The sequence below is a fragment of the Wolbachia endosymbiont (group A) of Brachyopa scutellaris genome (assembly GCF_964026995.1).
Classification (GTDB): domain Bacteria; phylum Pseudomonadota; class Alphaproteobacteria; order Rickettsiales; family Anaplasmataceae; genus Wolbachia; species Wolbachia pipientis.
In genome coordinates, this window is sequence record NZ_OZ034720.1 from 1,382,148 (window position 1) to 1,439,818 (window position 57,671).

The 57,671-nt window shown below is 35.2% G+C and carries 57 protein-coding genes, 6 tRNA genes, 1 other RNA gene and 2 pseudogenes (2 of these 66 cut by a window edge); 33 read left to right on the forward strand and 33 right to left on the reverse strand.

Annotation, left to right across the window (positions count from 1 at the left end):
• Both AAGD93_RS07170 and ssrS read right to left on the reverse strand, forming a co-directional pair.
• Positions 1-189 carry the start of a type II toxin-antitoxin system RatA family toxin gene (locus AAGD93_RS07170; protein ID WP_341819427.1) on the reverse strand. It extends 273 nt beyond the left edge of the window, so 189 of the gene's 462 nt are visible here — the first part of the coding sequence; the start codon lies at positions 187-189; its stop codon lies beyond the left edge, outside the window.
• 19 nt (positions 190-208) lie between these two features.
• Positions 209-370, reverse strand: a non-coding RNA gene (gene ssrS, locus AAGD93_RS07175) — 6S RNA.
• 109 nt (positions 371-479) lie between these two features.
• On the opposite strand from ssrS, the gene AAGD93_RS07180 reads away from it, so the two are divergent.
• Together AAGD93_RS07180 and AAGD93_RS07185 are read left to right on the forward strand one after the other, a co-directional pair.
• A complete protein-coding gene (locus tag AAGD93_RS07180) occupies positions 480-1,070 on the forward strand; it encodes a phospholipid-binding protein MlaC (RefSeq protein WP_182367199.1) in 591 nt (196 codons plus the stop codon).
• On the forward strand, positions 1,067-2,356 hold the full coding sequence (locus AAGD93_RS07185; protein ID WP_341819428.1) for a folylpolyglutamate synthase/dihydrofolate synthase family protein: 1,290 nt from the start codon (positions 1,067-1,069) through the stop codon (positions 2,354-2,356). The genes AAGD93_RS07180 and AAGD93_RS07185 overlap by 4 nt, the downstream gene beginning before the upstream one ends.
• On the opposite strand, the gene AAGD93_RS07190 is transcribed toward AAGD93_RS07185, so the two are convergent.
• Entirely contained in the window at positions 2,324-3,286 is a 963-nt protein-coding gene (locus AAGD93_RS07190) for a J domain-containing protein (protein WP_410529900.1), read from the reverse strand. The genes AAGD93_RS07185 and AAGD93_RS07190 overlap by 33 nt on opposite strands.
• A gap of 624 nt (positions 3,287-3,910) precedes the next feature.
• Between AAGD93_RS07190 and recA the strand changes: the two genes are divergently transcribed.
• The 7 genes from recA (at position 3,911) to plsY (ending at position 10,349) form a co-directional block, all read left to right on the forward strand.
• Complete coding sequence (recA, locus tag AAGD93_RS07195; RefSeq protein ID WP_012673345.1) at positions 3,911-4,978, forward strand: recombinase RecA; 1,068 nt, start codon at positions 3,911-3,913, stop codon at positions 4,976-4,978.
• 171 nt (positions 4,979-5,149) lie between these two features.
• The gene (locus AAGD93_RS07200; protein WP_341819430.1) at positions 5,150-5,842 is read left to right on the forward strand and encodes a phosphatidylserine decarboxylase; all 693 of its coding nucleotides are present in this window, start codon (positions 5,150-5,152) and stop codon (positions 5,840-5,842) included.
• Positions 5,839-6,609, forward strand: a complete 771-nt coding sequence (locus AAGD93_RS07205) for a CDP-alcohol phosphatidyltransferase family protein (protein ID WP_341819431.1) — start codon at positions 5,839-5,841, stop codon at positions 6,607-6,609. Before AAGD93_RS07200 ends, AAGD93_RS07205 begins: the two co-directional genes overlap by 4 nt.
• A 22-nt stretch (positions 6,610-6,631) precedes the next feature.
• The gene (locus AAGD93_RS07210) at positions 6,632-7,975 is read left to right on the forward strand and encodes an amino acid carrier protein (protein WP_341819432.1); all 1,344 of its coding nucleotides are present in this window, start codon (positions 6,632-6,634) and stop codon (positions 7,973-7,975) included.
• A gap of 1 nt (position 7,976) precedes the next feature.
• The gene (locus tag AAGD93_RS07215; RefSeq protein ID WP_338406416.1) at positions 7,977-9,443 is read left to right on the forward strand and encodes an amino acid carrier protein; all 1,467 of its coding nucleotides are present in this window, start codon (positions 7,977-7,979) and stop codon (positions 9,441-9,443) included.
• Between the two features lie 10 nt (positions 9,444-9,453).
• On the forward strand, positions 9,454-9,771 hold the full coding sequence (locus AAGD93_RS07220; RefSeq protein WP_341819433.1) for a hypothetical protein: 318 nt from the start codon (positions 9,454-9,456) through the stop codon (positions 9,769-9,771).
• A complete protein-coding gene (gene plsY, locus AAGD93_RS07225; RefSeq protein ID WP_341819927.1) occupies positions 9,771-10,349 on the forward strand; it encodes a glycerol-3-phosphate 1-O-acyltransferase PlsY in 579 nt (192 codons plus the stop codon). The genes AAGD93_RS07220 and plsY overlap by 1 nt, the downstream gene beginning before the upstream one ends.
• Here plsY and AAGD93_RS07230 read toward each other — a convergent pair.
• The 4 genes from AAGD93_RS07230 to AAGD93_RS07245 all read right to left on the reverse strand — a co-directional run bounded on the left by AAGD93_RS07230 (position 10,340) and on the right by AAGD93_RS07245 (position 13,242).
• A complete protein-coding gene (locus AAGD93_RS07230; protein ID WP_341819434.1) occupies positions 10,340-10,645 on the reverse strand; it encodes a hypothetical protein in 306 nt (101 codons plus the stop codon). The genes plsY and AAGD93_RS07230 overlap by 10 nt on opposite strands.
• Entirely contained in the window at positions 10,605-12,194 is a 1,590-nt protein-coding gene (locus AAGD93_RS07235) for a hypothetical protein (RefSeq protein WP_341819435.1), read from the reverse strand. Before AAGD93_RS07235 ends, AAGD93_RS07230 begins: the two co-directional genes overlap by 41 nt.
• Before the next feature lie 52 nt (positions 12,195-12,246).
• Entirely contained in the window at positions 12,247-13,143 is an 897-nt protein-coding gene (locus AAGD93_RS07240) for a cation diffusion facilitator family transporter (RefSeq protein WP_006280506.1), read from the reverse strand.
• Between the two features lie 26 nt (positions 13,144-13,169).
• A tRNA-Val gene (locus AAGD93_RS07245) sits at positions 13,170-13,242 on the reverse strand.
• Positions 13,243-13,492: 250 nt separating this feature from the next.
• On the opposite strand from AAGD93_RS07245, the gene AAGD93_RS07250 reads away from it, so the two are divergent.
• Positions 13,493-13,936, forward strand: a complete 444-nt coding sequence (locus tag AAGD93_RS07250; RefSeq protein WP_341819436.1) for a hypothetical protein — start codon at positions 13,493-13,495, stop codon at positions 13,934-13,936.
• Here AAGD93_RS07250 and AAGD93_RS07255 read toward each other — a convergent pair.
• The 4 genes from AAGD93_RS07255 to AAGD93_RS07270 form a co-directional block, all read right to left on the reverse strand.
• A protein-coding gene (locus tag AAGD93_RS07255) for an IS630 family transposase (RefSeq protein ID WP_341819229.1) occupies positions 13,849-14,708 on the reverse strand; the annotation gives its coding sequence in 2 pieces (ribosomal slippage) (positions 13,849-14,384 and positions 14,384-14,708; 861 coding nt in all). The genes AAGD93_RS07250 and AAGD93_RS07255 overlap by 88 nt on opposite strands.
• A gap of 152 nt (positions 14,709-14,860) precedes the next feature.
• Positions 14,861-15,175: a hypothetical protein gene (locus AAGD93_RS07260; protein WP_065094379.1), complete on the reverse strand. Its 315-nt coding sequence runs from the start codon at positions 15,173-15,175 to the stop codon at positions 14,861-14,863.
• Positions 15,176-15,237: 62 nt separating this feature from the next.
• Positions 15,238-16,848, reverse strand: a complete 1,611-nt coding sequence (locus tag AAGD93_RS07265) for a magnesium transporter MgtE N-terminal domain-containing protein (RefSeq protein ID WP_341819437.1) — start codon at positions 16,846-16,848, stop codon at positions 15,238-15,240.
• A gap of 214 nt (positions 16,849-17,062) precedes the next feature.
• Positions 17,063-17,138, reverse strand: a tRNA-Ala gene (locus AAGD93_RS07270).
• 319 nt (positions 17,139-17,457) lie between these two features.
• On the opposite strand from AAGD93_RS07270, the gene AAGD93_RS07275 reads away from it, so the two are divergent.
• Together AAGD93_RS07275 and nuoF are read left to right on the forward strand one after the other, a co-directional pair.
• A tRNA-Lys gene (locus AAGD93_RS07275) sits at positions 17,458-17,530 on the forward strand.
• Between the two features lie 19 nt (positions 17,531-17,549).
• A complete protein-coding gene (nuoF, locus tag AAGD93_RS07280; RefSeq protein ID WP_341819438.1) occupies positions 17,550-18,812 on the forward strand; it encodes an NADH-quinone oxidoreductase subunit NuoF in 1,263 nt (420 codons plus the stop codon).
• A gap of 28 nt (positions 18,813-18,840) precedes the next feature.
• Here the strand turns inward: nuoF and infC are convergent, their stop codons facing one another.
• The 5 genes from infC to nuoI are packed head-to-tail and all read right to left on the reverse strand — an operon-like array spanning position 18,841 to position 22,157.
• Positions 18,841-19,359: a translation initiation factor IF-3 gene (infC, locus tag AAGD93_RS07285; RefSeq protein WP_341819439.1), complete on the reverse strand. Its 519-nt coding sequence runs from the start codon at positions 19,357-19,359 to the stop codon at positions 18,841-18,843.
• Between the two features lie 12 nt (positions 19,360-19,371).
• Positions 19,372-21,279, reverse strand: coding sequence for a threonine--tRNA ligase (gene thrS, locus AAGD93_RS07290; RefSeq protein ID WP_341819440.1), 1,908 nt, complete (start codon positions 21,277-21,279; stop codon positions 19,372-19,374).
• A complete protein-coding gene (locus AAGD93_RS07295; RefSeq protein WP_341819441.1) occupies positions 21,272-21,559 on the reverse strand; it encodes a hypothetical protein in 288 nt (95 codons plus the stop codon). The genes thrS and AAGD93_RS07295 overlap by 8 nt, the downstream gene beginning before the upstream one ends.
• Positions 21,553-21,675, reverse strand: coding sequence for a hypothetical protein (locus AAGD93_RS07300; RefSeq protein ID WP_255322257.1), 123 nt, complete (start codon positions 21,673-21,675; stop codon positions 21,553-21,555). Before AAGD93_RS07300 ends, AAGD93_RS07295 begins: the two co-directional genes overlap by 7 nt.
• A complete protein-coding gene (nuoI, locus tag AAGD93_RS07305) occupies positions 21,675-22,157 on the reverse strand; it encodes an NADH-quinone oxidoreductase subunit NuoI (protein ID WP_038199316.1) in 483 nt (160 codons plus the stop codon). The genes AAGD93_RS07300 and nuoI overlap by 1 nt, the downstream gene beginning before the upstream one ends.
• A 131-nt stretch (positions 22,158-22,288) precedes the next feature.
• Between nuoI and mnmE the strand changes: the two genes are divergently transcribed.
• From mnmE to AAGD93_RS07325, 4 genes are all read left to right on the forward strand, one after another.
• Positions 22,289-23,833 (forward strand): tRNA uridine-5-carboxymethylaminomethyl(34) synthesis GTPase MnmE, encoded by a 1,545-nt coding sequence (gene mnmE, locus AAGD93_RS07310; protein WP_341819442.1) that lies wholly within the window; start codon positions 22,289-22,291, stop codon positions 23,831-23,833.
• Positions 23,834-23,880: 47 nt separating this feature from the next.
• Positions 23,881-23,968: transfer RNA gene (locus AAGD93_RS07315), tRNA-Ser, on the forward strand.
• Between the two features lie 168 nt (positions 23,969-24,136).
• A complete protein-coding gene (locus tag AAGD93_RS07320; protein ID WP_264704044.1) occupies positions 24,137-25,153 on the forward strand; it encodes an NAD(P)/FAD-dependent oxidoreductase in 1,017 nt (338 codons plus the stop codon).
• 597 nt (positions 25,154-25,750) lie between these two features.
• Positions 25,751-25,936, forward strand: a complete 186-nt coding sequence (locus AAGD93_RS07325) for a hypothetical protein (protein WP_341819443.1) — start codon at positions 25,751-25,753, stop codon at positions 25,934-25,936.
• 37 nt (positions 25,937-25,973) lie between these two features.
• On the opposite strand, the gene AAGD93_RS07330 is transcribed toward AAGD93_RS07325, so the two are convergent.
• The 4 genes from AAGD93_RS07330 to AAGD93_RS07345 all read right to left on the reverse strand — a co-directional run bounded on the left by AAGD93_RS07330 (position 25,974) and on the right by AAGD93_RS07345 (position 28,610).
• Complete coding sequence (locus tag AAGD93_RS07330) at positions 25,974-26,984, reverse strand: beta-ketoacyl-ACP synthase III (RefSeq protein WP_341819444.1); 1,011 nt, start codon at positions 26,982-26,984, stop codon at positions 25,974-25,976.
• Positions 26,977-28,014, reverse strand: a complete 1,038-nt coding sequence (gene plsX / locus AAGD93_RS07335; RefSeq protein WP_341819928.1) for a phosphate acyltransferase PlsX — start codon at positions 28,012-28,014, stop codon at positions 26,977-26,979. Before plsX ends, AAGD93_RS07330 begins: the two co-directional genes overlap by 8 nt.
• Before the next feature lie 10 nt (positions 28,015-28,024).
• Positions 28,025-28,207 carry a 50S ribosomal protein L32 gene (gene rpmF / locus AAGD93_RS07340; RefSeq protein WP_010962967.1) on the reverse strand — a complete coding sequence of 61 codons (183 nt, stop codon included), beginning with the start codon at positions 28,205-28,207 and terminating at the stop codon, positions 28,025-28,027.
• A gap of 148 nt (positions 28,208-28,355) precedes the next feature.
• Positions 28,356-28,610, reverse strand: a complete 255-nt coding sequence (locus AAGD93_RS07345) for a hypothetical protein (RefSeq protein ID WP_082941438.1) — start codon at positions 28,608-28,610, stop codon at positions 28,356-28,358.
• Between the two features lie 196 nt (positions 28,611-28,806).
• Here AAGD93_RS07345 and AAGD93_RS07350 point away from each other — a divergent pair, with 196 nt between their 5' ends.
• From AAGD93_RS07350 to AAGD93_RS07380, 7 genes and pseudogenes are all read left to right on the forward strand, one after another.
• Positions 28,807-29,589 (forward strand): ABC transporter permease, encoded by a 783-nt coding sequence (locus AAGD93_RS07350; RefSeq protein ID WP_341819445.1) that lies wholly within the window; start codon positions 28,807-28,809, stop codon positions 29,587-29,589.
• Positions 29,582-30,283 carry an ABC transporter ATP-binding protein gene (locus AAGD93_RS07355; RefSeq protein WP_341819446.1) on the forward strand — a complete coding sequence of 234 codons (702 nt, stop codon included), beginning with the start codon at positions 29,582-29,584 and terminating at the stop codon, positions 30,281-30,283. Before AAGD93_RS07350 ends, AAGD93_RS07355 begins: the two co-directional genes overlap by 8 nt.
• A gap of 329 nt (positions 30,284-30,612) precedes the next feature.
• The gene (locus AAGD93_RS07360; protein ID WP_264339621.1) at positions 30,613-31,110 is read left to right on the forward strand and encodes a hypothetical protein; all 498 of its coding nucleotides are present in this window, start codon (positions 30,613-30,615) and stop codon (positions 31,108-31,110) included.
• Positions 31,111-31,175: 65 nt separating this feature from the next.
• Positions 31,176-32,339, forward strand: a complete 1,164-nt coding sequence (gene dxr, locus AAGD93_RS07365; RefSeq protein ID WP_341819447.1) for a 1-deoxy-D-xylulose-5-phosphate reductoisomerase — start codon at positions 31,176-31,178, stop codon at positions 32,337-32,339.
• A 156-nt stretch (positions 32,340-32,495) separates the two neighbouring features.
• A pseudogene (locus AAGD93_RS07370) lies at positions 32,496-32,669 on the forward strand (PD-(D/E)XK nuclease family transposase); the annotation flags it as partial.
• 42 nt (positions 32,670-32,711) lie between these two features.
• Positions 32,712-33,571 (forward strand): IS630 family transposase gene (locus tag AAGD93_RS07375; RefSeq protein ID WP_341819229.1). Its coding sequence is split into 2 segments (ribosomal slippage): positions 32,712-33,036 and positions 33,036-33,571, totalling 861 coding nucleotides; the frame shifts between segments, so codons are not numbered across the junction.
• Positions 33,568-34,359, forward strand: coding sequence for an Rpn family recombination-promoting nuclease/putative transposase (locus tag AAGD93_RS07380; RefSeq protein WP_341819448.1), 792 nt, complete (start codon positions 33,568-33,570; stop codon positions 34,357-34,359). The genes AAGD93_RS07375 and AAGD93_RS07380 overlap by 4 nt, the downstream gene beginning before the upstream one ends.
• Positions 34,360-34,414: 55 nt before the next feature.
• On the opposite strand, the gene AAGD93_RS07385 is transcribed toward AAGD93_RS07380, so the two are convergent.
• The 3 genes from AAGD93_RS07385 to tldD all read right to left on the reverse strand — a co-directional run bounded on the left by AAGD93_RS07385 (position 34,415) and on the right by tldD (position 37,367).
• Positions 34,415-35,662 carry an IscS subfamily cysteine desulfurase gene (locus tag AAGD93_RS07385; RefSeq protein WP_341819449.1) on the reverse strand — a complete coding sequence of 416 codons (1,248 nt, stop codon included), beginning with the start codon at positions 35,660-35,662 and terminating at the stop codon, positions 34,415-34,417.
• Positions 35,663-35,752: 90 nt separating this feature from the next.
• On the reverse strand, positions 35,753-35,893 hold the full coding sequence (locus tag AAGD93_RS07390) for a hypothetical protein (protein ID WP_153296798.1): 141 nt from the start codon (positions 35,891-35,893) through the stop codon (positions 35,753-35,755).
• A 55-nt stretch (positions 35,894-35,948) separates the two neighbouring features.
• A complete protein-coding gene (gene tldD, locus AAGD93_RS07395) occupies positions 35,949-37,367 on the reverse strand; it encodes a metalloprotease TldD (protein WP_010962974.1) in 1,419 nt (472 codons plus the stop codon).
• 62 nt (positions 37,368-37,429) lie between these two features.
• Here tldD and AAGD93_RS07400 point away from each other — a divergent pair.
• The 4 genes from AAGD93_RS07400 to AAGD93_RS07415 all read left to right on the forward strand — a co-directional run bounded on the left by AAGD93_RS07400 (position 37,430) and on the right by AAGD93_RS07415 (position 39,822).
• Positions 37,430-37,514, forward strand: a tRNA-Leu gene (locus AAGD93_RS07400).
• A 70-nt stretch (positions 37,515-37,584) separates the two neighbouring features.
• Positions 37,585-38,082 (forward strand): hypothetical protein, encoded by a 498-nt coding sequence (locus AAGD93_RS07405; RefSeq protein WP_341819450.1) that lies wholly within the window; start codon positions 37,585-37,587, stop codon positions 38,080-38,082.
• 253 nt (positions 38,083-38,335) lie between these two features.
• Positions 38,336-39,043: a uroporphyrinogen-III synthase gene (locus AAGD93_RS07410; protein WP_182321018.1), complete on the forward strand. Its 708-nt coding sequence runs from the start codon at positions 38,336-38,338 to the stop codon at positions 39,041-39,043.
• Positions 39,043-39,822 (forward strand): exodeoxyribonuclease III, encoded by a 780-nt coding sequence (locus AAGD93_RS07415; RefSeq protein ID WP_006279450.1) that lies wholly within the window; start codon positions 39,043-39,045, stop codon positions 39,820-39,822. The genes AAGD93_RS07410 and AAGD93_RS07415 overlap by 1 nt, the downstream gene beginning before the upstream one ends.
• Positions 39,823-39,848: 26 nt before the next feature.
• Here AAGD93_RS07415 and AAGD93_RS07420 read toward each other — a convergent pair whose 3' ends face one another.
• Both AAGD93_RS07420 and polA read right to left on the reverse strand, forming a co-directional pair.
• A complete protein-coding gene (locus AAGD93_RS07420) occupies positions 39,849-40,988 on the reverse strand; it encodes a hypothetical protein (protein WP_341819451.1) in 1,140 nt (379 codons plus the stop codon).
• 49 nt (positions 40,989-41,037) lie between these two features.
• On the reverse strand, positions 41,038-43,614 hold the full coding sequence (gene polA, locus AAGD93_RS07425) for a DNA polymerase I (protein WP_341819929.1): 2,577 nt from the start codon (positions 43,612-43,614) through the stop codon (positions 41,038-41,040).
• 537 nt (positions 43,615-44,151) lie between these two features.
• Here polA and AAGD93_RS07430 point away from each other — a divergent pair.
• From AAGD93_RS07430 to AAGD93_RS07440, 4 genes and pseudogenes are all read left to right on the forward strand, one after another.
• Complete coding sequence (locus AAGD93_RS07430) at positions 44,152-44,445, forward strand: transposase (RefSeq protein WP_341819452.1); 294 nt, start codon at positions 44,152-44,154, stop codon at positions 44,443-44,445.
• A gap of 96 nt (positions 44,446-44,541) precedes the next feature.
• Positions 44,542-45,081, forward strand: coding sequence for an IS3 family transposase (locus tag AAGD93_RS07435; RefSeq protein ID WP_341819893.1), 540 nt, complete (start codon positions 44,542-44,544; stop codon positions 45,079-45,081).
• On the forward strand, positions 45,071-45,286 hold the full coding sequence (locus tag AAGD93_RS07710; protein ID WP_353277370.1) for an IS3 family transposase: 216 nt from the start codon (positions 45,071-45,073) through the stop codon (positions 45,284-45,286). The genes AAGD93_RS07435 and AAGD93_RS07710 overlap by 11 nt, the downstream gene beginning before the upstream one ends.
• A gap of 131 nt (positions 45,287-45,417) precedes the next feature.
• Positions 45,418-46,673, forward strand: a pseudogene (locus AAGD93_RS07440) (IS4 family transposase).
• 238 nt (positions 46,674-46,911) lie between these two features.
• Here the strand turns inward: AAGD93_RS07440 and AAGD93_RS07445 are convergent.
• From AAGD93_RS07445 to AAGD93_RS07480, 8 genes are all read right to left on the reverse strand, one after another.
• Entirely contained in the window at positions 46,912-47,727 is an 816-nt protein-coding gene (locus AAGD93_RS07445) for an SDR family oxidoreductase (protein WP_341819453.1), read from the reverse strand.
• Positions 47,728-47,732: 5 nt separating this feature from the next.
• On the reverse strand, positions 47,733-48,377 hold the full coding sequence (locus AAGD93_RS07450) for an alpha/beta hydrolase (protein ID WP_341819454.1): 645 nt from the start codon (positions 48,375-48,377) through the stop codon (positions 47,733-47,735).
• A 77-nt stretch (positions 48,378-48,454) separates the two neighbouring features.
• Positions 48,455-48,604, reverse strand: coding sequence for a hypothetical protein (locus AAGD93_RS07455; RefSeq protein ID WP_341819455.1), 150 nt, complete (start codon positions 48,602-48,604; stop codon positions 48,455-48,457).
• A 120-nt stretch (positions 48,605-48,724) separates the two neighbouring features.
• The gene (locus AAGD93_RS07460; protein WP_341819456.1) at positions 48,725-49,090 is read right to left on the reverse strand and encodes a hypothetical protein; all 366 of its coding nucleotides are present in this window, start codon (positions 49,088-49,090) and stop codon (positions 48,725-48,727) included.
• 121 nt (positions 49,091-49,211) lie between these two features.
• Positions 49,212-50,879 carry an aminopeptidase P family protein gene (locus AAGD93_RS07465; RefSeq protein ID WP_341819457.1) on the reverse strand — a complete coding sequence of 556 codons (1,668 nt, stop codon included), beginning with the start codon at positions 50,877-50,879 and terminating at the stop codon, positions 49,212-49,214.
• A gap of 8 nt (positions 50,880-50,887) precedes the next feature.
• Complete coding sequence (gene mnmG, locus AAGD93_RS07470; RefSeq protein WP_341819458.1) at positions 50,888-52,822, reverse strand: tRNA uridine-5-carboxymethylaminomethyl(34) synthesis enzyme MnmG; 1,935 nt, start codon at positions 52,820-52,822, stop codon at positions 50,888-50,890.
• 514 nt (positions 52,823-53,336) lie between these two features.
• A complete protein-coding gene (locus AAGD93_RS07475) occupies positions 53,337-53,768 on the reverse strand; it encodes a hypothetical protein (RefSeq protein ID WP_341819459.1) in 432 nt (143 codons plus the stop codon).
• Positions 53,769-53,859: 91 nt separating this feature from the next.
• A tRNA-His gene (locus AAGD93_RS07480) sits at positions 53,860-53,935 on the reverse strand.
• 150 nt (positions 53,936-54,085) lie between these two features.
• Here AAGD93_RS07480 and murJ point away from each other — a divergent pair.
• Positions 54,086-55,582, forward strand: coding sequence for a murein biosynthesis integral membrane protein MurJ (gene murJ / locus AAGD93_RS07485; RefSeq protein WP_341819460.1), 1,497 nt, complete (start codon positions 54,086-54,088; stop codon positions 55,580-55,582).
• A 3-nt stretch (positions 55,583-55,585) separates the two neighbouring features.
• Positions 55,586-57,671, forward strand: the 5' portion of a protein-coding gene (locus AAGD93_RS07490; protein WP_341819461.1) for an AsmA-like C-terminal region-containing protein. Its footprint extends 458 nt past the window's final position; 2,086 of the gene's 2,544 nt are visible here — the first part of the coding sequence; its start codon is at positions 55,586-55,588; its stop codon lies beyond the right edge, outside the window.

Sequence of the window (57,671 nt, forward strand, 5' to 3'; positions counted from 1 at the left end):
GTACCTTCCTTTAATTCCATGAAAAGCTGCGAGGAGATCCACAACCATTTGGTTGTTAATTTTTTCTTTTATATAAACGGCTTTGCACCAAGGAACAAAATCAGGATACCTTTCAACATCAATTACAATTTTGAATACTTCATTAGGCGAACATAGGAAGGTACCTTGTTCTCTGTATTGATGAAGCATAAATTTAGTACCAATCAAAAAAGGATCCGTATCTACCGTCAGCCTTAGTAGATTCCTGAGACCTGAAGTTAAGGTGGGCATCGCATATTAGTTTCCACGAAACCAGCAGAGGCAATTCCCTTCTCTAGAAATTATCGCTCGGGAAATTTAACTTAACTCATAACGTATAGCACAGACCCCTACTTGAATTATAGATGATTTACACAGGGCATGTCTATAGGTATATTAAAGTCAGCGATTATTATTTAATCTTTATTAAATTTTGCATTTTAAGTATTATAGTTTATCTTATGAACATTACTAAAGTTTTAATCATTATTGTTTTTATTGTAATTTCTTCAAGTGCTTATACTAATTGTACAGATCACAAAATTTTTGTGCATACTATGAAGCAACAAGTGGATGGTATATCTACAAAAGGAAATAGAAAAAACCTAGAGCATGTACACGAAAAGCTTCAGGAGGTCATTCAGAATAATGTTAACCTCAAAGGAATATCGCAATTCGTTATAGGGAAACATTGGGCTTTAGTTAAACAAAAAGAAAAAGAAGATTTTTTAAGAGAGTATGAAGTGTATCTTACGCGTTTGTGCGTTAAAATTTTATATAAATACATGCATGATAGTGAAATGATCATAATGAGTACAAAAGCAGTTGACGATGAAACTTGCTTAATTGGTACAAGATTTTCTTACGGTGATGAAGAATTTACAAATATTGATTTCAAAGTTACTAAAAATAACAGTTCTTTCTTGATAAGTGATGTTGTAATGAGTGGAATAAGTATTGCTATTAATCAACGTTCTCAATTTAGTGAAAAAATCGACACACATGGCATAGCAAGTGTGATAGATGAATTAAAATGTAACAACAATCTATGATATATATGCCTCATTGGCCTAAGCCACTTGGTAGCAGGCCGAATGATTTTTCTCTTGATCGCATAAAAGGCTTTCTTAGCAAACTAGATAACCCCGAGAAAAAAATGCCTCCCGCAATTCATATAGCTGGAACTAATGGGAAAGGCTCAACACTAGCATTTATAAGATATATAATGCAAGCAGCAGGGTATAAGGTCCACGCATACACTTCTCCACATTTAGTGAGTTTTAATGAGAGGATAGTGATAGCCGGCAGCTATATCGACGATAATGAATTATATAGCTTGTTAGAAGAATGCCGTGCCGTAATTGCAGAACAACCTATCACTCTGTTTGAAGCTGCAACTATTGCAGCTTTTTTAGCTTTTTCTCGTCATAAAGCCGATATAACTTTAGTTGAAGTGGGTATGGGTGGAAGGCTTGATGCAACAAATGTTATAGATAGTCCGATTTTAACAATCATTACTTCCATTGCCCTTGATCATACAGAATATCTTGGCCCTACTGTAGAAACCATAGCAGGTGAAAAGGCTGGAATAATGAAACCTAATATTCCTTGTGTAATAGCACCACAAAAAAAGTCTATAATGAATACACTAGAATTCCATGCAATAAATAAGAAATCTCCTCTGTATAGAGGAGGCCTTGAATGGAATTGCAAAAAAAAGAACAACAAAATGGTTTTTCAATCAGCTATTCAATCAATAGAATTTCCTTTGCCATCTTTAAAGGGTGATCATCAGGTGATTAATGCAGGCAATGCTATTGCAGCATGTAGTATTTTAAGTGGAAAGTATGAATTTGATATTGGAGAAGAGGATATCACTTCAGGTTTACAGTGCACTTATTGGCCTGGACGGCTAGAGTCTATAAAAGAAGGTAATTTAATTTTCCTACTACCGAAAGATTGGCAATTATTTTTAGATGGTGCACACAATAATGATGGTGCTAGAGTACTATCTCAGTGGGTAAAAGATAATTTTGCTGAAGGTATTTATATGGTTTTTGGTGTTACTAGTAACAGAAATGTGGAAGAGTTCTTAGAGCACTTAAAGCCATATATCAAGCTACTATGTGCGGTTTGTGTTAAGTCTGAACCTAAAGCAACAAATACAAATTTGATTAGGGAAAAAGCCAATAACATAGGAATAAAAGCAGTTGAATGTGAATCAATTGGCGATGCAATATCAAATCACATATTAAAAGCCTCTACCCAAAACGTCAAAACCATACTAATCTGTGGCTCATTGTTCCTAGCTAGAGACTTCGCTATGGAGAATAGCTAACTTTGATGATATTAACTGACCGATGGGGAAATAACTTTGATTGCTCATAGTACTGCTTGGCTTTTCGTTATCGACTTCTATAAACTGATCATCACCTTTAAATTGCTCCTCAATTGAATTTATAGCTGTCTTTTTGAGAATATAATTACTTGCAGCATTTAAAATAGGTGAAGTAACAATTAAAAGCGTGAATGGTAATGAAAGTAATAAGCCGGATAACATCATAGAGTTAGTTATACCAAAGCCGTTGGCAACTAAATCTAATCCCACACCGAAAAACATTAAAGATGTACAGATTGTGTTGCTCAAAATAACTGAATTTTTTAGCCACTTTAATTTAGTCCTATCACTCTTTGAAAAATTTTCGCATTCTTGGTCAAAGTTAAACAATAATAAAATATTAGTCTGATGATTAAACTCTTTCCCATTTCTAGTATAAATGCTCTTAACAGCTAGATTTAAAATAGATCCTGCTAACAAGGGAGCAAGAAAACCTACTGCTATTGGTACATTAGAAGAAATACCATTAATTATTAAAAATGCAATTGATGTGAAGGATACTAAAAGAACTCCTAAGAGATTTGAATAAGAAGAATATTTTACATAAGCAGTTACATTATTGTTAATTGACTGCTGCTTATTATAGAGTTTATTTCTGCACTTATCATCTAAGTATTTTTGCAATTCTTCATAACTGCGACTCCACAACTTACCGCGTAATTCTTTTATTAAATTATTTCTTTTATTGAGACCTTTCTCCAATGGCTCTATTATAAATTCTTCAAAAAATGGCTTATTTAATGCAATAACCTTAAATTTCTCCTCCGCTTCTTTATTGTTTGGGTTTTTATCTGAGTGATATTTTAACGATAATTTACGGTATTGTTGACTAAGCTTTTTCTTAATATTCTTAATGTCAGAATTTACCACATCCTCCTTTTGAATATTAAATGTTAAAAACAACTGCTTTAAAGCGTGGTACTCATTTTCATTCAAAACATTTCTAGCCACATTACACCTACAAATTAACTAACTATCAATGTTCTATAATATACATATTTCCAAACTATGTCAATTATTTTATAAATATCTCTGGTAAAAATTATTTCTGTTATGACTAGCATGATAAGTGTATGAAGCGACTAAAATTGTCATTACAGCGCTTAGTGTACGACAGTGCTCCAACATTTAGGGTTGCAGTTTTCATGGCAGATCTGAGTAGCTGACCCATCTAAGAGGTGTCATTCAAGTAGCTGACACTGGAATGGCTTTGTTGCATCGCACCTTATACGGTAGTAATTTACAATAAATTCATGTAGCCATTTCGAATTTAGTCATTTCAGTGTTGGCTACTTGGATGACACCACCTGCTATGCTGCAAATTGCAACGTTCGTACACTAAAGTATAGTGTGTTACTAACGAAGGCAAACAAATATCTGCTTTATGAAAACGTTAATATTTTTCATTGAAATAATACATAAATACTAGAAAAACCTTGGCAGGTTATTCGCGTTTGATTATCATAGAGAATTATATAAATTAATAAATGATCTATGGCAAGTAACCCAGAAGAAAGAAATAGTGATAAACAAAAAGCGCTAGATAACGCAATAAGCCAGATTGAAAAAGCATTCGGTAAAGGTGCAATAATGAAGTTGAAGCAAAACCCTGTAGAAAAAATAGACACAATATCCACAGGATCAATTGCGCTTGATTCGGCTCTAGGTGTTGGAGGTCTGCCAAAAGGGCGTATAATTGAAATATTTGGTCCCGAGAGTTCTGGTAAAACCACTCTTGCCTTGCACGTGATTGCTGAAGCACAAAAAAAAGGAGGATCATGCGCATTTATCGATGCAGAACATGCATTGGATGTCTTATATGCTCGCAAACTTGGGGTGAGCACTGATGATTTAGTAATTTCGCAACCAGACACTGGAGAGCAGGCGTTGCATATTGTTGAGTATTTAGTGTGTTCTGGCGCGGTTGACGTGATAGTTATTGACTCTGTTGCAGCGTTAACTCCAAGAGCTGAAATTGAGGGTGATATGGGTGATCAGCACATGGGGCTGCAAGCAAGGCTTTTAAGTCATGGGCTACGGAAACTAACCTCTGCCGTTTCAAAAGCGAACTGTATATTGATATTTATTAATCAAATTCGTATGAAAATAGGAGTAGTGTATGGAAATCCTGAAACTACCACGGGTGGAAATGCATTAAAATTCTATACTTCTGTAAGGCTTGATATAAGAAAAATTGGTGTAATAAAAGACAAAGAAAATATTACAGGCAATGAAACAAGAGTTAAAGTTGTAAAAAATAAAGTTGCTCCTCCATTTAGAGAAGCGAAATTTGATATAATGTACAATGAAGGTATATCAAAACTCGGAGAAATAATAGATATGGGAGCAAAGCTTGGTGTGCTTGAAAAAGCAGGCGCTTACTATTCATATAACAACACACGTCTTGGGCAAGGAAGAGAGAATGTAAAAACTTACCTAAAAACAAACAAAGAAGTCGCAAATGAAATAGAAACGAAAATCAGAGATTTACTCAGAAATCATGATAATTCTATCATAATAGACGAGGATAGTGAGCAACTTTTAGAAGAATCAGTTTTCTGATCTAAACTTAGGCATTAGATTTTGTGTTGGACGGGTTGTTACAGTATGATGGTGTGCTAATATAACAATCTGTCTTGTATCAAAAAGACTTTGCTGAAGCAGTTAAAAAAAGCTTTTCATGAGAAATTATAAATGATAAATTGTTAACAATAGGTTATTGTGAATAAGATTATGTGTTTTAGTTTACCTAATATAAACAGGGAAGGTTATTCATTTATAGTAGTTTCCTTTATAGTAACGTGTATAGCATTCTCTATATCTTGGGGGTTTGGTGTTACGTGCTTGTTCCCGACATTATTGTGTACTTATTTCTTTCGTGATCCAGCAAGAGCTGTGCCAAACAATAAGGATCTTATATTAAGTCCTGCTGATGGTGTGGTTTCAAAAATTGAGGAAGTTAGTTATCCTTTATCGGCAGAAAATGGAGAAGAGAAGAAATTCACGCTTGTTAGCATATTTTTAAGTGTTTTGAACGTCCATGTGAACCGTATACCAATATCTGGTATGATAAAAGAAATGAGTTATAAAAAAGGCAAGTTTGTATCCGCAATGAGCAATAGGTCTAGTAATGAAAATGAAAAGCAGGTTATTATAATTGAATACGAAAAGGGAAAAGAAATTATTGTGGAGCAAATAGCTGGATTAATTGCACGTCGTATCGTTTGTAATTTAGGAGTATCCCAGAACGTAAAAGCAGGTGAAAGGTTTGGAATTATAAGATTTGGCAGTAGAGTGAATATTTATGTTCCTGCTGATATAGAAGTAAGAGTTTCAGAAGGGCAAACTGTTATTGGTGGTGAAACAATTATAGCAAACTTAAATAAGGAAAACGTTCAAGAGAAGCTTACTTTTGATGTTATATGAATAACGATGAAAGTAACAGTAGATTCTTACCTATTACTAAATTATTCCCAAACTTTATAACTTTATTGGGTTTATGTTCTGGTCTCACTTCACTTAAATTTACATTTAATGAACAATGGGAATTCTCAGTAATTTTTATCATCATTGCAGCAATAATAGATGGAATGGATGGCAGAATAGCTAGAATTCTAAAATCAACTAGCGATTTTGGATCCCAGCTTGATTCTTTTGCAGATTTTCTAAATTTTGGTGCAGCGCCTGCATTTCTTTTGTATTTCTGTAAGCTAAACGAAATTAAAGTCATAGGTTGGATTTTAGTAATGATATACGTAATCTGCATATCAATAAGACTTGCAAGATTTAATGTTTCGCTACACTCAGAAAAACCATACTGGGAAAAATTTTTCTTTTCTGGTGTTCCAGCTCCAGTGTGTGCTTTACTTTCTTTGTTGCCAATAATTATTACCTTTCAATCTCATGAGAGTGAATACTTACTTCTCATAGAGCGATTTTTTAACACAAGAAACGTAGCTTGTTACTTTCTGGCCATTTCATTTTTTTCGATAAGTCACATTCCAACTTTCTCCGCAAAATATATTTATATTCCCAAAAGCCTATCCTATATATTTGTGTCATTTTTTGGAGTACTTATTGTATTTTTCATCAGTAAGCCCTGGATGACTCTACCAATTTTAGGTATAGTGTATACACTTACTATTCCAATAAGCATCGGGTTTTACATATATTTTACATATAAAACTCGTTAGCTAACAAAAAATAGAAAACTGCATGATTTTGAAGATAAGTGGACTATTAAATTCATTTCTGTACATAAAGATATTCAACATTCCATTTATAATTATTTGGGTAATTGCAACTGGAATCTTTTGTACTGCCCAGTTCAAATTCATTAACTTTAGGTTACTTAAATATGGAATACAGACACTATTCAATCTAAAGTGTAATGGTAATAACAATGGTATCATCACTCATATTCAAGCATTTGCAACAGTAATCTCAGGAACAGTTGGCCTTGGAACAATATCAGGAGTTGCAATAGCTATCACAATAGGGGACCCAAGTGCAGTCTTTTGGATGGTAATTACTGGAATACTTGGTATGTCGATAAAGTTTGCCGAGGTGGTGCTTGCATTCATTTATCGCTCTGAAAATACAACTGGCGGGGCTTTTTATTACATGAAGTACGGGCTTGCAAAAATTGGATTTGCAAAAACTGGTAGATTTCTTGCCTTCACTTATGCGATTATGCTACTTATTGCAATGATTTTGGGCGGTATACCATTTCAAGCAAATCAAATAGCAGCACTATCAAATAACCTCCTAGAATACAACGCATCCATTATTATATCCCTGCTTGTCTTTATTGTAATATTGGGAGGAATAAAGCGCATTGCTTTCGTTTCAACGAGCTTAGCACCAATTATGATAGTGCTATATGTGGGTATGTGTATATATTTAATTTATGTAAACGGAAGTAATTTGCTGAATGCTCTATCCATAATATTCCAAGATATCTTCAATAAATCAGCTATAGGAAGCGGAGTATTGAGCGGATTAATAGCCGGAGTGAGAAGATCAGTGTTTGCTAACGAAGCAGGTACCGGAACAGCAGCTATAGCACATTCAGCTGTAAAAGAAGAAGATCCAATTAAAGTTGGGTGCGTTGCAATGATTGCACCACTTATAGACACAATATTAATCTCATTTTTGACTGGTATTGTGATAATTATCACTGGTATGCATAGCACTGATAACGTGGGTGATATTACACTAATTAGTTCGATATTTTCAACAGCTTTGCCCTTGTTCAGCAAGTTAGTTTTTCCGCTAATGATGTTTTCCTTTGCATTTTCCACAATAATAGCTTATTGTTACTACTGTGAAGTTGCTTTGCTGTATTTATTTGGTAGTAAAAAAATACTGATACCGTTCCAAATTCTTATAGTGGTTTCAGTGTATATCAGCTGTATGTCAAAGAATATAGAATTTATATCTTATCTAGGTGACAGTTTGTTTATGTGCCTTATGATTCCAAATGCTGTTGCAATATATCTACTAAGAAGGGAAGTTTTGAATACAATAGATTCTTATTACAATTCTAAAGGGTATTAACATGATTTATAGATTGCTTTGTATGGTGTTATTTTGCCTATTGTTTAATGATGTGTACGCTGCTTCAGGTTTTTACGAAAGTTATGACGCTGTGTTGAATGGAATAAATAACTTCATGAATGAAGTACTGTTTTTCAAGATCCTTTACGTGCCATTTATAATCCTTCTACTAGTTTTTGGTTATGTGTTTCTAACATTACGTTTTGGATTTCTCAACATAAGAATGTTTAAGCATGCGTTTGCTATTTTATGTGGAAAATATGACACGAATCACCATGATGGTCATATTACGCATTTTCAGGCATTTATGACTGCACTTTCAAGCACAGTAGGCCTTGGAACTGTTGCTGGAGTCGCAATTGCAGTTTCAATGGGTGGACCAGGAGCGGTGCCTTGGATGATGATTACAGGTTTTTTTGGTATGTCAGCAAAATTTGCTGAGGTAACGTTGGCGTTTAGACATAGAACAGAAGATCAGGACCAATTGTTTAGTGGTCCCTTTCAGTATATAAGGAATGGTCTGGAGGAATTTGGATTTAAAAAACTTGGTATTGTGCTGGCTGCCATGTATGCAGTATTCTTTGTATTATCAGGTCTTGGTGGAAGTGTAGCGTTTCAAACCAACCAAATGGTTTCAATATTATCTGGCTATTCAAGTTGGGTAGATGGTCACTCTTGGTTTCTTTCTTCCATAATTTCTGCGCTGCTTGCTCTAGTGATTATTGGCGGAATTAAAAGGATAGCTAGAGTATCTTCTGCACTAGTGCCTATTATGTCACTTATATATATCTTTAGTTGTATTATTATTATTGCATTTAATATTCATAACCTTGGTTATACGTTGAAAATATTATTTTCCACTATGATAGATTTCAATGCTGTTGGCGGAGGGATGGTAGGAGCATTTGTTGCTGGAATTCAAAGGGCAATCTTTGCCAGCGAAGCGGGTGTTGGTTCTGCTTCAATTACTCATGCAACAACTAAAGATGAAGAACCAGTAAGAACTGGACTAGTCGCTATGATAGAACCATGCTTTGACACAATGTTAATTTGCTGTTTAACAGGAATAACAATAGTAATAACAGGTGCATACCAGACTAGTGTTGGTGAAGGGATATTAATTACTCAAAAGGCATTTGAGACAGTTTCTCCATGGTTTCCTATACTTTTAACCATAGCTGCACCTCTGTTTGCATTTTCTTCGGTAATTTCATTTGTATATTGTTGTGAAATGGGGTGGCTATATTTATTCGGTGCAAAAAGTATAGTGATATATCGCATAGCGGTAATAATTGTGGCGTTTTTCTCTGGCCTTTCTAAAGACATAATGGCTATTGCCAATATCGGTGGAACTTTGTTCTCTTGTTTAGCTCTCATCAATATGACAGCGCTTATACTGTTTAGTAATCAGATTAACGATGAAGTTCAATGCTACCTAAAAAGGCTGAGGAATAATAAAATTAATTAAATTTTGGCATATGAAGGTACAACAACAGGTGTCATTTCAGTACCATCTTCTTGTCATTCCAGTAGCTGACACACAATTGTACGAACTTTATATTTTAAAGCAACATGTACAACTAATGGTGTCCTTCCAGTGCCATCTTCTTGTCATCCCAAAACTCTTTCTTGTCATCCCAGTGCGTGACACTGGGATCTATTTTGCATATAGTTCCACCATAGTGTTATGTTTTAATGTAAAATTTTATATTTATCTACTAGGTTCGTTTGCGAACAAAGTTCGCTGGATCCCAGTGTCACGCACTGGGATGACAAGAGAGAGGATGCTAGAATGATGGAGAGGTACGTAATCCTTACACTATCCTACATATTAGGTTCAATACCGTTTAGCTTAATCATTACAAGAATAAAAGGGATAAACTTAAGAGAAGTAGGTTCAGGAAACATTGGTGCTACAAACGTTGCAAGGACGGGAAATAAATCTCTTGCTGCTTTGGCATTATTTCTGGACTCCTTTAAGGGATTTATTGCCGTTTATATAGCACAACAATTTTGTGATAATAACGATTTTTATATATATGTATCTGCAATTTTAGCAGTTTTAGGACACATGTTTCCTATTTGGCTAAAATTCAGTGGAGGAAAGGGCGTTGCAACCACTCTAGGGATACTGATAGCATTTAACATCGATATTACTTTAGTATTCGTAATAATTTGGATAATAGTCTTTCTTGCCTTTAGATACTCTTCCCTTGCTTCACTCAGTGCTACTTCAACGGCTGTAGCATGGTCCTTTTTTTTTCAGAGGAATTTGTTCTTAACATTACTAATTATAGGAGCACTGGTCTTCCTAAAACACCACAGAAATATTGTGAATCTTCTGCAAGGTAAAGAGTATAAATTTTATAGATAATGTACTGCCAAATTATTGACACTTAAACTACGAGACAAATTGCTTGACGGTATGATTTTGTCCTCTTTGTTTAAGTCTATGATTTTTGCTTTTGTTATATTCTCTACTTCTTGAGGTGTTAAAAGACCATCTTCAATGAATTCCTTTTTTGTTTTTCTTATTTTTTCATAAAGTTGAGTAACGTGATCTTTATTTCCTTCATATACACTTTCAATTTCTAACTCTAGCTTATGTGAAGCTCCTTTTTTTAACATTTCATCCATTGCTGCTTTTGTTACTTTTAACCTTTCTTGCAAAATTTTCGTTATTTTTACTGAGTTCTACATATACCCTATAACATCTTTTTTCTCTTGGGAGCATTCTTAACCCATCTAACATGCTAATTATCTGACCTTCAATAGTCTTCTCAGCCTTTAATTTAAATTCTGCTACTTCTTCTTCTATTATCTTATTAGCTATTCTCTTAGCTCCATCCAAAGATGAATCCTTGAGAGAAAAATCTGTCTCGAGTAGATCTCGATTTAATAGCTCTAAGAATACTTTTTTTCCGATGTTTTCGAGTAAACTTTCTTGGTCATCTAAATCATGCTCCTGCAGTTTATTTCTCATGTGCTGAACCAGCTCACAACATTGTAATTTATTTAACTTTATAGAGCTAATATTTTTCATTAACGTCAGCACAATTTGTTCACTATATTGAGAAGTAATACTCAATAATTTTCTCATTAAAGGAATACTTACTTCTGAAATAAAATCATCAACTATTTTTTGACTTTCATCGTCTTCATAACCATTTTGAACGTCATACCAAGCCTTAAGAATTTCTTTATTGTTTTTCTTGTTTTTTAACCTGTCTAACATAAACTCACGTGCTTTATTTTGTGCTTCTGAGAGCAACATTTCCCTTGGGGGAGTAAATCTAATTTCTGGATCAGGATGAATACCCTCTAGCGTGCTTAACATTCTATAGATAATACCGGTGAAGCAAGTGTTAGGAATTCGCTCTTTTCTAGAGAAAGTTTGGCTATCAATTAAATTAGAAATCAATGCATCCTTTTTACTCTTAACGGCTTCTCCGTCTCCATCATTGCAAGCCCTTAAAACTAAAAGCAGAACCTGCCCACCTGTAAAGCCGGAGCTATGCTTTTGATCATCTTTGCAAAAGTCATCTAAAAATGCAATTACTCTTCCTTTATCCTCATCACTAAACTCATATGAATTGTTTATATATCCAATGAATTGAATATATTCATCATTTTTGATTACGTCTTCAGGTACTTGTTCACTATACTTACCTTTTAATTTATCAATATTTTTAATGATATCATCATTTAATTGATGGGGCAGTAAATGTTCAAGCTTAACATCAAAACTATTAACCATACCACGTAAATTCTCTTTTATACCTTCCAAAAAGAAATTTATAGAAGCTTTAAGCAGCGTAAATGGGTTAAAATCTTTTGGCCTTAGTTCACTCTGCAATAAAATTAATAGCATTGTAAGTGGTATAGTTCCCAGTAACGAAATTAGTAAGAAAGTGGAGGTGAAAGTCAGATATGTTATGAAAGCAGAAAACAAGAGGAAGGCTACTACCTTGATTGTATTGTTCTTAAAAAATATTTCCCAATATTCCCTTTTGCTCATCTTTTGCTGTTTTGCCGTTTTTATTTCTTTGTAGATATAAAGAGTTTTAATTTCAGACCTGAAGAATATAGTACCAAGAGAAAAAAGAACATTAACGGGATTAGTGATAATGCTTAAAGAAACAAAAGTTGCAAAATAACTAATAAACTTTAACCTGCTAGATTCCTTTGAAGGAAATTGTATTTGAGAAATACCTATCATAGCTTACCTTCAACATCATTACACTCTAGTAATAGCATAATAATTTAAAACGTCAATGTTTAAGTATCTTATTATCCGCACACTCATCGTATTCGATCTCGACTGTAGAGTGTGCTATCTCGAACTTATCTAGCAATATTTTTTTTATTTCATATAAAACATTGGTGTGCTGCACATTTTGCTTTATTTTAGCATGCATGGTAATTATAAAATAATTATCAGACAGCGACCATGTATGTATGTGGTGCACATCTATCACTTCAGGTAATTCTGATGTGATCTTACTTTTTATCTCTTCAGCAGATATACCCTCAGGCGTACCTTCAAGGAGTATATGGCAAGAATTTTTGAGAATTTTATAGCCGCTATTTAGAATTATCACACTAACAAATACTGATAAGATTGGATCTACTATTTGCCATCCAGTAAGCATGATAATTATAGATGCAAGTATAGCAGCTACAGAACCTAAAATATCTCCTATAACGTGTAGTACAGCACTTTTTATGTTTATATTGCTCTCGCATTTACTATGTAATATAAAAAAGACTATTATGTTAGAGACAAGACCGAGTGTAGCAATTATTAACATTACTTTCCACTCAACATTGACTGGAAAAATAAACCTCTTTATTGACTCAATTATAATGATTACTGCAATGAGGAATAGAGTTAAACCATTAACAAATGCTGCAATTATCTGCAACCGATGATATCCGTATGATCTCTGCAAATCGGATTTCTTAGCTGAAAACCTATGTGCTAACCAGCTTAAAACCAAGGCAAAAAGGTCAGTGAGCATATGCCCTGCATCTGATAATAGAGCAAGCGAATGTGAAATTATTCCACCTACTATTTCCATAAACATTGTTATCGCAACTATTATTATGGAATAGATTAAGCGCTTGGACTGCGCTGCTGAGTGTTTACCGTTATGCACTGCTGTCATATAAAATCTTTTCATAAACAAAAACGTGGGTAACACTGGGTTCGAACCAGCGACCGCTTGCACGTCAAGCAAGTGCTCTACCAACTGAGCTAATTACCCATCGTGGTTTTAGTATAGTGCTTTGGTGGAATGAAAGTCAATAAACCACTTTGCTTTTGTCCTTGTCCGATGTGATTCCGGAATATAGCTGTATAGAATTTCAGCCATATTCTAAATTTTACATATTAAGTTAACTATCTATACTTTATTTATTAAGATATAAATTATATTAATACAGGGATTTACGTTTTTTTTAGGGAAATTACTTTATGCTTGATATTGAAAGATCAGCAAATTAGAGGTTAAAATTATGACAATTAGTCAACAAGTAAATAAAAATATAACTAAAGCAGAATATTTCAACAATAACGGCAAAGGGTTTAATTCGCCACATGTTATAGAAGTTGAAGATTTAAATATTAAAGTAGAGGTTTATTCTCACAATTTAAGAGCAAGTAAAGTTGCTAACATTGAAAGTGAGATAAGAGAAACAGCTACTAATTTTAAAAACGCATTCGAGTTAGAACGCGGCAGTTCAGAACAAACATTTAAAATTTACATGTTTGATGACAAGGATGATTACACTCACCTTGGCGGAAGCGAGCGTTTCGGTTCTTACCTTGGAGACGAAGGTGGTATAGCATTTCTCATAATAGTCCGAACAGGTCATAGGAAGGCAGAATCAACAGCACGACGAAAGGATTCGAATAGAGGAATGTTTTTCCTGGCTCTTTTTTTTATAGCAAACCAATGATGCTCAATTTTGTTGAAATCTGGAGAATAAGGCGGCAGATACAAAATTTCTGCACCAACCCCTTTAGCAAGCTCGATAATCTTATCAGACTTATGAAAAGTAGCATTGTCAAGAATGACAGTCTGTCCAGGTTCCAAGATCGGTGTCAAAAATTGCTCAAACCATCCATTAAAAACATCCATATTACAGTGGCCTTCAAAGGTTAACGGAACAACTATCTTTCTTCCACTTAAGGCTGCAACCATACTGATTCGTTGAGTTTTCTTTCCAGATTTTAAGGCATAAAACCGCTGTCCTTTCTGGCAATATCCGTAGGGGTAGTCTTCGGTGTTATCAATGCCAGACTCATCTATATACACTAAGTTTTTAGGTTCTTTTGTCGCTATAATTTTCAAAAATTCAGCACGTTTTTCTTCGTTTCTTTCCTTGTATCCATATGTCTTTTTTTGCGCGTAAATCCAATTTTTTTAAGGGCTCGATAGATCGTTTGGATACTAACGTTGTTCCAAAGTTTAGCCATTTCCGATAGAGTCTTTCCTCCGTGTTCTCTGGCAAATTTGGCAAAGGTATCCCAGTCGGTAATTTTGTGATTGTAACCCCCATTTCCAAGTTTTTTTGATTGAAAGTCTCCTGTTTCTTTTCTTCTTTGCTGCCACTCCCATAAAGTAGTTCGTCCAATCTTAAATCTTGCTGCCACTGTTTCTCTGCTTTCTCCTTCGTCTAGCGCTTCCATTCCTTTTTTTCTTAAATCATAACTATATGCTGCTGGCATTCAACCTCCTTATCATCATCTATCCTTATCCTATCACATCCGGACTTTTATGGAAAGAGCTATAATTCAGCTACATTGAAATGGTATGTGAAAAAAGTAATAGCCCACTGGGCTATTACTTTTTCTTATTTTTGCTAATTATTAGCTATTTTCTATCCTAGTGGATTTAACTCTGGAGAAAAAAAGGTGTTGGGATTTGTTATGTCAGAATCCGTGAATGAATCTACTTCATCTCTCAATTTATCGATTTTCTCAATTAAACCTGAATCTTTATCACCAATTTCCTTCTTTATTGTAGATAAGTGCTGTGTGGTTTGGCTTACTACATTATTGATATGTTTTATTATGGAATTGACTGATCCTACAAATGTCGAAGTTTGTACCATCCCTTTAGTTCCTGATATCTCTTTTAATGGTGTCTCAATTAACTCCACATTAAATTTTTTATCTTCTGTTAAATTACTCATATCTATTAACTCCTTAAATGATAATATTAAAAATAATGTTATTCATTATCTTCTGTAATCTGCTAAACAGATATGGAGTAATCCTGAACAGTATAAGCATCATTACTGTTAAGGTAATACTCTTCATTTACTACAGAAGAATGTTGATAGCTAAATTGATTGGGGTTAACTATATCATCACCTTCCAGCAATTCCTTAAGTTCTTCAAGTTTTTCTTTCATTTCCTCTTGTTTCTTGTTTTGTTCATCAAACTTCTCTTTTAATGCATCAATAATAGCTTTAGACTGATCTTGATTGCTGAGATCACCAATCACAGCTGTTACTTTCTCATAAGGCAGCTTGTGAATAATATCTTTAAGCTCTTCTGCGCCTACGTTATCCAAAAGTTCTTTAAACTGCTCATTAGACATATTGCGAGCAAAAGCTTGAAGTTTGTCTGGGTTATCAACTAAAGACTTGATGATAATCTGAATCCTATTAGAATCAGTTAAATCCTGAGCAATTGCTTCGAGTTTCTCATGATCAAGCTTATTAACTAAGTCTTTCAGTTGTTCTTCTTGCAGACTATTTACTAAAGCTTTCAACTGATCACCTTCTAATTCTTTGGAGAGTATCGTCAAGTGGTGCTCAGCCAAGTCTTTTGCAAGCACTGTAAATTGCTCGTCATTTAAAGTTTTAATAAGTGCTTTGAACTGATCCACTTTTAAGTGAGGTAAAATTTCTTTTACTTGCTCTGGATTTAAGTCTCTAACTAGAGCTTCAAGCTGAGCATCATTTAAAATAGGAACAATTATTTGTAACTTTTCTGGATTTAGTTCCTGAGCGAGAGTTTGTAATTGGTGGTTGGTTAGATGATCCACTAAAGCTTGGAGTTGTTCATCTGTTAAGTTCTCTGCTAAGGCCTGCAACTGGTTTGAACTCAGTTCAGGAATTATTTTTTGCAGTTGGTTATTTGTTAAATTCTGTGCAAGAACCTGCAGTTGATTTGAATTCAGTTCAGGAATTATTTTTTGCAGTTGCTCGTTACTAAGAGTATTGGCAAGGGTCGTTAACTGGTTTTCTGTTAGGTTCTCAGCAAAAATTTTGGCAAATGCGTTTGATAATAGTATACTCTCTGGTATATTGGGTAGTACTATATCTCTTATCATCTGTCTCTCACCGCAGTATAACATAATGTCTTGTAATGCCTCATTGTCAGGTGAGTCAATTATATTTCCTTCCCTGTCTGAAAAATAATATTTATTGTTACCATTATCTGACTCTTCCCATGTTACATATTGGTATTTCAGTCGTTCCGACCCAACAGTACTCCTACAACCACTAATAACCATACCCTTCACAAAATTTGTTGCAATTGATAACTTAACTAATGTATTACTGTAATATACAAGTGCATGCTTATTGTTTACATAATCTGAGTTAGAATCATATTTTACCTTGCTTGCAAGACCTTCTTCATTTTCCTCTATGCATATGAAACGGTCTTTGCAAAGATCGCCACAGAATTTTGCAGGTAAGTTTAGTACTACATCATTTTTATCATCCAGTGGTACAAGCTCAACTTTTTTAACAGGTGTACGATGCGTTCTAGACCAATCTATGTTATGTCTAACTTGGTCTTTAAGCACCTCTTTTCCAGCCACCATCTTAAAAACATGTTTTTTTCCACTCATGAGTATTACCTAATAAATTTAATTATAGCTATTCTAACATTTATTGATTAATTTATTGTTAAGTTGATATATATCAGAATTATAATAACAAACATTACTTGCATAGAGAAAAGTTATGAAAAGAAATAGGGATTTTCAGGGAAGTAGTATAAAATCCTCATAGATTAAAATAAGCTGCTTTGACAGGTTTTGTGGCGGCTAGAGCTGTATAGACTGGTGGAGGCAAGCGGGATCGAACCGCTGACCTTCTGCGTGCAAAACAGATGCTCTACCAGCTGAGCTATACCCCCAGGTAATTCTTGCTTAAAGCATAAATCACTCAGGCTGAAATGCAAGAAATATTTATCTATTAGGCTATTGCTAAATAGTGTACAAATTCTGCAGGGTGTACACACTTCTCTATTTTTTTGTCTCCTTAGCGTTATACGTCACACCATCCAAATAAATCTGTGAACTGAAAATTAACAAGAAGTTTTCCTTTAAAATTTTTTAACTAAATTATCACTAACGCAGTATATTATATAATTTATTTAACCACACATGAAAATTTTAGTTTGATTAAAACGGATAAAAACTGTATTGATGTTTAGTATAGCTGAAAAATGAAATGATCCCGTAGCTCAGCCGGTAGAGCAACTGACTTTTAATCAGTGGGTCACGCGTTCGAATCGCGTCGGGATCACTCACAAATTTTGAAAAACATGCTAAAAGAACAAGACAAAATATTCACCAACCTAAATGGTAAAGAAACTCCACTACTTGAGGGTGCAAAAAAACGTGGTGGTTGGCAAAAAACAAAGGAATTACTGGATTTAGGATCAGAAAAAATCATTGATGAAGTAAAGAAATCTGGCTTGAGAGGTCGAGGGGGTGCAGGATTTTCTACCGGCCTTAAGTGGAGCTTTATGCCCAAAAATCTTCCAAAAAAACAACCAACATATTTAGTAGTCAATGCAGATGAGTCAGAACCTGGTACATGTAAAGATAGAGATATATTACGATATGAGCCACATAAGTTACTTGAGGGAATTCTCCTGGCCGGCAGAGCGATCAGCGCATCAGTTGCGTATATTTATATCAGGGGTGAATTTTATAATGAATATTTAGTTCTGAAAAAAGCACTTGAGGAAGCCTATAAAGAAAACTTAATTGGAAAAAATGCCTGCAAATCAGGTTATGATCTTGATGTGTTTATCCATAGGGGTGCAGGAGCTTACATATGTGGGGAAGAAACAGCTCAACTTGAATCAATTGAAGGAAAAAAGGGCTTTCCTCGCATGAAACCTCCATTTCCTGCAGGTGTTGGACTTTTTGGCTGCCCAACCACAATAAACAACGTTGAAACTATAGCCATGGTTCCAGATATTCTGAATCGCGGAGGAGAATGGTTTGCATCTCTTGGTAAACCAAATAATACTGGTACCAAGGTCTTTTGTATTTCAGGGCAGGTAAACAACCCGTGTAATGTTGAAGAAGAGCTCGGAATTCCATTACGTGAATTGATTGAAAAATACGCAGGTGGAGTGCGAGGGGGTTGGGATAATTTACTTGCTGTAATACCTGGTGGGTCTTCAGTGCCATTAATTCCAAAATCTATATGCGATACTATTGAAATGGATTTTGATTCATTAAGAACTGCACAATCAGGGCTTGGTACTGCTGCTGTAATAGTGATGAATAAATCAACTGATATAATAGCTGCAATAGAGAGGTTATCACACTTTTACATGCATGAGTCCTGTGGACAATGCACACCATGCCGTGAAGGTACTGGATGGATGTGGAGGATTATGAGGAGGATGGTGGCAGGAGATATTAAGCCTGATGAAATAGATAAGCTGCTTGACCTTACAACTCAAATAGAAGGACATACAATTTGCGCACTTGGCGATGCTGCAGCTTGGCCGATTCAAGGATTAATAAGACATTTTTGCCATGTTATCAAAGAGAGAGCGATAATTTAACTTTACTTATACTTCTTAAGCCGTTTTGCTACTTAGCAACCAGAGCTAAAAAATATTGATTCCCTTCTCTTTTAGGTGCCAATTCTACCTTTGCGATATCTTCAGTGTCTCGAATTAGCCGTTCTAATTTTTCCAGTCCAACATCAGTATTTATAAGCTCTCTCCCTCTAAATCTCATTGTGACTTTAATTTTATGTCCGTGGGCAAGTAAGTCTCTTGCTTGACGCAATTTTGTTCCGTAATCGTGATCACCAATATTGGGACCCAGTTTAATTTCTTTTATAGTTAATGTTTTTTGTTTCTTTTTTGCTTCACTTGCTTTCTTTTTTATATCATACTTTTGTTTGCTATAATCCAGTATTTTACATACTGGAGGGGTTGAATCAGGTGCAATTTCTACCAAGTCTAAACCAACACCCTGTGCAAGCTCCAAAGCTCGTTCTATTAGCACGATTCCGATCATTTCACCACTGTGATCAACTAAGCGTACCTCCTTAGCTGTGATGAATCCATTAATTCTGTTTTTATTGTTCTTTTTAACTTGCAAACTTTAACTCCCTTAATTCAAATTAATACTTTTTAACAACAATTCAATAGCCTTCTCCAAAGAAAAAGACTCCTGTCTTTCCGATCCTAAATTTCTCACTGACACAGTTTTACTGGTAACTTCATTTTTGCCTACAATCCACAATATAGGAACCTTGTTTAGACTATGCAAACGTATCTTATAACTAATTTTTTCATTGGTCAAATCAGTCTTGACTCTCACACCTTGTTCTTTTAAGACATTGCTGATTTCTGTGGCGTAACCGTCAGCCTCATTTGTAATGGTTAGAATAGCAAGTTGCGTTGGAGCAAGCCAAACTGGAAATTTTCCTGCGTAATTTTCTATCAAAATTCCAATAAAACGCTCAAAAGTCCCAAGAATTGCCCTATGTAACATGACAGGGTGATGCTTGAGTCCATCTGCCCCTATATAAAAAGCTCCCAGACGTTCTGGTAAAATGAAATCAACTTGTAATGTTCCACATTGCCAGCTTCTGCCTATTGCATCTTTTAAAACAAACTCTAGCTTTGGACCATAAAATGCACCTTCACCAGGATTAAGTTTATAACTCAAGCCCGCTTCTTTAACGGCTTCAAGCAGCGCTTTTTCAGCTCTATCCCATACTTCATCATTACCTGCTCTAATATCTGGACGGTCTGAAAATTTCACAGAAATTTCATTAAATCCAAGCTCTGAATATACTTCTTTTAAAAGGTCACAAAACTTTATAGTTTCAGAATTCACTTGTTCTTCCATACAAAAAATGTGTGCATCGTCTTGCGTAAAACCACGCACTCGCATCAGTCCGTGCAATGAGCCTGAGCTTTCATTTCTATGGCATGTGCCAAACTCTGCCATACGTATTGGTAAATCACGGTAGCTCCTGGTGTGAGAATTAAAAATCTGCACATGACAAGGACAATTCATGGGTTTTATTGCTAACTTTTTATTCTCAGATTCGTCAACAATAAACATATTTTCACGAAACTTATCCCAATGTCCAGATCTTTCCCACAGCTCTTTACTTACTAAAATAGGAGTTTTTACCTCAAAATAGCCATTATTTATTAGCTTCTTTCTGATGTAAGACTCAAGAACATTATATAGAATATATCCTTGTTCATGCCAAAAAACCTGCCCAACAGCTTCCTCTTGAATGTGAAATAAATCCATATCCTTAGCAATTTTGCGGTGATCACGTTTTTCTGCTTCTTTGAGGCACTCAAGGTAAGCGTTTAATTCATCCTTATTTCTCCATGCTGTACCATATATTCGCTGCAACATTGGGCCCTTTGCATCACCTCGCCAGTATGCACCCGCTACTTTCATAAGTTTAAACGCTTTAACTCTGCCGGTTGATGGTGAGTGCGGACCACGACATAGGTCAATAAAATCACCTTGCCTATAAACAGTTAGGTTTTCACCCTCTGGTATGGATGAGATAATATCAACCTTATATTTTTCGCCTATACCACTAAAGAAATCAACTGCCTGCTTGCGAGTCCAAACTTCTCGAACAAATCTGTGATTACTTTTTACAATCTCTTTCATTTTCTTTTCTATTGCGGTAAGATCGTCCGTAGTGAAGGTACGACCTGTAGCAAAATCATAGTAAAAACCGTCCTGAATTGTTGGGCCGATAGTAATCTGAGTATTAGGAAATAGCTCTTTCACTGCCTGTGCCATTATGTGAGCAGCATCATGCCTTATTATATCCAAACCCGCTTCGTCACTAAGTTTTATCACTTTTATCTCTGCATCAGCTTCAATTTCAATTTCACGTGAGAGGTCATATAGCTCACCATTTACTTTCAATGCAACTACTTCTTTCAAAGCATCCGGTTGTAATATATCAAAGCCAGTGACTTTACCACTGTATTCTTTTACTTTTTGTTCGGTTGAAAAAGTAACCCTAACCATAAATAAACCTATACGGACATGTAGCTTGAAGGCGGTTTGCTTTTTCCAACGGTGTCATCCCAGTGTCACGCACATAGCCATACAAACATTCATTTTCGAAGGTAAATTGCACAGCAAATGGTGTCATTCCAGTGCTTGACACTGGAATCCAGCTTTTTTGTAATTTCATTGAAAATGTTGTATAGTGTGCTTGTTCACAATCAATTTTACTGGATCCCAGTGTCAAGCACTGGGATGACACCTTTGTGTTTGAGGCAAAACAGGCTATAACATTTAACATACTGCCCTCGCAAACAAATGTTCGTACAGTTGTGTATCAGCTACTGGGATGACACCACCCCTAGTGGGCACTGCCCCTAAATCATAATGGATAACAGGGTTATAAGCTCTGAACATTAATAATAAGGCCTATTCTTTTTTAACCTGAGTGCAATTGCGTCTTCCCAAACTTCACCATTACGCAATAACTTTTCTTTATTGTACATTAGCTCCTCTCTTGTTTCAGTAGCAAATTCAAAGTTAGGACCTTCAACAATTGCATCAACTGGACATGCCTCTTGGCAAAGTCCGCAGTATATGCATTTTGTCATATCAATATCATAGCGCGTGGTGCGGCGACTACCGTCTTCTCTTTCCTCTGCTTCAATAACTATTGCTTGAGCAGGGCAGATAACTTCACATAATTTACAAGCTATGCATCGTTCTTCACCGTTTGGATACCTACGCAACGCATGCTCACCACGAAACCTTGGACTTAAAGGGCCCTTCTCCATAGGATACCTCAAAGTAACCTTTGGCTTAAACATATATTTTAATGTAATAACAAACCCTTTAATTAACTCTACAAAAGACCAGTACCAAGCTAATTTCTTGAGCATAAAATATTTAAAACTTGTGTCAGTCATTATAAATCATATTATCAGTTTTCAAAATAAATATTTTCACCTGGGTGACTTTTTAGGTATTTTGGTTTCTTAAGTGTAATATTGCTAAGTAGTTTATATAAATAATGACAAACACAAATGAAACTATTTTCGCTTTATCGACCGTATTTGGTAAGTCAGGAGTTGCAGTAATCAGAATTTCAGGCAACTACGCGCTTAAAGCTTTAAATCATTTTCATATTAAGAAAGAAATTAAACCAAGATTTGCTACTTTAGTTGATCTATATGATGATTCCAGTCAATTGATAGATAATGGAATAATCATCTATTTCCCTGCTCCAAACAGTTTCACTGGCGAGGATGTTATAGAGTTACAAGTGCATGGAAGTAAGGCCGTCATAAAAATCATCTTGGAGGAATTATCAAAAATTTTCGTTATGGCCAGGCCTGGAGAATTCTCACTTAGGGCTTTTCTAAATGGTAAATTTGACTTAACGCAAATAGAAGGGATTGCAGACTTAATTGATGCTGAAACGAAAATGCAAGCTAAACAAGCGATTAAGCAGATATCAGGAGAATTGGAGAGACTATACAGCAATTGGAGGCAAAGATTAATAACGATACAATCCAAAATCGAAGCATATATAGACTTTCCAGAGGACATTTGGGCAGAAAAAAGTGAATTGGAAAAAATTAATAATGAAGTGCAATCTCTCGTGCAGTTGATACAAGAGCATTTAAATGATAATAGACGGGGCGAAAGGTTGCGTGAGGGTTTACATATTGTAATAACTGGTGAACCAAATGTCGGTAAATCAACTCTGTTTAATTTCTTAGCCAAGCGTGATATTGCTATTGTTTCTGAATATGCAGGCACAACAAGAGATATACTTGAAGCTCATATTGACATTGGCGGATACCCAATCATTCTCTCTGATACTGCTGGAATTCGTGAAAGTTCAGATCCAATAGAATCAGAAGGTATAAGTCGAGCGAAAAAGAGGTCTTTTGAAGCTGATTTAAGAATAGAACTGTTTCCTTTTGAACAACGACACGATGTCAATTATCAAGCCACAGGCAATATACCATCTGTAGTACCAGTGCTTGACACACAACTATGCAAATATTGTAATCAACAAACGGTGTCATCCCAGTGCTTGACACTGGGATCCAGATATAAAAATACTTGCAAATTATGCAATAGACAATGGATTCTAGAAACATGTGCTGAAAACAATGTTCATGATGAGATAAGCTGGATTCCAGTGTCACGCACTGGAATGACATCAGACCAAAATGACACCATTTATGTTCTGAGCAAAGCTGACGATGCAATTAATGACAGAAATATACTGATTGGTGGTGTAGATTTTCTACCTATTTCTATTTTAAAGGGAATAGGTACAAACAAGTTGATCTCTCTCATAAAAAAGAAGGCAGAGGAAAAATTTGGGCATGATAGAGACACTCCTGTGATTACTCGGCAAAGACATAGGAATCACATGAAGAAAGCACTGGAACATTTACAACGTTTTAATATCGATAATCCAATTGAGTTGATATCTGAAGATTTGAGGCTTGCTGCATTTGAACTTGGTGCGGTGATTGGAATTATTGATGTTGAGGAAATATTGAGTAGTGTGTTTAGCAACTTTTGCGTGGGCAAGTAAAGCTTTTATAGATTGCTTAAAATCAAATGTTGTGATAGAAAAGAAATGGACGGATGGCCGAGCGGTTTAAGGCACCAGTCTTGAAAACTGACGTACGTGATGAGCGTACCATGGGTTCGAATCCCATTCCGTCCGCACAGCATCTCGCTATGCTAGCTGATTTTTAGAGCTTATTTGGACTATGTGGTTCATAACGCTGGAAATCTTGTCTAATCTAGCCACATCTTTTAAAAATACATCCCTTTGTAAATTGACCTTGTTAGCAAAGAAAGCTAATATCTATAAATAGATCACCATCTGAATATGGAAACCGATATCGTAATAATAGGTGCAGGGCCTGTTGGAATATTCACTGCTTTTCAAGCGGGAATGCTTGATATGAGATGTCATATAATAGATGTTTTGGATCAAGCAGGAGGACAATGCACAGCTCTTTACCCAGAAAAGCCAATATATGATATACCTGGTTATCCTGTAATTACTGCCCAAAAATTAATTGAGCGACTAATGGAGCAAGCTTCACCATTTGAGCCTGTTTACCATTTAAGTCAAAAAGTGGAAAAGATTTCAAATAACGAAGGTGAAAACTTTACTATCATAACGAACATAGGTACAGAGGTAAAATGCAAAGCCGTTATCATTGCTGCAGGTAACGGAATGTTTGAACCTAACCGTCCACCCTTAAGTGGTATATTAGAATATGAAAATAAATCTGTATTTTATAGTGTAAATAAAATTTCTGATTTTCAGGACAAAACTATAGTCATTGCAGGGGGGGGTGATTCTGCGGCTGATTGGACTGTAGAACTTTCTAAAGTTGCAAAGAAAATTTATGTGATACATAGGAGAAAGGAATTTCGCTGCACTCCTGAAACTAGAAATAAATTAGAATCACTTGAAAATGATGGAAAGATAGAACTGGTAGTGCCATATCAATTACACGAACTAGCAGGAAGTAATGGGCAGTTGAGCGCAGTGATAGTAAAAAACATTGCCTCTAAGGAAGAAAAAGAAATATCCGCTGATTTTTTGCTGCCATTTTTTGGACTGTCAATGAATCTTGGTCCAATAAACAATTGGGGTATACAGTTAGAACATGGCCGCATAGTTGTTGATCCGACTACCTTAAAAACCAGTAGAGATAGAATATATGCAATCGGAGATATAGCTATTTATTCAGGCAAAATAAAGTTAATATTAAGTGGTTTTGCCGAGAGTGCCATGGCTTGTTATGACATATACAAAGTAATCCACAACTCTCCAGTCAATTTTCAATATTCAACTTCAAAGGGAATCCATGGAAAAGAAAAACTTGCTTGACACCCTTCGCCGGCCCCCTTATCATGAAACTGAAGGTATTCAGTTATCTTCATCTGTGCAGATTAAACAGCAAGAAAACAACGTAGTTGGCGTCTTATTTTTAATTTTTTGCACTATGTGCACCTCATGTCTTTATAAAACTTTAGGTTTCTACCTATACAAGCCGAAACGCGCTTATAAAGCGTTTAAGACAGTAAAAGACGTCAAATAGACAAGGGAGAATTTGAATACTAGCTACCCTAGGGTTTCTTTGCCTTTTTTTCCACTTAGTAAATTTCTTAACGTTTATAATTTAGATTAGTTGCGGCTTAAAAGCAGCTGAATCGTGGTTATTAAGCGTTTAGAATAAAAAAACGCCATACTTGAAAGTATAATGTAAGTAATTAGCCAACCACGGGGCTTCTTTTGCCTTTTTTTTGTTTAGTAAATTTCTTAATGTTTATGGCTAGCATGAAGCTAAGTACGAACTTTGTTAAACACAACAAATGTTGTTATCCCAGTGCTCCTTTTTTTTGTCATCCCAGTGCTTGACACTGGGATCTAGTTTTCCATATAATCTCATCGAAAATGTTGTAACCACTTTCTGTGCTAGTTTGCTTGCTTACAAGCAAACTTTCCTGGATCCCAGTGTCAAGCACTGGGATGACAGGGGAGGGAGGCTACTTGGATGACACCATTTTTTTCCTGGATCCAAGTAGTCAGGGCACTGAGATGACACCCTCTTGGATGAAAACCAGTATCAGCTACTTTCATGACACCATTCTTTTTTCTGGATCCAAGTAGTCAGGGCACTGGGATGACAGGAGGTAATGCAGGAAGTCTAATAGTGCAGCAACACGGAACCCCAGGTCAGGCCTGCACCTATTGAAATCAGCAGTACCAGATTTCCTGATTTTATTTTTGATTCTTGTATTGCATAGTCTAAGGCCAGTGGAATTGATGCCGCTGAGGTATTTGCATGCTTATCAACAGTATTAATCACTTTCTCTATAGGGAAATCTAATTTCTTTACTACTGCTTCAATAATACGAATGTTTGCTTGATGGGGAATTAACCAGTCAATATCAGTGATTTTCAAATTATTGCATTTCAGAGTTTCCTCTACTGAGGCTGTTAACTTATCCACTGCATGTTTAAACACTTCTCTTCCATTCATGCATATTTTTCCAGAATCACCAGTTGAGGATATCCCTCCGTTCGTACATAGTATGTCTACATTGCCATCAGAATATAGGCTAGTTGAAATTATACCTTTTGTAACCCCCTTCTCTGCCACCCAAGTATCAGCATCATTTGTTGGAATGACGTTAAAATGACATGCTGATTTCATTATTACTGCACCAGCACCATCACCAAAGAGTACACAAGTTGACCTATCTTCCCAATCAACAATCCTAGACATTATTTCAGCACCTATAACCAATGCATATTTAATTCTATTGTTAGATTTTATGAGCGAATCAGCAACTGTAACTGCATATATAAAACCAGAGCATGCTGCTTGTACATCAAAAGCAAATGCGTTTTTACATTTTAACTTACTTTGTACAATCGTTGCACAGCTAGGAAAAGTTTTATCAGGAGTTGTTGTAGCAACTATAATCAAGTCAATTTCATCTACTGAAATTTTAGCTTTTTCTATAGCACTTTTTGCTGCATTTACAGCTAGATCTGACGTTAGTTCTCCTTCATCTGCTATATGCCTTTGAACTATTCCTGTTCTCTGCCTTATCCATTCATCGCTCGTCTCAACTATCGATGCAATTTCGTTGTTACTCAACATTTTTCTTGGTAGGTAAGATCCAGTGCTTAATATGAAACTTTTATTCAATATGACTTACCCCGTTAATTATCTTTTGATTTAAATTTTCACTAATTGCATTTACTGCAAATTTTATGGCATGGGCAAAAGAAATAGCATCAGAATTTCCATGACTTTTAATGATGATACCATTCAGCCCTAAAAACATAGCTCCACTTCTAATTCTGGGATTAAAACGCGTTAAAGCTTTATTTAGTTTGGATTTTAACAATATACCAACAAGCATTTTCGCTATCCACGAATTGAATACTTCCTGCTTTATTAGATTGATAAAGGTACTAGCGGTTGCCTCAGCCGTTTTGAGCATTACATTGCCAACAAAACCATCAGCAACAATCACATCTATATTACCCTCTAAAAATTCACTTGCCTCTATATACCCTCTGAAATTAATGCCTGGAGCGTTTTTAAGCAACTCAAAAGCGCCGCGCACTGAGTCATTACCTTTAACTTCTTCTGTGCCGATATTTAGCAAAGCAACTTCAGGATTGTCAATTTTTAATGCTATTTTTGCAAATATACTACCCATTAATGCAAATTGGAATAACGAATCGGCATTACAATCAACATTTGCACCAAGGTCAAGCAAAGCGAAGCTTTTTGTCTTAGTTGGACAGATAGAGGCAATAGCAGGACGATAAATGTTTGGTAATGTTCCTAAAATAAATCTGGAAATTGCCATCAACGCTCCGGTGTTGCCTGAAGATACCACTCCGAAAGCTTTACCTTCTTTCACTGCAACAATTGCAGCTTTCATACTTGAGTCTTTACGATGTCTCAGCGCAAAAGATGGCTTATCATTTGCAAGGACATTGTCAGAACAATGAGTAAATTCAGAATTGTTACTTACTTTTTTATATTTCAAAAGCAAAGGAGATACTTCTTCCTTATCTCCATAAATATGAAAAAAAACTTTAATGCCTGGGTCAACAAGGTTGTCTAAAAAAAAACCAGCACCCTGAATTACGGAAAGAGGCGCAAAATCGCCCCCCATAGCGTCAAGTGCAATAACTATATTATTATTGACCGTAGGTAACATATCATAATAGTCACTCTGCCTGTTGCTTGATGAAAACCCGTTTTCCTTTGTAACTGCCATCAACTGCTACGTTATGAGGCAACATGAATTCCCCAGTTGTTGAACATACCACAACATTCTTAGGCTCAATAGCATGATGAGAACGATGCATATTACGCCTTGACTTTGACTTTTTTCTTTTTGGAACTGCCAAAACTTCCTCCATTCTACTACAAAATTCAATTCATTAGTAACATGTTTTTTACAGGAAGTAAACAGGGATAGTAAAATAAGTAAGGTTTGCTTATGTAATTGAGTTCTATAGCTAAAGTGGCTCTACAATTTGAAAAACCGTCATTCCGCTACTCGTTAGCGGAATCTATACCGCGAATGAATCCATAGCTGTACGAACATTCATTTTTGAAGGTAAATTGCACAACAGATGATGTCATTCCAGTGCTTGACACTGGAATCCAGAAATTTTGCTTATAACTGAGCTGATGAGCTAAAGGTAGTTGTCTTACGCTAAAACAAACGTTTTTAATTAAGTTGCATAGAAGCTGGATCCCAGTGTCTGGGCACTGGGATGACACCCCACTGGTGGGAATTGCTCCCAAACTACAACGTTCGTACAGTTGTGGATACCGTGGCGGTATGACGTAGGGAAACCTTTCTTGGGTTAGCTATATGAGCTTTAAATTAAAACATCAAGTATGTTGAACTTAAAACATATCTCAGCTATACTTTGCGATAAAGTTAATAAAAATTTTAATAAAATCAGTAAGACTAACCTCTAGCTAAAATGAATACAAAGTGAGCTTTTTTGATATAAATAGTGTTAGAATAATTGGTAGGTACTTTATCAATTTTTTGTTAAGGCTTGGTAGTGCATTCATATTTTTTATTCAATCTCTATACCACTGCCTTGTGCCACCATATTATTTTAGCAACATAGCAAGACAAATTATAGAGATAGGCTTTTTCTCTCTGCCAATTGTTGAGCTCACTGGAGTTTTTATAGGAGCGGCGATAGTTTTACAAAGTAGCTTGAGTGACCCATTAATTAACCAAGAACAGATAATACCCAAACTTGTTACGATCACTATCATTAAAGAGTTAGGACCAGTTTTGATCAGCTTAATAATGGTAGGAAAGGTTGGATCATCAGTTGCAGCAGAAATTGGTACAATGCGCATCACCGAGCAAATAGATGCACTTACAACCTTGAACATCAACCCTTTTAAATATTTAATTGCACCAAGGATTTTAGCGTCAATCATAGTATTTCCCATACTTACAGTATGTGCAGATTTAATAGGAATATTTGGAGGATGTATCACTGCAGTCTTCGAATTTAACCACAATTTAAATATATACATTAAACACACAGCTCAGTTCTTTAATACGTATGATTTTATAACTGGGCTAATAAAAGCAACTGTATTTGGCGCCATAATTTCTGTCTCAAGCTGCTATTACGGTTACCATTGCAAAGAAGGTGCACGAGGAGTAGGTGTTGCTACAACATCAACTGTTGTTTTATCGTCCATACTGATCATTTTAGCAAACTACATGATTACTTTGATACATGCGTAACTCCATAATATCAATATTGAACTTAAGCTTATCTTTTGATGATAGGACAGTACTAAAAGATCTAAATTTTGATATATCGAAAGGGGAATCATTAGTCATACTTGGCGGCTCAGGGAGCGGCAAATCTGTACTAACAAAAACAATCATTGGCTTGCTGACACCAGACTCAGGGTCTGTTAAAATAAATAGTAAAAGCAAAAATAAATTTGGGGTTTTATTTCAAAATTCCGCTTTATTTGACTACGTTACAGTGTGGGAAAATATATCTTTTAATTATAAAAAGCGCTTTAATATCAGCAAAAAAGAGGCAAAACAGCTAGCAATCGAGAAGTTAAATGATGTTGGACTGGAGGAAAGCATAGCAGATATGTTTCCAATAGAGCTATCAGGTGGAATGAAAAAAAGAGTGGCACTTGCAAGGGCGATTGCACACAATCCAGAAATCATTATTTTGGATGAACCAACTTCAGGATTGGACCCAATTATGTCAGATATAGTAAACGAGATAATAATAAAATTATCTAGAGATCTTAACCCTACAATTATCACGATTACACATGATATTCATAGCGCATTTAAAATAGCTGATAAAATAGCAGTATTATATGAAGGGGAGATCATTTCCCATGGAACTGTTCAGGAAATACAAAATACTAATAACGAATATATAAAAAAATTCATTCATTATATATAGCTAAAGATATATACACTATTGCTAACAGTCATATTTTTAAGTTTTAACTTTGTAAAAGGTAGTGAACATTGGAATTCAGATTTTTTTCAAACTGGATCCTATAGCTGACCCAAGCAACACGTCATACCGCGATTCATTCGCGGTATCTCGGCATAGATTCCGCTAACTAGTAGCGGAATGACGAATTTGTCGTTTTTCAAATTGTCGTAATTCAGTTTAGCTATATATAGGATGACAGAAATTGTTTGTATTAGCTATATTCAAAAGCTCTATTGATATTTTGCAATATTTGTGATAAAATAATAGCTTAAAGTTGAGAGTAAAAATTTATGAGTGAAGCTCAAGGTCCAAATATTGCAGAATGGCAAGCGCAGCAGCAACACCAAGAGGCTGCTGGTGAGAAAAGTGGTTTTGGTCTTGGTCACAGTGACTCTGTTTCAACAGTTGTCGATGGAATGAAATGGTTGTTCAACTTTCATGAAGGGGCGATTGCTGCTTATAATAATGTGTTTGAAGGTTTGGTGAGTGGCAGTAGTCTAGTAACATTGTTTGGAAAGTCAGGTAATATGTTTGGCATAAAACTTCTTGAAGGCCTTGCAGAATATTTTTCAGGTGGAGGTGGGGAAGATATGCCATCAGAAGGAATGGATATGGCTCATGGTGATGATGGACATCACTCAGATGATTACCCTCATGCCAATAACGAAATAGCTCATAATGCTGATGGTTTGCAAGACATGCATGATGCAGGTGATCACCATGGTCAATCTTTTTCACCTGGTCCTTCACCATCTGTTGGCGATGACCACGGGCATGAACTTGGTTAAACGCTTAAAAACTATTGAATAGTTGGGTTCGCAAGAAAAGTTGCTATTGTTATGAGTTTGTTTTAGTGAAAAAGGTTTCAGTTTTAGGATCAACAGGAAGTGTTGGAAAAAAGACTGTAGATTTGCTCTCAAAGAGAAAAGAAGAATACCAAGTGGAAGCACTAAGTGCCCATTCAGACTTTGCTCTACTGGCACACCAAGCAAAGCTGCTGAATGCAAAATATGTTGCTATCTCCGATGAAAGGTTTTACAAAGATTTAAAAGAAAGTCTACTTGGTACAGATGTAAAAATAGCAATTGGTGCTACAAATATTGCTACCATACCTGTTGATCTCTCAGTTGTTGCAATAGTTGGCATTGCAGGCCTTGAGCCAGTTATGGAGGTTATAGAAAGCGGTACCAAAGTCATTGCATTGGCAAACAAAGAAAGCATTGTTTGCGGTGGAAAGTTATTACTCAAAAAAGCTAAAGAAAAAAACGTACAAATAATCCCTATTGACTCTGAGCACAATGCAATTTTTCAAATTTTGCAAAATGACGACAAATGCGTAGAAAAGATCATACTTACTGCTTCTGGTGGACCATTCTTAAATTATAGCCTTGAGCAATTAAAAAATGTTATGGTAGATAAGGCGCTTAGTCACCCCACTTGGAATATGGGAAAGAAAATCTCAGTTGATAGCGCAACAATGATGAATAAGGCACTAGAGATAATAGAAGCACATAACTTGTTTAACATCAGCCCGGATAGAATTGAAGCAATAGTGCATCCTGAGTCAATAGTACATGGAATTGTAACTTATAAGGATGGGTTCAACTTTGCTGTGCTTGCAGAAACTGACATGGCAATTCCCATTTCATATGCTTTGTCTTGGCCGGAAAGATCAGCTTTAAATCGTAAATTAGATTTAACAAAGCAAGGAAAATTGACCTTTCAAGAACCAGACCATAAGCGTTTTCCTGCGCTAAAGCTTAGCATGGCAGTGTTAAACTCTTCTGCTCCACAAACAAACAGTATTGTGCTCAATGCTGCAAATGAAATAGCTGTTAATGAATTTTTGAAGTCACGAATCGGCTTTTTAGAAATAGTAGAGGTAGTGGAATCAACAATGGAAAGTTTTGGTAGTTATACCGATATTAATTCACTATCTGATATAATAAATATTGATTGTGAAAGTCGTATTATTGCTCACAAAATTGTTGAAAGTAAAGTTGTTGCGTATAGCTAGAGTAATGTAACCAGACTGCATTCTGTGATTTTTAGCAAAACACGATCTTTCATTTGAGCTTCCTTCAATTTAAAATAAATACAGAAACTAGCTATCTTCAAAAATATGGTTGAATAATTGTGTGTATAATTATTAATATTTTTAAGCACTTTGGCTATGGCTTTATCTAAGTTTCTCGACCCTAAGCTGGATTTAACCTTCAAAAAAATATTTGGCACTGAAAAAAATAAGAATATTCTCATACATTTTTTGAATGATATTTTAGGATTTACCGAGATAAATACTATACAAGAAGTGGAATTCCTCAGTATAGCTCTTTCCATAAAAGTCCGGATGTGATAGGATAAGGATAGATGATGATAAGGAGGTTGAATGCCAGCAGCATATAGTTATGATTTAAGAAAAAAAGGAATGGAAGCGCTAGACGAAGGAGAAAGCAGAGAAACAGTGGCAGCAAGATTTAAGATTGGACGAACTACTTTATGGGAGTGGCAGCAAAGAAGAAAAGAAACAGGAGACTTTCAATCAAAAAAACTTGGAAATGGGGGTTACAATCACAAAATTACCGACTGGGATACCTTTGCCAAATTTGCCAGAGAACACGGAGGAAAGACTCTATCGGAAATGGCTAAACTTTGGAACAACGTTAGTATCCAAACGATCTATCGAGCCCTTAAAAAAATTGGATTTACGCGCAAAAAAAGACATATGGATACAAGGAAAGAAACGAAGAAAAACGTGCTGAATTTTTGAAAATTATAGCGACAAAAGAACCTAAAAACTTAGTGTATATAGATGAGTCTGGCATTGATAACACCGAAGACTACCCCTACGGATATTGCCAGAAAGGACAGCGGTTTTATGCCTTAAAATCTGGAAAGAAAACTCAACGAATCAGTATGGTTGCAGCCTTAAGTGGAAGAAAGATAGTTGTTCCGTTAACCTTTGAAGGCCACTGTAATATGGATGTTTTTAATGGATGGTTTGAGCAATTTTTGACACCGATCTTGGAACCTGGACAGACTGTCATTCTTGACAATGCTACTTTTCATAAGTCTGATAAGATTATCGAGCTTGCTAAAGGGGTTGGTGCAGAAATTTTGTATCTGCCGCCTTATTCTCCAGATTTCAACAAAATTGAGCATCATTGGTTTGCTATAAAAAAAAGAGCCAGGAAAAACATTCCTCTATTCGAATCCTTTCGTCGTGCTGTTGATTCTGCCTTCCTATGACCTGTTCGGACTATTATGAGAAATGCTATACTATAATGGATCCTGAAATTGCATCTGATAAGCAAAGTATAGTTGATGTTCTTTGCAGGGATTCTAGTGGGGCCAGGTATGTGATTGAAATGCAGCTTACTCGCGATAAAGGCTTCGAAAAACGAGCTCAACTGTATGCTGCTAAGGCTTACTCAAGACAATTAGATAAATCTGGCAACTACATTGATTTAAAGAAAGTCTTCTTTATTGCTATATCAAATTGTAACTTACTTCCTGAAGAAGTTGATTATATATCCAGCCACACTATAAGAGATGAGAAAACCAATGAGCATGACTTAAAAGATTTTCAATTTGTATTTATTGAACTACCTAAATTTCCTAAGAATAAGGAAGAACAGCTAGAAAGCATAGTGGATCGTTGGTTATTTTTCTTCAAATATGCAGATGAAACTACGGAAGAAGACTTAAGGAAAATAGCAGAAAAAGCACCAATAATAAAGTTAGCCTACGATGAATCAGACAGGTTTAGCTGGAATGAAAAAGATTTAGTAGCGTATGAAGAAAGAATAATGGATCTACGCAAAGAAGAAGCCATTCTTGAATACAGACTTGACCTTGCTACTGAAAAAGGCATCCAAATTGGCGAAGAAAGAGGCATCAAAATTGGTAAAGAGGAAGGGAAAATCGAAGGGAAAATTGAAGTCGCAAAAGCAATGCTGGCTAATAATGTTGATGTTACCACTATTGTTAAGTTTACTGGCCTTTCTATTAGTGAGATTGAAGAATTGCAGAATTAAGTGTAAACGGTTACAGAGTAATTTCAAAGTGCATTTGCAGTTGGAACGGATACATTTAATGAGAGTCCCATTTCACGGTGTTCAAATCTACTCCTTCTTGTACCATCTCCCAAAGTGGGCTCATTTCTCTCAATCGGCCAACATTTTTAGTAATAAGATCTGCTGCGTACAAAACTTCTTCTTTGGTTGTAAATCGGCCTAGGCCAAATCTAATTGATGAATGCTCAAGGTCATGGCCATTATTTAGCGACCGTATGACATAGGAAGGCTCAAGAGACGCAGACGTGCACGCAGAACCAGAACTTACTGCTAAATCCTTGATTGCCATGATGAGAGACTCACCCTCAACATAGGGAAAGCTCAAGTTTAGGTTGCCAGGAATCCTATTTTCATAGTCACCATTTAAAACGATATCAGGAAATGCTTCTTTTATTTTATTGTACAAAATATCTCTCAGTCCTTCCAATTTGCTTGCTTCTGTTTCCATTTCTTCTTTAGCAATACGTGCTGCTTCACCAAAACCAACTGCAAGAGGTGTTGGAACTGTTCCAGAACGCATGCCTCTTTCCTGTCCACCACCACTAATTAGTGGTATCAGCCTAACACGAGGATTCTTTCTACGTACATATAATGCGCCTATTCCCATAGGTCCATAAATTTTGTGGCTAGAGAGACTCATAAGATCAATGCACATCTCATTAACATCAATTGGAACTTTTCCAAAGCTTTGAGCTGCATCTGTGTGGAAAAATATATTATGCTTTCTACATATTACACCAATTTCTTTGACAGGCTGAATTACTCCGATTTCATTATTTACCATCATTACTGAAATCAAAATTGTTTTATCAGTAATTGCTTCCTCAAGCTTTGATAAATCTATAATTCCGTTTTGCTTAACAGGCAAATATGTAACTTTAAAGCCTTCATTTTCCAGATGCCGACAAGAATCCAGAACACACTTATGCTCCGTGCAGACAGTTATTATATGATTTCCTTTATTTTTATAAAAGTGAGCAACGCCCTTGATTGCCGTATTATTTGACTCAGTTGCACCTGAGGTAAAGATAATTTCTTTGCTATCTGCGTTCACCAGATCAGCGATGTGTTTCCTTGCTTTTTCCACTGCTTCTTCAGCAGTCCAACCAAATGAATGGCTGCGAGAGTGTGCATTACTGAACTCACCAAAGTAAGGTATCATCACCTCTAAAACACGGGGATCTACTTTAGTAGTAGATTGATAATCAAGAAATATTGGTAATTTTATTTTAGCATCGTGTATTTTTTTACTTTCAACATTCATAAAGCTACCACGGAGACAAAATTTACAATTATTTTATAGCATTAAAACTTAATTTTTTCAAGATATAATCTTGCATCAAGTACAAAAGTGTCATCCAAGTAGCTGACACATAACTGTACGAACATTTATTTGCGAAAGCAGTGTGTTAAATGTTATAGCCAGTTTTGCCTCAAACACAAAGGCAGTGCCCAGACACTGGGATGACACCCTATTGGTGGCAATTGCTTCCAAATCACAATGTTTGTACAGCTGTGCGCCGTGCGCTGGAATCCGTTTTAGCCCTTATCTATATCTCAGTTCCACCAACAGTTATTGCGTCGACTTTGAGTGTCGGCTGACCAACTCCAACTGGCACATTTTGTCCATCTTTCGAGCATGTGCCAACACCAGGATCTAACTTTAAGTCATTACCAACCATAGATACTTTTTTCAACACTGTTGGACCGTCACCAATTAGTGTTGCTCCTTTTACTGGCTGTGTAATTTTGCCATTTTCTATTAGGTAAGCTTCCGAAGATGAAAAAACAAATTTTCCTGACGTTATATCAACCTGCCCACCACCGAAATTTACTGCATATAGACCTTTCTTTACGCTAGATATTATTTCCTTCGGTGTATACTTTCCGGGCAACATATAGGTGTTTGTCATGCGCGGCATAATAACTTCTTTATAACTTTCTCTTCTACCATTACCAGTTGGGCTTACACCCATGAGTTTAGCGTTCATATGATCCTGCATGTATCCTTTTAGGATCCCATCCTCTATCAATATATTATAACTGGGTGGAGTGCCTTCATCGTCTACGCTGATAGAGCCGCGCAAATTGGGCAGAGTTCCGTCATCAACTACTGTGATGTCACTAGCTGCTACTTGTTTACCCACAGAATTTGAAAATGCTGAGACTTTTTTGCGATTGAAGTCGCCCTCAAGTCCATGACCCACGGCTTCGTGTAACAATATTCCTGGCCAGCCTGGACCTAAAACGACTGTCATTTCTCCGGCTGGAGTTGGAATTGCTTCAAGATTTACCAGTGCTTGTTCTAACGCTTGGTTTGCAACTTCTTTCCACTTTTTCTCAGAAATAAACTTACTATAAGAGTCCCTTCCACCATGCCCTGCAGAACCTCTTTCGGTACGGCCATCTTTTTCTACAATGACTAGCACATTAAAACGTACCAGAGGCCTGATATCGCTTAATCTGTGATCACCCTTTATTATTTGTACAACTTGCCATTCTCCACTTAGAGTTATTTTTACTTGCTTCACGCAGTTATTTTTGGACCTTACATACTCATTAACCTCATTGAGTAGCTTAATCTTTGAATTCAGATCCATTTCATTTATAGGGTTAATCCTCGAATATAGGCTTTTTGTCTCTTCGTTTAAATTTATTGAATTTGTCTTGTTTAAAGACACTGAGCTTTTTACCATAGAAGCAGCATTACTAATTTCTTTTTCGCTGATCTCAGAAGAACAAACGAAAGATGTACTATCTTCACAAAAAGACCTTAAACCAAATCCCCTTCTAGTATTCAAGTCCATGTGTTTTAATATGTTATCCTCAAAAACCAGGGACTCCGACTGGCAAAATTCTAGAAACAGCTCACCACCATCGCTATTGCTCAAAGCGTTATTGACTATTTTATATACGTTATTAATATTAACATTGTTTTGAGCAAAAAATATTTGATCTAGATTTGGCATTACCTTTGAACTAAAAATTGTTTAAGTATATTATTTAACTTTAACATAGTAAACTATAAAAAGCCCGGGTGGCGGAATTGGTAGACGCGCTAGCTTCAGGTGCTAGTAACTTTTTAAGTTGTGGAAGTTCAAGTCTTCTCTCGGGCACTCTTAGCTTCCATATTGCTTGTTGAATTAATTAATGCTATAATATAACGTATTAGGTAATATTTATGCTATGTATGGTGAAAAAGATAAGTTAGCCTACAGAAAGAAGGTACGAACTTACTCGAAACGCTTAGTTACTACACTATCTACTATCTCTTTCATGGGATACATAGCGGCATTGGTCTTGAATATTCCTGTCTTAAGTCTGTATTTTAGTATTGCCGGCACTATATTCAGTGCACTTTCGTTTGCTTTAAATATATGGTCACTAAATGATCATTCCCGACAACAGAATCTTAATAAGAAATCTGGCATAAAAAACACTCCAGGACAAAAAAAGTTAACAAAGATCTATCTTGATATAGCATCCAGTGCTTCATTTCTAATAGGAGGTATTGCATCTATGTCGCTTTTTGAGTCTTCTGTTATTTATTTTGTTTCTACGCCTTTTTTTATTCTAGGCTGTGTTATTATGGCAGCTAATATCGTTCAAACTATGATTAGTGAACCACAGACAAAAAACGTCCTTGAGAATCTCTCTTCAAATACTGCAAGAGTACAAGCTTAAGTATTAACTTATTTAACTTATACAGGAATATTAGCTATATAATTCCACTGAAGGAAGCCATTCAAAAGAGTTCGATGTAATTAGCGTCAAAAAAGTGTAAGCAGAAATTGTGGGCTTATTGGGGTAGGAGCGCTTAGTACTCCTACTTCCACATCAATTACTTGAATAATTGCTCAAGCTATCAAAATAAAAGTTTTTATTCAGTAATTTGTGTATAAAGGGTACTATTTTACTAGTAGTGAAATAAATCAGAATGAAGTCTATTTTATTAACGAGGCCTTTATTGGACTCGTTCAATACAAGAAATATATTGAGAAAGTATGGATACAAAGTTTTTATAGAACCAGTATTCACAATAAAGTACTTAAATCCTGATATATCTGCGTACGAATTTGACGTTGTGATATCTACAAGTAAAAACAGTGTAAAGGCTCTTAGTCAAATATGCAAAGAGGATGACTTTCCGATTATTACAGTTGGTAATTCAACCATGCAGGCTGCAAAAAATTTGGGATTTTCTGATATAATCTCAGCAGACAGCAACGTTGATGGTCTGATATCATTCATAAAAGCTCATTATTCAAACGCAATAAAGTTCTTGTATATAAGGGGACAAGAAGTATCATGTGACCTAAAAAAGAGATTATCTGAAGAAGATTTTAACGTAAGAGAAGTTGTACTCTATAAAACAATTATAAAAAGGAATCTAACTAATAGGTGTAAAAATTTACTATTGGATGGTAAAATTGATAGTGTTGCTTTTTTTTCCTCACAGACAGCAAGGATATTTTGTTCATTAGTTCTAAAAAGTGGGTTATCTCATGTGATGAATAATGCAGTTGCATATACCATGAGTAAAAACATTGCTGATAGTTTAAAGTTAATCAAATGGAAAAAAATTATAACATCGAGGTTGCCTACTGGGGAGAGTTTAATTGATATAATTAATAAGGATTGTTGATGCTAAAGATTGCAACTTGGAATGTAAACTCCATACGTAAAAGAGTTAACCAACTTTGTAGTTTTATAGTTGATAGTCAGATAGATATAATTTTGCTGCAAGAGATAAAATGTATGGAAGAGCAATTTCCTTATGCAGAGATAGAGAAGCTGGGATATGAATGTGCTGTCTATGGACAAGTTGCAAGAAATGGCGTTTGTGTTTTATCTAAATATCCGATACTGGAGAAGTTTAAGATTGATATCGTAGAAGGTTATCAAGAAGCGCGTTATATAGAGTGCATAATAAAGCACAATAATCAGAAGGTAAGGGTGGGAAGTGTATACGTTCCAAACGGTCAAAGCCCGGACTCTCAAGCATTTGAATATAAACTCAAGTTTTTTGATAATCTATATGAAAGGATGAGCACTTTGTTAAAGAATGAAGAGTTAACTATTATAGCTGGCGATTATAATGTTGCACCGGATGAAATTGATGTCTTTGATTCAAACTTATTGAATGGCCAAGTGTGCTTTCATATAAGAGAACGTGAGAAGTTAAGAGCGATCTTGAATCTTGGGTTTAAAGATGCGTTTAGAATATCTCACCCAAATTTGCAACAATTCACTTGGTGGCATTATCAAGGCAATTCACTCAGAAATAATCAAGGAATGCGAATAGATTATATGCTGTTATCACCACAAGCTGTAGATAAATTGGAAACATGCTACATAGATGATAGATTGCGTAAGCTAGAAAATCCGTCTGACCATACTCCTGTTGTATGTGCTATAGAATAATAGCAGATCTCTTACACAATTCACTTTTAGCAAACCTGAGTAGTCTTACCTTTGCTGCTCTGTGGTTTTTCCCTTCGTTTGTTTTCCTTTCCTGTCCAAGATTGATCGCGCTGCTCACTTTTTTCGTTTCCTACCTGGGAAATTTGCTCAGGAACAGGCTGTTGTTCACTCTTTTCTTTTCCTTGGGAAATTTGTTCAGAAACAGAGGTGCCTTTCTCAACTTCTGTAACTGGGGTTTTTAAAATATCATCAATGCCCTCGAGAATTTTTCCATTCAGTTTTGCTCTCTTTTCTGTATCATTTTTATCTTGTGAGTTAGGGTCATACAAAGTACCTTTTTTGTTATTTGAAAAAAGAACTCCCACTCCTCCTTTTATAGCAAATATTGCACCAATAGCAGCAACAACTACCGCAAGTGTAGTAGGACCAAAAATTGATATTGAAGCAATGGAAAAAAGAATAGGAAGAAAGATCTTACGTAAGAACGTTGTTACCATCTCTTCATCACTGAGTGGTGGTTCATCCTCTTCTTTTTTATCTTTACCTAAGAATGGTATTTTTTCTTTTACCCCATTCATAAAAGAGCTGGAAATATTTTTAGGATCTACCTTTATTCCAAACGGCCACCCGAGAAGCTTTATTAGTGAATCTTTAGCTTCTGTTTTACGTATATCAGCTATGCAATCATTTACTACTTGCTTTATTTTACCATTTTCTAAATTCTCTTCATTAGCTAAATTTTCTTTTTTAATTTTTTTAGATACGGAAACTAAAAACTGAAGAAAATTTTCTTCACTTAGTAACTTTATATCTTCTTGATTAATATTCTTGAATATACCTTCATGATTTTTTGATATAAAAGTAAAAATTTTCTTTTCATTTTCATCCTGTAATCGAGGTAACCGTTCCTTTAATGACTTCAGATCACTCTGTAATTTTTGTTTTTCTTTCAATTTCTGTTTCTTCTTTTCTATTTCCTGTTCCTTCTTTTCTATTTCCTGTTTCGTTTGCTCTTCTAGTTTTTCTGGATTTTTAAAAATATCTAGGAAAGTACAATAGATTAACTGATGTTTCTCTTTTTCAAATTTAAAAACTTTCTCATCTTTGTTAGTTACCTGAGTAGGTAACTTTGGAGGTTTTGAACTTTTTACTTGTGGGCCTGTCATGGCTGACCTATTTGCATTTGCTATGTTCTATTCTAACATATTTTTCGTATTAGTTCAAATGATTTATACTCCTAGAATTCACGATGTTTAAGTCATAATTAAGGGAATTTAGACCCCAGTTGTCGCCAACTTTTATTTCTACTTCAAGTGGTACAGAAATTTCTATTGCATTTTCCATTATATCTTTCATAAGTTTTGCTGTTTCTTGTACCTTTTCGTCCTCTACTTCAACCAGTAGTTCATCGTGAACCTGGAGGATTATTTTACCTACTTTCAATTGGTCAAAAAGCTGAATTGTCGCACGTTTTATTATATCAGCAGCGGTTCCTTGCAGTGGTGCGTTTATTGCTGCCCTTTCTGCAAATTGTCTTATATAAGGAATTGTATTGTTTATGTCTCTTACAAAGCATCTCCTGCCAAACAAAGTTTCTACATAACCATGCAATCTTGCGATAGACACTGCTTTTTCCATATAGGCCTTTATTTCTGGGTAACAGGAAAAATAGTAATTAATGTATTCAGCAGCTTCCGCAATGGTAATTCCAAGCCGCTTTGCAAGACCAAATGGGCTAATGCCATATATAATTCCAAAATTGATGGATTTTGCTTTGCGTCTTAATTGCTCATCTATTTCTTGCACTCCAAAAACTTGCCTTGCGGTGATCTCATGAATATCTTGTCCGTTTGCAAAAGCTTCTTTAAATGCTGCAACGTTTGCAACGTGTGCCAGGAGTCTTAATTCTATTTGCGAATAGTCAGCAGAAATTATCTTATGCCCTTTTGGCGCAATAAATGCTTGTCTGATAAGATTTCCCTCTTCGCTTCTGATAGGAATATTCTGTAAATTAGGATTGCTGGAGCTCAGCCTTCCAGTTGCAGTTGCAGTCGTTGAAAAGCTTGTGTGTATTCTACCATCAATGGAATCAACTTGCTTTATTAGCGCATCAGTGTAGGTGCCTTTTAATTTACTTAAATGTCGCCAATTTAGAATTTTACTTGCGATTTCTACCCCTTCTTCTTCGAGTGCCTCTAGAACTTCATAATTGGTGCTATACGATCCAGATTTTTTTGACTTTTTCTTTTTATTAAGCCCCATTTTGTTGAATAAAACATCACTTAATTGTTTTGGCGAAGCAATATTAAATCTTTCTCCTGCCAAATTATATATCTCATCTTCAAGCACGGCAATTACCTGCTGAAATTTATCGGACAGCTCCTGTAATTTTTGTATGTTCAGTAATATCCCATTTTTCTCCATATCAAATATTACTTTCATAAGTGGCTTATCGAAGCGCTCGTAAATTGTGAGCAATTTTTCCTGAAATAACCTTTGCTTTAGCTTTTCATGAATTGCTATTAAAGTTTTTGCCGAGAAAATTTCTGCATTTTCACTCAAATTATGCGCAACTATGTTTGGAATACTGTGATCATGCTTTCCTGTATCCAAGCTATACGACATTATCATCAAATCATCAACTGAATTTAGCATCTTCTCTACTGTAGGGAAGATTTTCCTGATCTCTTTAATGTTATGTATTATTTTAAGCACTCCATTTGAGAGCAAAGTTAAGTTAATTATAATGAGTGCATCTTGTATGCTGTCTTGCTCTATATAAAAAATATTACTTTCGCTATAAGATAGACTTAATACATTGTTTTCAAGGTGGTAATGAATTGCAATTTTGCCTTCATATCTACAATGCTCCAAAAATTTCTCTAACTCTTCACTACTATATTCTATTTTCTCTTTTGTGCTAGACCCATTATAGGAAAAAAGCTTTTCCATTTTACCTATTAAAGAATTGAATTCATACTTCTTTAAAAAGGATAATAGTTTTTCCATATTTGGAGGGCGAACTTCACATTTTGCAATATCATGTTGAAGGTCTACTTTTTCGCATAGTGATAAAAGTTCTCTTGAAATTAGCGCTTTTTCCTTATGTTCAGCAAGAATATTACGAATCCTCGTTTGCTCGATGTTATCAATGTTCTCTATAATATTATTCAATGAATCAAATTCATCTAGTAATTTAGCTGCAGTCTTCGGACCTATTCCCGGAACGCCTGGAATGTTGTCAGATGCATCACCAGTTAGAGAAAATAAATCAAGAAGCTTGTGTGAGTTTACACCAAATTTTTCTATTACTTGTTTTTCATCTATATATATATTTTTAATGGGGTCGAATATTAAAATATTGTGGTTCAAGAGTTGAAATAAATCTTTATCTGATGAAACGACTACCACTTTAAAGTCTTCGTGGTTGGCGTATTTTGCAGCTAGTGTTGCAATTATATCATCTGCTTCATAACCTTCAATCTCTTCATAGCTGAGGTTAAAAGCTTCTACCGCTTCCCTCAGTATGGTGAACTGTGGAGTTAGATCCTCAGGAGGCGTTACTCTGTTCGCTTTGTACTCAGGATATAAATTGTGCCTAAAATTCTTTTTCCCTGCATCAAGTGCTATAGTTAAGTAGTCCGAATGGGCAATGTACTTAAGAACCATATTCAGAAAGCCATATACACCACCTATTGGCATTCCTGTTGTGGTAATTAAGTGAGGTAGTACATAGTAAGCTCTGAAAAGAAAACCATAGCCATCGATGATTGTGAAAGTTTTTTCTTTCATTGTAGATATTGATGCGTGCTTTTGATGGTCCACTATTTAGCTGAGAAAATCAAGTTTTTGTTTTTCTGCTTTTGAGCGTTGTAAGAGATTTTACCGAAAATAGCATTCATGATGGGGATGTACACATATGTAATATCAAAACCTAGTAGAAGAAATTCATATTTTACCCAATCGAAGCGGGGAAATGTATTTCTCACCCGAATTCTGGATTAGAAATTAAAAAAACAAGAATATCAATAGCTTATTGTTTTAGCATTTACGATAAAGCAGTAAGTATTTCAAGATTAGTTACTAATTTAGTAAAATTCAAGAATTTCAATAGTTTAGCTATTTTAAATGAAATCAGATCTGTGTCAAGTAGGTAATAAATCGCTATTTTTAAATTTGATCAAATTTAATTAAAAAAGTCAAGACTTTCAATAATTTACCTAAAATCTAATCCAGAATTCGGGTTAATAGTGAGATGACCTTACCCAGAAAAAGTGGAGAGAAAGAAAGGAGTTTTTTCGGGTAAAATAAAATTTTGGAGGATTAGAAATGGCAAGAGAATATACGGCAGAATTCAAATTGGAAGCTGTTAAGCTGGCAAATGAACAAAGAAAGGTAGGTCAACCAGTTGCAAAAGTAGCAAGAGATCTAGGAATAAGGGATAGTGTATTAGGAAAATGGATGAAGAAATATAACGAAAAAAAGTCAGCGGCAAATGCATTTCCAGATGTAACACCTTATGACAAAGAGAGATTTGATTTACAGAAAGAGTTAGCAAAAGTAACAAGAGAAAGAGACATTTTAAAAAAAGCCCTGGGATATTTTGCCAGTCAAAAAGAGTAAAATATTTTTTCATAAAAGAGCATAGTAAACACTATAAAGTGCAGGAATTATGTAGGGTTTTCTGCTAGTGGCTACTATAAGTGGACTACAAGGAAAATAAGCAGTAGAGAATCAGCAAATAAAGAGTTATTAGCAGATATTCAAAAAATATATCAAGCTTCTAAATGTAGATATGGAGCTCCTAAAATTCATGCTGAATTAAAGGCTTTGGGTAAAAGTTGCAACTTAAAAACAGTGCAAAGTATTATGCAGAAAAATGGTATTCAGGCTATATTGAGAAGAAAATTTAAAATTAAGAAACAACAAACGGACAGTAGAGTCGTAGCTCCCAATATATTAGACCAAAACTTTATTGTCGATCAACCAAATAAAGTATGGGTAACTGATATTACTTATATAAAAACCAAAGAAGGATGGCTATATTTGGCAACAATAATCGATCTATATTCACGCATGGTAGTTGGCTGGTCAATGAGCAGTTCAATAAATAAACAATTGGTTATGGACTCTTTATTAATGGCCGTTAACAAGCGTAAACCTGCCAAAAATCTACTATTACATAGTGATCAAGGTTCACAATATACTTCGCAAGGTTATCAATATCTCTTATCCATAAAAAACATAGATGAGTCATAAAGGTTGTTGTTACGACAATTCTGTTGTGGAAAGCTTCTTCAGTTCTCTAAAAAGGGAGTTACCAATAGACACCTCTCGGCACTCTAAACAGCATATCAAAACTGCTATATTTGAATATATAGAAATTTTTTATAACAAACAACGTAGACACTCCACTATTAACTATTGCATTCCTGAGCATTTTGATTCATCATTCTCTTTGTGAAAAACATTCCAAACTTTCTCTCCACTTTTTCTGGGTAAGGTCAGCCATTAAGTTAAGGAAAAAAGATAGATTTTATGGGATAATGATGTATACCAATAAGTTTAAAGGTAGTATGAGTAAAAAAGGCAGTAATAAAATTTATTCAAAATGAATTGGCAAGTCTAGAATTTATAGAATCCCATAAATCATCTTCAAAAGATTTTATGAGAAAGAGGAAGTTATCTTTTATTGACATATTTATCTTAATTTTAAGAAAAAGTGTAAAGTTGCTGCAAGTAATACTAAACGAATTTATTTTATATAGGAAAAAAGACTATACCGTTACTGCTAGTGCTTTTAGTCAAGCAAGAAAAAAAATGAAACACAGTGCATTTTCAGAAATTAACGAAGGTGTGGTTTCCTTGTACTACCAAGACCAAAAATTTAAAACTTGTTTTGGCTTTAGAGTGTTAGCTCTTGATGCCTCCAAAATCATTTTACCAACAAGCGTTGAAATAAAAAATGAATTTGGCTCAAGAAAAATACGTAACCAAAAACCAAAAGATTTAGGTGATTATGCAAGTGCAACCTTTGCGGTTTGTTATGATGTGCTAAATAATGTTGCCATAAGGTCAGTGTTAGATAGAGGTAACACTCATGAAATTAACTTAGCAGATGAAATGCTTAAAGTTGTAAATACTAATGACTTACTGATTTGTATATTTATTTTATAAATTTCTTTCTAGCCTTACAAAAAGAAAAATTGCTTATGTCATTCGATGTCCCAGATCATCTTTTAATGAAGTGAATGCTATGTTTGAAGAAAAAAGCCCATCTAGTGTTGAGGTTACCATATGTGCTCAGCGTAAGATAAAACAAGAAAATAGTGGAATAACGCTTCAAAGTGGTACTGCCATCTGGTGAAATTGAAGTGTTAGCTACATCATTAATGGATGAACAAAAGTTTCAAACTGGAGGATTTAAGGAGTTATATTTTTTACGCTGGGGAGTTGAGACATTTTTTGCAAAACTCAAAGGAAGACTAAGTCTAGAAAATTTTACAGGAAAAAGTGTTGAGTCTGTTAAACAGGATTTTTGGTCAGCTATCTTTATTAGCAACCTAGAAAGTGTTATGACAGAAGATGTAGAAGAAGCGTTGAATATGGACTTAACCGATGATAAGCTTAAGAGGAGCATTAACAAATCTGTCTCATTTAACGCGATCAAAAACTTGGCTTTCGACATTTTTGCTACGGAATCAGATACTGACTGCATTATGGATCAATTATCAAAGCTATTTTTGATGAACACTTTGGCGGTAAGAAAGGGAAGGAAAGTTGATCGTCATAAGGTACCTTATCTTCGTTCGTTCAATTACCAAAAAAGGGTTAGAAAACACATATTTTGACTAGAGGTAGTATTCATATCTTCTGATAATAACTGGGTAGCTTATTGCCATAGCTCCTGTAAAATGACTTCTAAACAAACTATTTCTTAAGTAATTTACACTTCAGAGTTTATCTGCTTTAAAGTTTACTCTATTCTGTTTCAGCATTTGTCATAAATCCTTAATTATTTCTGACTTTTTAGTTCAGTTTTTAACCATTCTTTCCTTAACTTAATGGCAGTGACAATAAGCCTATCTATCATTCTGATGTGATTTCAGTTTTTTTTACATGCAAACTTTCTAATCCCACCTTGTAGTTAGGGTAAATTAGAGAGACATTAAGATCTTTTTTAATTTTAACATTACTTACTTTTTTTGATCCTAAATAAAAACTCTGTGCATAATCTGGTAGGGAAGAAGCCTCAATTGGTTCTGGAGGGCTAACATTGAGAAGTTTGGTCGCATATATTACCACTTCAGATTGTGTAGTGGGTAAATCGTCTGCACAATTGTATATTTCACCAGGTTTTATGTTTTGCATGGAAGAAAATAAAATATTCGATATATCTTCAACGTGAATACGAGAAAAAAAATGCCCTTCTTTTTTCACATTTCTTGCTTTGCCAAGCTGCAAGTCAATTAACACGTTCCTACCAGGACCGTATATTCCAGCTAAACGAAAAATATGTACAGGCAGTTTGCTATTCAGCCACCTCTTTTCAGATCTAAGGCGCTTTTCTCCTCTGATTCCTATAGGTTTTGTTTCAGATTCCTCATTCACCCAATTACCAGAGTGATCACCATAGACGCTAGTTGCAGACAAATAACCAAACCATTTAACATTTTGCAGGCAATCACCGTATCTCTCCACAACATCATCACCATCTGGAGGAATAGAAATTAAAACGTGCGTTGCGCTTTTAAGCAGATCTTGGCTAACCTTCTCATAATTAAAGAGGATTACATTTTGTATATCTTTACTTCTTGATGTGCCACTGACTTTCCAACCTAAGTTCAGTAATTTTTTCGATAAAAATTTAGCTACATATCCATAACCAAAGCAAAACAAGTGCATGAAAATTAATTTTTAAAATTCTTCTTGATAAATTCTACTCCTAATTTTATTCCCTCTTCATTAATAATATGCCCTAATGCATGAATTAGGTGTCCTTCAACATTTACTCCATTTTCTTTCAGAGCTTTAACCGCTAAGTCGAGGGACGAAAAAGGTACCACGTCGTCAGCATCACCATGGATAACACATATGTTAGGTTTTGACTTGATCTCTGGTGCAGTTTTTGAAGGTGAAAGAAATCTACCAGAGTATGCAACAACTGATGCACAGGATTGAGAGCGGGTGAGAGCTGTATGTATTGCAAGCATTGCTCCTTGAGAAAATCCAACTAAAGAAAGTTGCGTATCTTTTAAATTAAGCTCCTTTAATTTTGTATCAATGAAATGATTTACAATTGATGTAGCATTTTTTACTCCATTATATAGCGCTTCCTCACTACGATCTTCCAAGCTGAACCACTGATAACCATCACCTATTTCTCTTTCAAACGGAGCATTGGGTACTGCAAAATATGAACCCAGTAAAAACTTGCTCATAACTTTAGCAAGGTGAATGAAATTATCGCCACTTGAGCCCCAACCATGTAAAAAAATAATCAAATTTTTCTTATTTCCGCCTGCACAAATTTCTGGGCCTTTAAGTTCAATCATTTCTTTTCCTTTTGCATTTATATTTTTATTTAACACTAATTTTCAAATTTGTAAAAACCCATGTGCAATTATGTACACTAGCTCATAACTGTATGAACATTGCAATTTGCAGGCAATTCGCGTGGCAGATTCCAGTGCTTGACACTGGAATCCAGCTTTTGATCGAAAATGTTGCATAGTGCACAATCAATTTTTCTAGATCCCAGTGTCAAGCACTGGGATGACACCTCTGGGCACTGCCGTCATAAAGGAACCAGTGTCAGCTACTTTCATGACATCAATAATTGACCTCGACTTACCGTCCAACTAGAAAGTTGTATATAGAATGACAGAAATCCAGATGTTATTTACTTACTTTCGATCTTTTCTATCAATTTTTTAACTAAGCCTCTTAGCTTTTTACTGGATTCATCAAGCTCTTGAATCTGCGAGCTGTGCTCTTTCATTAGTTCCTTATAGTTACCTCTTATGTAGTCAATCATTTCCTTCATCTGAGCAATCATCTTGTTGATATCCATACTACCCAAATCAGATATCATGTTGGGCATAGCCCCTTCTAACATATCGCCAGCCATAAGCTGCTGAGACATTTCCATAAATGGTTTTAAAGTCTGATTAAGCAATTCAGGATCCTTGGCTAATTTTTCTATTTGCTCTTTGCAAGTATCCATATACTGCTTCATAAATTCATCTTCTTGCCCTTTGTCTGTCATAATTATAACCTACCTAAAAATACGTGTTCTCTATTATATATTGTTTTAAAATTAAAAACAATACAAAATACCTGTTACAATTGCATTAATACTTTTTAAATAATAAAAAATGCTCCTTTGCTTATAAAGGGTCACATACCTTCTTTAACCATTCCTTATCTTTTACGCTATTTTCTAAGTTTTTATAGACAAATTGATGATAGTCATTTATCCATTCAATTTCATCTTTAGTAAGCATTTGCACATTTATTAGTCTTCTATCATATGGAATAGAGGTCAGTTGTTTAAAGTTTAAGAAGCCGTCTTCTTGTCTGTCGACATATATCAGATTTTCAATTCTTATTCCATACTCTCCCGGAATGTAATAGCCAGGTTCGTTGGATAGTATCATGCCTGGCGTGAGTTTCACTTTATTTCCCTTTGATATTGCTTGTGGTCCTTCGTGTACTGATAGGTAACTTCCTACTCCATGCCCTGTACCATGCATATAGTCCATTCCAAATTTCCATAAATGCGTACGTGCCAATATATCCAATTCTCCACCAGTAGTGCCAGGAGGAAAGATGACACTTGCTATAGCAATGTGAGCTTTCAACACTATTGTATAGTGGATTATTTGCTCATTGGTCGGATTACCAACTACTACAGTTCTTGTCACATCAGTTGTGCCACTAAGGTATTGGCCACCAGAGTCAATCAAATATAGTCCATTTTTCTGAATTACCTTATTCGTCTTACTGCTTGCACGATAGTGAATTATTGCACCATTTTCATTAAATGCGGAAATTGTTGGAAAGCTCAATTGTTTAAACAAATTCTGCTCTTTTCTGTATTCTAAAATCTTTTCTTCAGCTTCAAGCTCTGTACCAACATTACTTTCAAGCCAATGTAGAAAATTTGTAACTGCTGCTCCATCTTCAATGTGTGCATTTATAGCCCCAGCTATTTCAGTTTGGTTTTTTACTGCTTTATAAATTAGACAAGGATCCTCTCTTTCAATTACCTGTTTATCTTTTATTACAGCCATGATACTCATTGGAGTTGTGTTTGGATCTATAACTATTGAATTTAGCTTGTGCAGCGAATTTTCTAGCTCACTAATATCAAAAATATTTACATGATTGCCTAAATTTGCTTCTATAGTTGAATGTTCTTTATCTTGAATAAACAAATCAACATTACCGCTTTTATACAATATAGCACGACCCAATATACATGGAGTATATTTAGCATTTTCGTTTCTTAAATTTAATAACCATGAAATTGAATTTGGATCAGTTAAAAGCACTGCTTCAGCTTCTTTATCTACGCTTCTAGCTATTTTTTCACATTTGTCCTTACTACTTTTACCAGCATATTTAATAGAATGTAAAACCACTGCTTGTTTTCGATAGTCACTTTTTTTTCCAGCTAAACAGGGTATTAATTTACAGATACTCTCATACTTTCTTATATCTTCTATGGTAAAATATTGCAAATAATAACCTAGTGAGGCAGTCGATGTTAAGTTTGCTTTTATCCATTCGCGTGGATCCTCTTCTTGTATATTATATACTTGAAAATTGCCCCGATCGAGCTGATTGCGAGCTTGTGTGATATAGCGTCCATCCGTAAAAAATGGGCACTTGTTGTCTTTTGTAACGATAAGTAGCCCATTTGTTCCTGTAAAGCCACACAGCTTTGTTAGCTCCTCTGAATACTCATTTAAATATTCATCTTTAGTATGCAACATAAATGCATCAACGTTTATCTCGTGCATAAAAGAACGAAATTCTTCGATTTTTGACATAGAACACCTCATACAAAATTAGCAGCCACTTTCGTTTTCCTGTTTCTCAAATACACTAATATGCTCACTATCGCTGCAGGAGTGATGCCTTGTATTTGCTTTGCAATGCCAATCGTCGCTGGTTTTATCGTCTGCAACTTTTCTATTACTTCACTTGACAGGCCTTTAACTTGTGAATAGTTGAAATCAATTGGAATTTGAGTGTTAATTTCCTCTCGTAAAAACTTCATATCCGCTTCTTGTCTTATTAGATAAGGTTTGTATTTTGCTTCAATTTCAACCGCTTCGCATATTTCATTCTTAGCTCTATTATCCGCTTTGGTGTGTCCCATTTTGTCATTCCAGCGCGTGACGCTGCTTAACTCCGGCCATATTTCTTGTAATTTATTCCAGTCGATGTTTGGATAGCTAAGTAAATCTAGTGCCGTTTTTCTTATCCCATCATAAGATATTTTGATACCATAAGACCTAAGCTGCTCAGGAGTAATCGTCAGACTCCCTAACTTCTCTTCAAGCTGCTTAATGGATTCAAGTTTATTCTGTAAAACAGAGTATCTCTCATGCGAAACAAGGGAAATATCATAACCTTTTTGTGTTAATCTTCTATCTGCATTGTCTGACCTGATAGCTAGCCTATATTCTGCACGCGAGGTAAATAATCTATAAGGTTCGATCACCCCTTTGATGACTAGATCATCTATCATTACGCCGATATATGAGTCTGTGCGATGAAGAACAAAGCTTTCTTTTTTTTCAGATGCAGAAAGTGCTGCATTGATCCCGGCAATAATTCCTTGCCCTGCTGCTTCTTCATATCCAGTGGTGCCATTAATTTGGCCAGCAAAATATAGGCCTTTAATTTTCTTAGTTTCAAGAGTATGGCTTAGTTCTCGTGGATCAATATAGTCATACTCAACTGCATATCCAGGCCTTAGTATTTCTGCGTTTTCAAGTCCTTTGATACTCTTTATCATTTCACGCTGCACTTCAATAGGCAATGAATTTGAAATTCCGTTCGGGTATACAGTATCATCATCCAGGCCTTCTGGCTCTAGAAATATTTGATGACTACTTTTTTCTGCAAATTTATTAACTTTAACTTCAATTGATGGGCAGTATCTTGGTGCTATAATATCATCCAAATACGAAGAAGCTGACCTGTGCAGATTCTCTCTAATTATTTTATGCGTGTTTTCATTAGTATGGGTAATAAAGCATGATACCTGAGGTTGGTTAATTTTTTCTGTGAGATAAGAAAACGGCACAGGTGGGTTATCACCCACTTGTTCTTGCAATATTGACCAGTTTATAGTGCCACGATCAAGCCTTGGCGGAGTTCCGGTGCGCAATCTACCTAATTTAAAATTATATTTCTTCAACGTATTTGCAAGTTCTACTGCAGGCTTATCTCCCATTCTCCCTGAAGGAGTTACCTGCTCTCCTATATGAATTACACCTTGCAGGAAAGTTCCCGTAGTTAAAACAACTTTACCTGTTAGTATATGTTCCCCTGAGCTTGTTATTACAGCTTTAATGCACAATTCTCCATTGTTATTACTCTCTATAAGGAAATCGTCAACTGACTCTTCTTTTACCGCCAAATTGTTATAATTTAGAATAATTTCCTGTATTGCTTGCTTGTATAATTTTCGGTCTGCCTGTGCACGCGGGCCCCATACTGCTGCACCTCTGCTGCTATTTAAAATGACTGAGTGTATACTTGCTTGATCGATTGCTCTTCCCATTATTCCATCAAGAGCGTCAACTTCCCTGACTACAACGCCCTTTGCAACTCCTCCGATTGCTGGATTGCAGGACATTTCTCCTATAGTTGAAATTTTATGAGTTATAAGCAGCGTGTTTGCACCAAGGCGAGCTGCAGCCGCAGCCGCTTCGCATCCTGCATGACCTCCACCCACTACTACTACGTCATATTTATGCATGCTTTCCTGAGTAATTTTTACTCTACTAATATTCTAATTATTAGCGGTTAATGTCAAATTTTATAGTGATACCTCTCCTGTTACTCCGTACTGCACATACAACTATACGCACATTCGTTTTTGCTAAGGTAATTCGCACGACAAATGATGTCATGCCAGCACGTAACGTACAGCTGTACAAACATTGCAGTTTGCAGGTAATTTGTGTGGCAGGTAGTCAGTGCCCCTATAATGTCATCTCAGTGTCCTCTTCTTGTCATTCCAGTGCTTGACACTGGAATCCAGCCTTTTCATAATCATCAAAACGTTGTATTTTAACATAAAAAGGCTACTTTTATGCTTACCAACTTAATAAAATTTCTGGATCCCAGTGTCTGGGCACTGGGATGACACCCCTTTGTGTTTGAGGCAAAACCGGCTATAACACTTAACACACTGCCTTTGCAAACAAATGTTCGTACAGCTATATGCTGCACACTAGAATAACAGAAAGCAGAAACCTTACTTAATTGGTTTAAAGTGATTCGTACCCCTTCCCTTTTGAAGAAAAGTGCTCAATTATAGGTGATATAATATATTCATTCACTTTTTCAGCAGCAAGTAGTGTAGCCAAGGTTGCAAACATCCCTGCAATTGGCGCTATGACTTCTATTGTTGCACCTGCTAAAGCTGCAGAGCCCAGTCCAAGCATTGCACCAGGAAAAATAGTAGTTGCGGCTGCAGCAAGGCCAACTCCAATTGCAGCGCTTGCAACGCATAAACATAAATAAGCAGGTATGAAAGGATCTTCTTTGGAGAATTCTTCTTTTATTACCCTATCATATGCAATCAATAATATTGCAGGAATAGCGGCAATAATTCCACCTACTACCAAAGGTGACAAAGCTGTAAAACTCAATCCCAAACCTGTCAATGCTCCTATTACTGATGCTGCACCACAAAGCATTAAAAATCTTTAGTGTCGTCATCCATACAACCTCCATAATTAATTGATATATTACCATTTATTCATATTTTTGTAAAGCAGGAAATTTTAGTGGGGCGAGCGACCAGGATCGAACTGGCGACATTCAGTACCACAAACTGACGCTCTACCAACTGAGCTACGCCCGCCAAGGTATAAAATTTCTAACATAAGAGCGCAAATAGTCAATTGATTATTTAACTCTCCTTTTGCAGAGGGTTTTAAGTTTAGCCAATAAATATTTTCATTGATACTTTTACCATTATAGTTAATCGTATTGACACTAATGAAGTAGTGGTATGTTTAAAAGTATTTTTACATTTAGTTTTTTTACGGCTATTTCAAGGATCTCAGGGTTAATAAGAGATGTATTGATTGCTACGGTTATTGGTGCAAACTCTCTTGCAGACATATTTTTTTCTTCGTTTCGCTTTGCCAATCTATTTCGAGCATTTTTTGCAGAAGGAGCGTTCACTACCTCATTCATACCGTTATACTCGACAGAATCATATGATAATAAAAAGGCATTTAATTTTGCAAGTAGTGTAATATCCATTACGTTTATTATCTTAGTAATTTTTTGCCTTATCATGCAAACTTTCTCCCCTTATATGATTCAAATTTTTGCTCCTGGATTTGACCAAAGTAAGTTTACCCTTACTGTTACTTTATCAAGAATTATGATGCCCTACATAATCTTTGTTTCAATTGCATCACTTATTGGTGGAATGCTGCAAGTAAAGCAGCATTTTGCTTCAACAGCTATTGCACCAATTGTTTTGAATCTCTGTTTAACCATCAGTTTATTTGTGCCTTACGTAAAAACTCCAGCGCACAATCTTTCTATAGCTGTCCTTATAGGAGGAATTTTCCAGCTACTTTTGATACTATTTAGTGCATACAAGTTAAAGGCAGCTTTTTCTTTTAGCCTTGAATTAAGCAATGAAGTAAGGTTGTTTTTTAAGCGTGTGGTACCTGCAATTATCAACAATTGTGTAACTCAAATAAGCTTATGGATTGATACAATCATGGCGAGTTTTATACCAAATGCGGTATCCTATATATATTATGCCGATAGACTAAATCAACTACCGCAGGGAATAATCGGTACTGCAATTGGTACAGTGCTTCTTCCTTTAATTTCAAAACAGGTGAATAATACTGAAAATATAGTCAAAATACAGAACAAGGCTCTCAACATAGGATTAATGTTAATTATGCCAACAACTGCTGCCTTTATCATTATTCCCGACATAATTTTACTTACGCTTTTTTCTTACGGCCGGTTTGATCATTATGCAGTGCAGCAAACTGTTCCCACTTTAATAGCATTTTCTCTTTCTTTACCTGCATTTATTATAAATAAAGTATTGCTACCTACATTTTTTGCTAAAGGCAATCTGAAAATACCAACCATATTTTCGCTAATGTGTCTTGGAATTAATGTAGTGCTAAACCTTTTGTTAATGAACGAGTATCAGCATACGGGGATTGCTATTGCTACTTCCGTTTCCACTTGGATAAACTCTATTCTATTAATTAGTTATTTAACAATAAATAAAATGTATAAGGTTAGCCAAGCGCTATTGTTAAATGTCATGAAAATTTTTGTAGCAACGGTAGTCATGTCAATAGCCCTTTATATTTTTAATTCTTTGTTGGCAGGATTATTTTTTGATAAAATGTTGGCTCGTATCGTTTATTTAGCGACTTTAATAGCTTTGAGTGTTATTGTTTATTTTGGTACTCTTTACTTAACTTTTAGAGGAAGTTTGGATAATTTAAAACATGTATAAACTATGAAACTTTCTTTATACGCCATATTATCAATCTCGTTGCTATTAATTCTTATGCACGTTGCTGCAACTTTTAAGGATTGGAGTGGCTACAGGAAATATATCATAAAAGAGTTGGAGAGGACGTATGATGCTAAAGTGCATATTGGAGGGAAAGTTAAAGTTTCATTGATTACCCCAAAGCTCACTATCTATAATGTATATATACAATACAACGAAAATAAAGAGCAAAAGTTGTCAGATTTAATTAGTGTAAGAAAAATTGAGGTAAAACCGTCACTCCTATCGTTGTTTTTATTTTCGTTGCAACCAAAGTCAATCACATTGTTTGGTATGAAAAGCAACAAAGAAAATTTACTTAATATTATAAATACAAAAGCCAGTGGTAACACAGTCGATATAGTAATAAAAGACAGCCAAGTAAGTTTTAAGAGTGATTTCGCTGATATTGTTAACATAAAGGAGGTTGCTGTAAAAAAAAATAGGCAATTCTCCGGTAAAGTAAAGGTAGGTGATAATAATTACGATTTTTCAGGAAAGGTTGATATCACAAAAAAGAATGTACACATTAGTGTTGAATCAAATTTTGTAAATTTGCTATTTACAGGTAATAGAAATCAAGAAGAACTCCAGGGTAATTTAACATTAACAATTAATAACAGTTCCGGTTCTGTGAGTGATTTAGCAAAAATCATTAATCTTAGCTTTCTCTCTTGTGTTATTCCTAGCGAAAATATCAAGATATCATCCAATATAAGTCTTAATGAAAGTGAGTTTACGGCAACTGACTTAAAAATTGATTCCAAAAGCATGCAAGCCAGCGGTACAATACAAAATGATAGAAAAGGCAATCACACTAATTTCAATATTAGCTTCAGTAAAGTTGATTTAGATTCCATACAAAATGATTCACAAAGAACAATGAATATGAAGGATCTTCTGGAATGTTTTAGAGCAGTTGTGCCAAAGAACTTGAGCTTAAATTTTAATATGGAAGCTTCTAACATTCAATATCAAAACAAAATATTGGACAATTTCCGTGCTGTACTAAAATCCACTGATGGCAAAGTAAAAGTTAATACGCTTCTTAAATTTCCTGGAATCAATAATATATCTTACTTATCAGGAGAGATCTCAAACAATAATGTCCTATCTGAATTCAACGGCGATTTATTAGTCGAAGGAAATGATTTTGGGTCATTCATTTCATGTTTTTTCCCTTCTATAAAGATGAAAGAAAACCAGAAAAATCAATTTACACTAAGTTCTAAACTGCACCTTGCACCAAGAATATTATCTATCTCAGACATTAGACTGCTAAATAATAAGGAATCCTTGCAAGGATCAATTAGAGTAAGCCACACAAAAAAACACAATGTGATCAATGGTGAATTTAGCATGCATAATCTTGATGCAGATAAATATGATCATTCATTATTTAGCAGTTTATCTAAAATGCAATGGCTGAAAAATTTTCAGTATGATGCAAATATAAAGGCCAGTGTTAATGACTTTACATTGAATGATACGAAAATTAAAAATTTGGATTTTTTGCTAAAAATGGAAAAAGGTAAGCTAGTTGCAGATAAAATAAAACTATCTGGAGAAGATTTCAATATTATCGGTAATGCAAAAATATTAGCAGATCAAAAATACGCCAAACCTTTATTAGATGTTAACCTTACGGGCAGTAAATTTAATGGAAATATCTTTAAATTACCAAATTTAGTAGAGGTAAAAAGAAATTCAAGAAATGAGATAGATCAAATTCAATGGTCAACAAAGCAGCTTGATTTTTTGGATGACAAAGAAGGCTTTGATGCAAATGTGCAAATCAATACTGCAGAATTTAAAACCGAGCAGAATGTTTTGAAAGATTTTAATTTGGATGCGGTAATGAGAAACAACACTATCACTATCAGGCAGGCAAGTTACGTATTAGAACGCGGGCAAGTGTTTTTTCAGGGTTATTTAAGATCAGACTCAATAAATACAAGGTTTTCTATTGTAAATTTGGACACTAAAAAGATTGGTAAGGTTATAGGAATTGACAATGTAAATGGTCAGGTAAGCTTAAATGGTGAAATCA

Bases quoted from the DNA above. Each gene is read 5' to 3' on its own strand.
- AAGD93_RS07320 (WP_264704044.1), top strand. From the start codon at position 24,137: ATGGAAACCGATATCGTAATAATAGGTGCAGGGCCTGTTGGAATATTC.
- AAGD93_RS07220 (WP_341819433.1), top strand. From the start codon at position 9,454: ATGAAGGTACAACAACAGGTGTCATTTCAGTACCATCTTCTTGTCATT.
- AAGD93_RS07260 (WP_065094379.1), bottom strand. From the start codon at position 15,175: ATGAGTAATTTAACAGAAGATAAAAAATTTAATGTGGAGTTAATTGAG.
- AAGD93_RS07475 (WP_341819459.1), bottom strand. From the start codon at position 53,768: ATGCTTTGTGGTGCAGCATCAGTAATAGGAGCATTGACAGGTTTGGGA.
- AAGD93_RS07415 (WP_006279450.1), top strand. From the start codon at position 39,043: ATGCTAAAGATTGCAACTTGGAATGTAAACTCCATACGTAAAAGAGTT.
- AAGD93_RS07300 (WP_255322257.1), bottom strand. From the start codon at position 21,675: ATGTTCAGAGCTTATAACCCTGTTATCCATTATGATTTAGGGGCAGTG.
- murJ (WP_341819460.1), top strand. From the start codon at position 54,086: ATGTTTAAAAGTATTTTTACATTTAGTTTTTTTACGGCTATTTCAAGG.
- AAGD93_RS07205 (WP_341819431.1), top strand. From the start codon at position 5,839: ATGAATAACGATGAAAGTAACAGTAGATTCTTACCTATTACTAAATTA.
- tldD (WP_010962974.1), bottom strand. From the start codon at position 37,367: ATGCCAAATCTAGATCAAATATTTTTTGCTCAAAACAATGTTAATATT.
- AAGD93_RS07410 (WP_182321018.1), top strand. From the start codon at position 38,336: ATGAAGTCTATTTTATTAACGAGGCCTTTATTGGACTCGTTCAATACA.
- AAGD93_RS07385 (WP_341819449.1), bottom strand. From the start codon at position 35,662: ATGAATGTTGAAAGTAAAAAAATACACGATGCTAAAATAAAATTACCA.
- AAGD93_RS07215 (WP_338406416.1), top strand. From the start codon at position 7,977: ATGATTTATAGATTGCTTTGTATGGTGTTATTTTGCCTATTGTTTAAT.
- AAGD93_RS07235 (WP_341819435.1), bottom strand. From the start codon at position 12,194: ATGATAGGTATTTCTCAAATACAATTTCCTTCAAAGGAATCTAGCAGG.
- AAGD93_RS07210 (WP_341819432.1), top strand. From the start codon at position 6,632: ATGATTTTGAAGATAAGTGGACTATTAAATTCATTTCTGTACATAAAG.
- recA (WP_012673345.1), top strand. From the start codon at position 3,911: ATGGCAAGTAACCCAGAAGAAAGAAATAGTGATAAACAAAAAGCGCTA.
- AAGD93_RS07430 (WP_341819452.1), top strand. From the start codon at position 44,152: ATGGCAAGAGAATATACGGCAGAATTCAAATTGGAAGCTGTTAAGCTG.
- thrS (WP_341819440.1), bottom strand. From the start codon at position 21,279: ATGGTTAGGGTTACTTTTTCAACCGAACAAAAAGTAAAAGAATACAGT.
- AAGD93_RS07465 (WP_341819457.1), bottom strand. From the start codon at position 50,879: ATGTCAAAAATCGAAGAATTTCGTTCTTTTATGCACGAGATAAACGTT.
- AAGD93_RS07360 (WP_264339621.1), top strand. From the start codon at position 30,613: ATGAGTGAAGCTCAAGGTCCAAATATTGCAGAATGGCAAGCGCAGCAG.
- AAGD93_RS07295 (WP_341819441.1), bottom strand. From the start codon at position 21,559: ATGTTAAATGTTATAGCCTGTTTTGCCTCAAACACAAAGGTGTCATCC.
- AAGD93_RS07355 (WP_341819446.1), top strand. From the start codon at position 29,582: ATGCGTAACTCCATAATATCAATATTGAACTTAAGCTTATCTTTTGAT.
- AAGD93_RS07445 (WP_341819453.1), bottom strand. From the start codon at position 47,727: ATGCACTTGTTTTGCTTTGGTTATGGATATGTAGCTAAATTTTTATCG.
- mnmG (WP_341819458.1), bottom strand. From the start codon at position 52,822: ATGCATAAATATGACGTAGTAGTAGTGGGTGGAGGTCATGCAGGATGC.
- nuoI (WP_038199316.1), bottom strand. From the start codon at position 22,157: ATGCTCAAGAAATTAGCTTGGTACTGGTCTTTTGTAGAGTTAATTAAA.
- AAGD93_RS07265 (WP_341819437.1), bottom strand. From the start codon at position 16,848: ATGAGTGGAAAAAAACATGTTTTTAAGATGGTGGCTGGAAAAGAGGTG.
- AAGD93_RS07380 (WP_341819448.1), top strand. From the start codon at position 33,568: ATGACCTGTTCGGACTATTATGAGAAATGCTATACTATAATGGATCCT.
- AAGD93_RS07450 (WP_341819454.1), bottom strand. From the start codon at position 48,377: ATGATTGAACTTAAAGGCCCAGAAATTTGTGCAGGCGGAAATAAGAAA.
- plsY (WP_341819927.1), top strand. From the start codon at position 9,771: ATGGAGAGGTACGTAATCCTTACACTATCCTACATATTAGGTTCAATA.
- mnmE (WP_341819442.1), top strand. From the start codon at position 22,289: ATGACAAACACAAATGAAACTATTTTCGCTTTATCGACCGTATTTGGT.
- AAGD93_RS07240 (WP_006280506.1), bottom strand. From the start codon at position 13,143: ATGACAGCAGTGCATAACGGTAAACACTCAGCAGCGCAGTCCAAGCGC.
- polA (WP_341819929.1), bottom strand. From the start codon at position 43,614: ATGAAAGAAAAAACTTTCACAATCATCGATGGCTATGGTTTTCTTTTC.
- nuoF (WP_341819438.1), top strand. From the start codon at position 17,550: ATGCTAAAAGAACAAGACAAAATATTCACCAACCTAAATGGTAAAGAA.
- AAGD93_RS07200 (WP_341819430.1), top strand. From the start codon at position 5,150: ATGTGTTTTAGTTTACCTAATATAAACAGGGAAGGTTATTCATTTATA.
- AAGD93_RS07420 (WP_341819451.1), bottom strand. From the start codon at position 40,988: ATGACAGGCCCACAAGTAAAAAGTTCAAAACCTCCAAAGTTACCTACT.
- AAGD93_RS07185 (WP_341819428.1), top strand. From the start codon at position 1,067: ATGATATATATGCCTCATTGGCCTAAGCCACTTGGTAGCAGGCCGAAT.
- AAGD93_RS07405 (WP_341819450.1), top strand. From the start codon at position 37,585: ATGTATGGTGAAAAAGATAAGTTAGCCTACAGAAAGAAGGTACGAACT.
- AAGD93_RS07250 (WP_341819436.1), top strand. From the start codon at position 13,493: ATGACAATTAGTCAACAAGTAAATAAAAATATAACTAAAGCAGAATAT.
- plsX (WP_341819928.1), bottom strand. From the start codon at position 28,014: ATGTTACCTACGGTCAATAATAATATAGTTATTGCACTTGACGCTATG.
- AAGD93_RS07710 (WP_353277370.1), top strand. From the start codon at position 45,071: ATGAGTCATAAAGGTTGTTGTTACGACAATTCTGTTGTGGAAAGCTTC.
- AAGD93_RS07460 (WP_341819456.1), bottom strand. From the start codon at position 49,090: ATGACAGACAAAGGGCAAGAAGATGAATTTATGAAGCAGTATATGGAT.
- AAGD93_RS07180 (WP_182367199.1), top strand. From the start codon at position 480: ATGAACATTACTAAAGTTTTAATCATTATTGTTTTTATTGTAATTTCT.